The 57,671-nt window shown below is 54.5% G+C and carries 44 protein-coding genes (2 of these 44 cut by a window edge); 22 read left to right on the top strand and 22 right to left on the bottom strand.

What is annotated here, in order from left to right:
* The 3 genes from HVE01_RS02145 to HVE01_RS02135 form a co-directional block, all read right to left on the bottom strand.
* Nucleotides 1–436, bottom strand: partial view of a PrkA family serine protein kinase gene (locus HVE01_RS02145; RefSeq protein ID WP_125750203.1) — the 5' end (the start) only. It extends 1,487 nt beyond the left edge of the window; 436 of the gene's 1,923 nt are visible here — the first part of the coding sequence; its start codon is at nucleotides 434–436; its stop codon lies off the left edge, out of view.
* A gap of 279 nt (nucleotides 437–715) precedes the next feature.
* Nucleotides 716–1,759, bottom strand: coding sequence for a threonine aldolase family protein (locus HVE01_RS02140; RefSeq protein WP_038476998.1), 1,044 nt, complete (start codon nucleotides 1,757–1,759; stop codon nucleotides 716–718).
* Nucleotides 1,760–1,910: 151 nt separating this feature from the next.
* Nucleotides 1,911–3,932 carry an NADPH-dependent 2,4-dienoyl-CoA reductase gene (locus HVE01_RS02135; protein WP_146942120.1) on the bottom strand — a complete coding sequence of 674 codons (2,022 nt, stop codon included), beginning with the start codon at nucleotides 3,930–3,932 and terminating at the stop codon, nucleotides 1,911–1,913.
* A gap of 192 nt (nucleotides 3,933–4,124) precedes the next feature.
* Here HVE01_RS02135 and HVE01_RS02130 point away from each other — a divergent pair, with 192 nt between their 5' ends.
* Together HVE01_RS02130 and HVE01_RS02125 are read left to right on the top strand one after the other, a co-directional pair.
* Nucleotides 4,125–5,042 carry a DMT family transporter gene (locus HVE01_RS02130; RefSeq protein ID WP_125750209.1) on the top strand — a complete coding sequence of 306 codons (918 nt, stop codon included), beginning with the start codon at nucleotides 4,125–4,127 and terminating at the stop codon, nucleotides 5,040–5,042.
* Nucleotides 5,043–5,084: 42 nt separating this feature from the next.
* Entirely contained in the window at nucleotides 5,085–6,653 is a 1,569-nt protein-coding gene (locus HVE01_RS02125) for a carbon-nitrogen hydrolase family protein (protein WP_125750213.1), read from the top strand.
* 68 nt (nucleotides 6,654–6,721) lie between these two features.
* Here the strand turns inward: HVE01_RS02125 and HVE01_RS02120 are convergent, their stop codons facing one another.
* The 3 genes from HVE01_RS02120 to HVE01_RS02110 all read right to left on the bottom strand — a co-directional run bounded on the left by HVE01_RS02120 (nucleotide 6,722) and on the right by HVE01_RS02110 (nucleotide 9,288).
* On the bottom strand, nucleotides 6,722–7,021 hold the full coding sequence (locus tag HVE01_RS02120) for an MGMT family protein (RefSeq protein ID WP_038477012.1): 300 nt from the start codon (nucleotides 7,019–7,021) through the stop codon (nucleotides 6,722–6,724).
* A 27-nt stretch (nucleotides 7,022–7,048) separates the two neighbouring features.
* Nucleotides 7,049–7,654 carry an FMN-dependent NADH-azoreductase gene (locus tag HVE01_RS02115; RefSeq protein WP_146942118.1) on the bottom strand — a complete coding sequence of 202 codons (606 nt, stop codon included), beginning with the start codon at nucleotides 7,652–7,654 and terminating at the stop codon, nucleotides 7,049–7,051.
* A 182-nt stretch (nucleotides 7,655–7,836) separates the two neighbouring features.
* The gene (locus HVE01_RS02110) at nucleotides 7,837–9,288 is read right to left on the bottom strand and encodes an alanine/glycine:cation symporter family protein (protein WP_146942116.1); all 1,452 of its coding nucleotides are present in this window, start codon (nucleotides 9,286–9,288) and stop codon (nucleotides 7,837–7,839) included.
* A 210-nt stretch (nucleotides 9,289–9,498) separates the two neighbouring features.
* Here HVE01_RS02110 and HVE01_RS02105 point away from each other — a divergent pair, with 210 nt between their 5' ends.
* Nucleotides 9,499–10,194, top strand: a complete 696-nt coding sequence (locus HVE01_RS02105; RefSeq protein WP_125750223.1) for a TVP38/TMEM64 family protein — start codon at nucleotides 9,499–9,501, stop codon at nucleotides 10,192–10,194.
* Nucleotides 10,195–10,202: 8 nt separating this feature from the next.
* Here HVE01_RS02105 and HVE01_RS02100 read toward each other — a convergent pair whose 3' ends face one another.
* Nucleotides 10,203–12,440, bottom strand: a complete 2,238-nt coding sequence (locus HVE01_RS02100; protein WP_146942114.1) for a glycosyltransferase — start codon at nucleotides 12,438–12,440, stop codon at nucleotides 10,203–10,205.
* Nucleotides 12,441–12,491: 51 nt separating this feature from the next.
* Nucleotides 12,492–12,920 carry a secondary thiamine-phosphate synthase enzyme YjbQ gene (locus tag HVE01_RS02095; protein WP_125750229.1) on the bottom strand — a complete coding sequence of 143 codons (429 nt, stop codon included), beginning with the start codon at nucleotides 12,918–12,920 and terminating at the stop codon, nucleotides 12,492–12,494.
* 226 nt (nucleotides 12,921–13,146) lie between these two features.
* Between HVE01_RS02095 and HVE01_RS02090 the strand changes: the two genes are divergently transcribed.
* Both HVE01_RS02090 and HVE01_RS02085 read left to right on the top strand, forming a co-directional pair.
* Nucleotides 13,147–13,662, top strand: coding sequence for a lipocalin family protein (locus tag HVE01_RS02090; RefSeq protein ID WP_146942160.1), 516 nt, complete (start codon nucleotides 13,147–13,149; stop codon nucleotides 13,660–13,662).
* Between the two features lie 17 nt (nucleotides 13,663–13,679).
* Nucleotides 13,680–14,753, top strand: a complete 1,074-nt coding sequence (locus HVE01_RS02085; protein ID WP_125750232.1) for a tartrate dehydrogenase — start codon at nucleotides 13,680–13,682, stop codon at nucleotides 14,751–14,753.
* 80 nt (nucleotides 14,754–14,833) lie between these two features.
* Here the strand turns inward: HVE01_RS02085 and wrbA are convergent, their stop codons facing one another.
* On the bottom strand, nucleotides 14,834–15,433 hold the full coding sequence (wrbA, locus tag HVE01_RS02080; protein ID WP_125750235.1) for an NAD(P)H:quinone oxidoreductase: 600 nt from the start codon (nucleotides 15,431–15,433) through the stop codon (nucleotides 14,834–14,836).
* A gap of 329 nt (nucleotides 15,434–15,762) precedes the next feature.
* Between wrbA and HVE01_RS02075 the strand changes: the two genes are divergently transcribed.
* The 5 genes from HVE01_RS02075 to HVE01_RS02055 all read left to right on the top strand — a co-directional run bounded on the left by HVE01_RS02075 (nucleotide 15,763) and on the right by HVE01_RS02055 (nucleotide 20,157).
* Complete coding sequence (locus HVE01_RS02075) at nucleotides 15,763–16,746, top strand: succinylglutamate desuccinylase (protein WP_125750238.1); 984 nt, start codon at nucleotides 15,763–15,765, stop codon at nucleotides 16,744–16,746.
* A gap of 236 nt (nucleotides 16,747–16,982) precedes the next feature.
* Entirely contained in the window at nucleotides 16,983–17,753 is a 771-nt protein-coding gene (locus HVE01_RS02070) for an ABC transporter ATP-binding protein (RefSeq protein WP_125750241.1), read from the top strand.
* A 15-nt stretch (nucleotides 17,754–17,768) separates the two neighbouring features.
* On the top strand, nucleotides 17,769–18,470 hold the full coding sequence (locus tag HVE01_RS02065) for an ABC transporter permease (RefSeq protein WP_125750245.1): 702 nt from the start codon (nucleotides 17,769–17,771) through the stop codon (nucleotides 18,468–18,470).
* 1 nt (nucleotide 18,471) lies between these two features.
* Entirely contained in the window at nucleotides 18,472–19,203 is a 732-nt protein-coding gene (locus HVE01_RS02060; protein WP_089039401.1) for an ABC transporter permease, read from the top strand.
* A 183-nt stretch (nucleotides 19,204–19,386) separates the two neighbouring features.
* Entirely contained in the window at nucleotides 19,387–20,157 is a 771-nt protein-coding gene (locus HVE01_RS02055; protein WP_089039402.1) for a transporter substrate-binding domain-containing protein, read from the top strand.
* Between the two features lie 320 nt (nucleotides 20,158–20,477).
* Here the strand turns inward: HVE01_RS02055 and HVE01_RS02050 are convergent, their stop codons facing one another.
* Nucleotides 20,478–23,207 (bottom strand): AAA family ATPase, encoded by a 2,730-nt coding sequence (locus HVE01_RS02050; protein WP_146942111.1) that lies wholly within the window; start codon nucleotides 23,205–23,207, stop codon nucleotides 20,478–20,480.
* A 215-nt stretch (nucleotides 23,208–23,422) separates the two neighbouring features.
* Here HVE01_RS02050 and HVE01_RS02045 point away from each other — a divergent pair, with 215 nt between their 5' ends.
* The 4 genes from HVE01_RS02045 to HVE01_RS02030 all read left to right on the top strand — a co-directional run bounded on the left by HVE01_RS02045 (nucleotide 23,423) and on the right by HVE01_RS02030 (nucleotide 29,010).
* The gene (locus HVE01_RS02045) at nucleotides 23,423–24,715 is read left to right on the top strand and encodes a serine hydrolase domain-containing protein (protein ID WP_146942109.1); all 1,293 of its coding nucleotides are present in this window, start codon (nucleotides 23,423–23,425) and stop codon (nucleotides 24,713–24,715) included.
* Nucleotides 24,712–26,388, top strand: a complete 1,677-nt coding sequence (locus HVE01_RS02040) for a ShlB/FhaC/HecB family hemolysin secretion/activation protein (RefSeq protein ID WP_146942107.1) — start codon at nucleotides 24,712–24,714, stop codon at nucleotides 26,386–26,388. The genes HVE01_RS02045 and HVE01_RS02040 overlap by 4 nt, the downstream gene beginning before the upstream one ends.
* 57 nt (nucleotides 26,389–26,445) lie before the next feature.
* Nucleotides 26,446–28,074: a serine hydrolase gene (locus tag HVE01_RS02035; RefSeq protein ID WP_146942105.1), complete on the top strand. Its 1,629-nt coding sequence runs from the start codon at nucleotides 26,446–26,448 to the stop codon at nucleotides 28,072–28,074.
* A 117-nt stretch (nucleotides 28,075–28,191) separates the two neighbouring features.
* Complete coding sequence (locus HVE01_RS02030) at nucleotides 28,192–29,010, top strand: TraX family protein (protein WP_146942103.1); 819 nt, start codon at nucleotides 28,192–28,194, stop codon at nucleotides 29,008–29,010.
* 53 nt (nucleotides 29,011–29,063) lie between these two features.
* Here HVE01_RS02030 and HVE01_RS02025 read toward each other — a convergent pair whose 3' ends face one another.
* Both HVE01_RS02025 and purE read right to left on the bottom strand, forming a co-directional pair.
* Nucleotides 29,064–30,257, bottom strand: coding sequence for a 5-(carboxyamino)imidazole ribonucleotide synthase (locus HVE01_RS02025; RefSeq protein WP_146942101.1), 1,194 nt, complete (start codon nucleotides 30,255–30,257; stop codon nucleotides 29,064–29,066).
* Nucleotides 30,258–30,269: 12 nt separating this feature from the next.
* Nucleotides 30,270–30,782 carry a 5-(carboxyamino)imidazole ribonucleotide mutase gene (purE, locus tag HVE01_RS02020; RefSeq protein WP_125750268.1) on the bottom strand — a complete coding sequence of 171 codons (513 nt, stop codon included), beginning with the start codon at nucleotides 30,780–30,782 and terminating at the stop codon, nucleotides 30,270–30,272.
* A 218-nt stretch (nucleotides 30,783–31,000) separates the two neighbouring features.
* Here purE and HVE01_RS02015 point away from each other — a divergent pair, with 218 nt between their 5' ends.
* From HVE01_RS02015 to HVE01_RS02000, 4 genes are all read left to right on the top strand, one after another.
* The gene (locus HVE01_RS02015; RefSeq protein ID WP_089039409.1) at nucleotides 31,001–31,273 is read left to right on the top strand and encodes an XRE family transcriptional regulator; all 273 of its coding nucleotides are present in this window, start codon (nucleotides 31,001–31,003) and stop codon (nucleotides 31,271–31,273) included.
* Nucleotides 31,274–31,529: 256 nt separating this feature from the next.
* A complete protein-coding gene (gene dsrO, locus HVE01_RS02010) occupies nucleotides 31,530–32,306 on the top strand; it encodes a sulfate reduction electron transfer complex DsrMKJOP subunit DsrO (protein WP_125750271.1) in 777 nt (258 codons plus the stop codon).
* Nucleotides 32,290–33,477 carry an NrfD/PsrC family molybdoenzyme membrane anchor subunit gene (nrfD, locus tag HVE01_RS02005; protein ID WP_146942099.1) on the top strand — a complete coding sequence of 396 codons (1,188 nt, stop codon included), beginning with the start codon at nucleotides 32,290–32,292 and terminating at the stop codon, nucleotides 33,475–33,477. The genes dsrO and nrfD overlap by 17 nt, the downstream gene beginning before the upstream one ends.
* Nucleotides 33,470–36,565: a molybdopterin dinucleotide binding domain-containing protein gene (locus HVE01_RS02000; RefSeq protein WP_146942097.1), complete on the top strand. Its 3,096-nt coding sequence runs from the start codon at nucleotides 33,470–33,472 to the stop codon at nucleotides 36,563–36,565. Before nrfD ends, HVE01_RS02000 begins: the two co-directional genes overlap by 8 nt.
* A 19-nt stretch (nucleotides 36,566–36,584) precedes the next feature.
* Here HVE01_RS02000 and chrA read toward each other — a convergent pair whose 3' ends face one another.
* From chrA to HVE01_RS01980, 4 genes are all read right to left on the bottom strand, one after another.
* Nucleotides 36,585–37,778, bottom strand: a complete 1,194-nt coding sequence (gene chrA / locus HVE01_RS01995; protein WP_146942095.1) for a chromate efflux transporter — start codon at nucleotides 37,776–37,778, stop codon at nucleotides 36,585–36,587.
* A gap of 240 nt (nucleotides 37,779–38,018) precedes the next feature.
* The gene (ilvD, locus tag HVE01_RS01990; RefSeq protein WP_120386581.1) at nucleotides 38,019–39,695 is read right to left on the bottom strand and encodes a dihydroxy-acid dehydratase; all 1,677 of its coding nucleotides are present in this window, start codon (nucleotides 39,693–39,695) and stop codon (nucleotides 38,019–38,021) included.
* A gap of 127 nt (nucleotides 39,696–39,822) precedes the next feature.
* On the bottom strand, nucleotides 39,823–40,113 hold the full coding sequence (locus tag HVE01_RS01985) for a helix-turn-helix domain-containing protein (protein ID WP_241006732.1): 291 nt from the start codon (nucleotides 40,111–40,113) through the stop codon (nucleotides 39,823–39,825).
* Nucleotides 40,110–40,430 (bottom strand): type II toxin-antitoxin system RelE/ParE family toxin, encoded by a 321-nt coding sequence (locus HVE01_RS01980; RefSeq protein ID WP_038477087.1) that lies wholly within the window; start codon nucleotides 40,428–40,430, stop codon nucleotides 40,110–40,112. Before HVE01_RS01980 ends, HVE01_RS01985 begins: the two co-directional genes overlap by 4 nt.
* A 146-nt stretch (nucleotides 40,431–40,576) precedes the next feature.
* Between HVE01_RS01980 and recC the strand changes: the two genes are divergently transcribed.
* Nucleotides 40,577–44,218: an exodeoxyribonuclease V subunit gamma gene (recC, locus tag HVE01_RS01975; protein WP_146942093.1), complete on the top strand. Its 3,642-nt coding sequence runs from the start codon at nucleotides 40,577–40,579 to the stop codon at nucleotides 44,216–44,218.
* Nucleotides 44,219–44,273: 55 nt separating this feature from the next.
* On the opposite strand, the gene HVE01_RS01970 is transcribed toward recC, so the two are convergent.
* A complete protein-coding gene (locus HVE01_RS01970) occupies nucleotides 44,274–44,738 on the bottom strand; it encodes a helix-turn-helix domain-containing protein (protein WP_125750287.1) in 465 nt (154 codons plus the stop codon).
* A gap of 221 nt (nucleotides 44,739–44,959) precedes the next feature.
* Between HVE01_RS01970 and HVE01_RS01965 the strand changes: the two genes are divergently transcribed.
* Complete coding sequence (locus HVE01_RS01965; RefSeq protein WP_125750290.1) at nucleotides 44,960–45,448, top strand: DUF2938 domain-containing protein; 489 nt, start codon at nucleotides 44,960–44,962, stop codon at nucleotides 45,446–45,448.
* 17 nt (nucleotides 45,449–45,465) lie between these two features.
* Here the strand turns inward: HVE01_RS01965 and pncB are convergent, their stop codons facing one another.
* Nucleotides 45,466–46,647: a nicotinate phosphoribosyltransferase gene (pncB, locus tag HVE01_RS01960; RefSeq protein ID WP_089039424.1), complete on the bottom strand. Its 1,182-nt coding sequence runs from the start codon at nucleotides 46,645–46,647 to the stop codon at nucleotides 45,466–45,468.
* 145 nt (nucleotides 46,648–46,792) lie between these two features.
* Between pncB and recB the strand changes: the two genes are divergently transcribed.
* Both recB and recD read left to right on the top strand, forming a co-directional pair.
* Nucleotides 46,793–50,599, top strand: a complete 3,807-nt coding sequence (gene recB / locus HVE01_RS01955) for an exodeoxyribonuclease V subunit beta (protein WP_146942091.1) — start codon at nucleotides 46,793–46,795, stop codon at nucleotides 50,597–50,599.
* Entirely contained in the window at nucleotides 50,596–52,857 is a 2,262-nt protein-coding gene (gene recD / locus HVE01_RS01950; RefSeq protein ID WP_146942089.1) for an exodeoxyribonuclease V subunit alpha, read from the top strand. Before recB ends, recD begins: the two co-directional genes overlap by 4 nt.
* 120 nt (nucleotides 52,858–52,977) lie before the next feature.
* Here recD and HVE01_RS01945 read toward each other — a convergent pair whose 3' ends face one another.
* The 4 genes from HVE01_RS01945 to HVE01_RS01930 all read right to left on the bottom strand — a co-directional run.
* A complete protein-coding gene (locus tag HVE01_RS01945) occupies nucleotides 52,978–55,518 on the bottom strand; it encodes a DEAD/DEAH box helicase (protein ID WP_146942156.1) in 2,541 nt (846 codons plus the stop codon).
* Between the two features lie 5 nt (nucleotides 55,519–55,523).
* A complete protein-coding gene (locus HVE01_RS01940) occupies nucleotides 55,524–56,450 on the bottom strand; it encodes a HamA C-terminal domain-containing protein (RefSeq protein WP_146942087.1) in 927 nt (308 codons plus the stop codon).
* A gap of 280 nt (nucleotides 56,451–56,730) precedes the next feature.
* Complete coding sequence (locus HVE01_RS01935; protein WP_146942085.1) at nucleotides 56,731–57,054, bottom strand: DUF427 domain-containing protein; 324 nt, start codon at nucleotides 57,052–57,054, stop codon at nucleotides 56,731–56,733.
* Between the two features lie 146 nt (nucleotides 57,055–57,200).
* On the bottom strand, nucleotides 57,201–57,671 hold the 3' end of the coding sequence (locus tag HVE01_RS01930; protein ID WP_146942083.1) for a DUF2235 domain-containing protein. Its footprint extends 579 nt past the window's final position; 471 of the gene's 1,050 nt are visible here — the last part of the coding sequence; its start codon lies beyond the right edge, outside the window; its stop codon occupies nucleotides 57,201–57,203.

Raw genomic sequence — 57,671 nt, 5'->3', positions numbered from 1 at the left:
CTAGCGGTGATTCATACACCGGTGAGTCTTTAATGGCATAGAACGGGATACGTTCCATCAACAGCTTCAAGCGCTCAGCCAGCGACGATTTACCGCCACCTACTGGTCCCAGTAAATAGAGAATTTGCTTACGCTCTTCTAACCCCTGCGCGGCATGACGGAAGTACGACACAATTTGCTCGATAGCTTCTTCCATACCATGAAATTCAGCAAAAGCAGGATAGCGGCGAATCACCTTGTTCGAGAAAATGCGTGATAGACGCGGGTCTTTCGCCGTGTCGATCACTTCAGGCTCGCCAATGGCTTCCAGCATACGCTCTGCGGCGCTGGCATAAACCTTTGGATCACGGCGACAAAGCGCCAAATACTCCTCTAGGCTCATGTCCTCTTGCTGAACGCGGGCAAATCGGTCTTGAACGTGATCAAAGATGCTCATGGAACTCTCCTGTGGCCCATCCCCCAGCAGCTACCGCCAAGCCCAAACATCAAGCGGTGCGCAATACGAGGTGTTGCTCTATCAGCGTAGTCAGCATTAGCAAAAAGTGATGACTAAACCTTCAACGCACAATGTTTAATAATTTGAGCACAGCAGGAGAGATTAAGTTGCGTTGAATATGCGATGGCCTTAAAAACAGCGTTCAGAGCGCACAGCGCCGCCTGAAAGGCGGCGCAATGGCGGGCAACAACGCGTCGAGAAGGTACAGTTTAGGCAGTATTATCCCAGTACTTCTTTTACATCTGCCAACAGTTGATCCAGCAATTCAACGGTAGTGTTCCAAGCGCATACAAAACGCGCACCACCCGCTCCAATAAAGGTATAGAAGGTCCAGCCTTTGGCTTTCAACGCCTCGATAGCATGAGGAGGAAACTCAACGAAAACACTATTCGCCTGGGTCGGAAACATCAGTGAAACGCCAGGAAGTGCTTGCAGCCCTTCGGATAAATACCGTGCCATGGCATTGGCATGCTCAGCGTTGGTTAACCACGCGCCGCTTTCCAACAACCCTAGCCATGGGGCAGAAACGTAGCGCATTTTCGAAGCCAGTTGACCTGCCTGTTTGCAACGGTAGGAAAAGTCCTCAGCCAAGTCACGGTTGAAAAACAGAATCGCCTCACCAAACGCTAGCCCGTTTTTGGTCCCTGAAAAGCACAACGCATCGACGCCTACCTGCCACGTTAGCTCGGCGGGGCTTGCATTAAGACCAGCGCAGGCATTGGCGAACCGCGCGCCGTCCATATGTAAGCGTAAATCGTGCTTGTCTGCCATGGCGCGTATTGCCAGTAACTCTTCCCGAGAGTAGACCGTGCCAACTTCTGTCGCTTGGGTAAGCGACACTACTTTAGGCTTGGGATAGTGAATATCACTACGCTTAGTGACCAGCGCTTCAATGCCCTGGGGCGTTAGTTTGCCGTTAGCCCCTGGCGAGGTCAGCAGCTTCGCGCCGTTAGAAAAGAACTCAGGGCCACCACACTCATCGGTTTCAATGTGGGCCAATTCATGACAAATAACGCTGTGGTAGCTGCGCCCCATTGCAGAAAGTGCCAGTGAGTTTGCTGCAGTACCGTTAAACACAAAAAAGACATCGCAATCGTAGTCAAACATTTCGCGAAAACGATCTGCGGCACGGGCAGTCCAACGGTCATTGCCGTAGGCCAAATCATCAGCTTGATTGGCTTCAAGCAGGTATTCCATAGCCTCTGGGCAGATACCCGAGGTGTTGTCACTGGCTAAAAATCGTGGGGTACACTCCGAGGTCATGACGATAGTCCTTTTATCTGACGATCTTACGGCGCAAGCTGGGTGCCACTTGCGCCTTAATTTGTTAACTGCGGTTAACAGCTATCTTGATCGACCAGTCTATCGCCATTGCAACGCTTACGTCACCCGCCTAACTCGCTTGGTCCTATCGCTACAGAGAAGCGGCAAGACGAGTGCCTTGATCGATAGCTCGTTTAGCGTCTAGCTCTGCAGCTTCATCGGCGCCGCCAATCACATGAAAGCATGCTCCCACCTGACTTAAGGGCGCGATAAGCTCGCGAACCGACTCCTGCCCGGCGCATACCACGACCGTGTCCACCGCCAGCACCTGCTCTTCGCCTTCGCGGCGAATGTGAAGACCGGCATCATCGATTTTCAAATACTCGCAGCCAGTCAGGGTTTTAACTCCCCGCTGTTTTAGTGATGCACGATGCACCCAACCCGAGGTTTTGCCCAGGTTCTTACCTGGCTTAGAGCTTTTGCGCTGAAGCATAATAATGTCACGGGGAGACGCTGGCGGCATTGGCGGCTTTAGACCACCACGATCGCCTACGGCAAGGTCTACGCCCCACTCATCACACCAAGCGGCCACATCCATTTCAGAATGCCCCTGGTCCGCGAGCAGCTCTGATACATCAAAACCAATACCACCAGCGCCAATCACGGCTACGCGCTGGCCCACACGTTCAGGATGCTCAATCGCTTCAGCGTAGCTAAGCACACTGGCATGGTCGGCCCCCGGTAGCGCAAGTTCACGGGGGGTAACGCCGGTGGCAATCACCACCTCGTCAAATTCAGCTAGTGTATCGAGGGTAGCCGCCGTATTTAGGCGAACATCTACCGCGTGTTTTTCTAACATCACCCGGAAGTAGCGCAACGTTTCGTTGAACTCCTCTTTACCGGGAATTTTACGGGCGTAATTAAACTGCCCACCCAACTCACTACGTCGCTCAAACAGCACCACGTGATGCCCCCGACTAGCAGCGGCCACAGCGGTGGCAAGCCCCGCAGGACCGCCGCCGACAACCGCTACCTGCTTGGGTGTTTGCGTGGGTTCGAGTGTCAGCTCGGTTTCATGACACGCCCTTGGGTTAACCAAGCATGATGTGAGCTTGCCCATAAAGGTGTGGTCTAGGCAGGCTTGGTTACAGGCAATACAGGTATTAATTTCATCTGAAAGGCCCGCCTCGGCTTTACGCACCCATTCAGGGTCAGCCAAAAACGGGCGTGCCATCGACACCATATCCGCATGCCCATCAGCCAACACACGCTCCGCGACCTCGGGCATATTGATACGGTTGGTGGTAATCAGCGGGATGGATAGTGCTGCTTTAATGCGCTTTGTAACTTCGGTAAACGCTGCCCGAGGCACGCTGGTTACAATGGTTGGTACTCGGGCTTCGTGCCAGCCAATACCTGTGTTGATCACATTCGCGCCTGCGGCTTCAATGGCTTGACCAAGTTGCACCACTTCTTCCCACGTACTGCCTTCTTCCACCAGATCAATCATCGATAGGCGAAAGATAATCAAAAAACGCTCGCCCACTGCCGCGCGAATGCGTTTCACAATTTCGATTGGGAAGCGAATACGTCGCTCAAAATCACCGCCCCACTCATCATCACGCTGATTGGTGCGACGACAAATAAACTGGTTGATCAAATAACCTTCAGAGCCCATTACCTCAACACCGTCATAGCCCGCCTGCTGGGCAAGCTGCGCACAGCGCACATAGTCGTCTATCTGCTGCTCAACGTCGTCGCTTGAAAGTGCCCGAGGCATAAACGGGTTGATTGGCGCCTGCAGCGCAGAGGGCGCTACCAGCTCTGGCGAGTAAGCATAGCGACCAGCATGGAGAATCTGCATACACAAATGCCCGCCCGCTTCATGCACGGCCTCTACCACCCCACGATGTTCCGCTAACTGGCTCTCATCGGTAAGGGCATTTGCCCCTTGGAACACAGCGCCTTCAGCATTAGGAGCAATACCGCCGGTTACAATCAGGCTAACCCCCGCACGAGCCCGCTCAGCATAGAAAGCTGCTAGACGCTCAAAACCATTGGGAGCTTCTTCTAAATTGGTGTGCATTGAGCCCATCAACACACGATTAGGTAGCGTTAAGTGGCCAACGGTCAGTGGTCGAAATAGATGCGGGTAAGCGGGCGTATGATTCATCACGGTACTCCTTTATATTTTTAACAACATTCAAACAAGCGTATGACATACATCGTCCCACGTACAGTCCTTTACTCCCCTTAATCTGTCACCCTTTAGCCGCCTTGCGAAACCATCAACCTTTGTGGCAAAGCACTTGCTCCTCTTGCGAAAGCACGTCACATTACCAGGCTAACGATAAGGGAACGCGCTATGCCATTGATTTACTTTTTACCGCCACTAGCCACTGTGTTGATTTGGTCAGGGAACATGACGATTAACCAATTAACAGTGGGTACCATTGCGCCTAGCAGTATTGCTTTTCTACGCTGGCTGCTGGCGCTGGCGATAATGACACCGTTTGTGCTTCCCGCGGCCTTACGTCATCGCGATGAAATACGCCGCCACTGGCCGAAACTGGCGTTGCTGGGGCTACTTGGCATGGGGCTGTGGCAAGGCTTGGCGTATATGGCAGCGGAAACAACAACTGCCACCAATATGGGTATTTTGGCTGCCATGGTGCCGCTTCTCACCGTACTATTAAGCGCACTGATCTTGCGCGAGCCGCCTACCTTAGGCGGTATTGTCGGGGGCGTTCTGGCATTCGTTGGCGTCACGGTACTGCTTGGGCGAGGCAACCCTTTGTCTCTGCTGCAACTCCAGGTAGCCACCGGTGACGCATTAATGGTGGTTGCTGCCACCTGCTACGCCCTTTACGGCGTAATGCTGAAGCGCTGGGCGATGAACCTCCCCCCTTGGGTTATGCTCTATGCCCAAGTCTGTTTTGCGGTTCTATTTCTACTACCCCCCTATTTAATGGGCCCTATGACCCCCGTCGATAGCCACAATATCGGGTTAATTCTTTACGCAGGCATTCCCGCCTCCATCATTACCACGTTCTTATGGATGCGCGCGGTACGCCAAATCGGCGCGAACCAGTCGAGTATCTTTATCAACTTAATGCCACTATTTAGCGCCCTGATTGCCATGGCATTTTTAGGCGAGCAAGTGGCCGGGTTCCACTTTATGGGTGGGCTACTCATTCTTGCCGGGGTCATTATGGCGCAAACGTTGACACGCCCCCTGGTGCGCCCTATTGCGGCGGATAAAACGAGCAATGCACAGCAATGATACAATAGGCCACCTTCATTCGACGGCCGGGAACCCCTGAACATGTCCTTAGAAGAACTGCACCTTAATCTTCGCAACCTCACCAGCGATGACTACGACCAGCTCAAAACGCTGATGGATGCGGTATATCACGACATCGGCGGTGCGTGGCCAAAGCACACTATTGACAAGCTCATTGAGGAATTCCCTGATGGCCAAATTGCCATTGAGGACGATGGTGCGCTAGTGGGCGTTGCGCTAACGGTTCAGGTCGATTACGACGAGTTTTCCAACCCGCATAAATATGACGACCTGATCGGCCATCGTGAAACTATCCTTAACGACCAAGATGGCGATGCCATGTACGGGCTGGATGTGTTGATCCACCCCGACTACCGTGGCTATCGCTTAGGTCGGCGCTTATACGAAGCCCGCAAAGAGCTGTGCCGCTCGCACAACCTGCGTGCCATTCTGGCAGGTGGACGCATTCCCGAGTACCACCAGTACGCCCAAGAACTGACCCCAGCAGAGTACATCGAAAAAGTCTCTCGCAAAGAGATCTACGACCCGATTTTGTCGTTCCAATTGGCTAACGACTTCCAAGTAAAACGCTTACTGCGTAAATATTTGCCGGAAGATGAGCAGTCCCGCGGCTATGCCACGCTGTTGGAGTGGAACAACATCCTGTTCGAGCCTGCTGAGAGCGTGCTAGATACCCGCCCGACTCAAGTACGAGTGGGCGCAGTACAGTGGCAAATGCGTGAGTTCGCTTCCGTGGAAGCAGCCCTGCAACAAATTGAGTACTTTGTTGACGCATTATCAGATTATCAAAGTGACTTTGCGGTATTCCCGGAGTTGTTCAATGCGCCACTGATGGGCCTACAAGACCGCTCGGCCCAGCAGGATCAAATGGGCGCGATTCGCTTTTTAGCGGGCTTCACCGAGCGTTTTAAAAGCGAGCTTTCGCGGATGGCGGTGTCGTATAACATCAACATCGTTGGTGGTTCGATGATTGAAGTCGGTGACGATGACCGGCTATACAACATTGCCTATTTATTCCACCGGGATGGCAAAATCGAAAAGCAGTCGAAGCTGCATATCACCCCCCAAGAGCGCCGCGACTGGGTGATCGAAGGGGGTGATAACCTGCAGGTCTTTGACACCGATGCAGGTCGCGTGGGCATTTTGATTTGCTACGACGTTGAGTTCCCGGAACTTGGCCGCCTGCTAGCCGATCAGGATATGGATATACTGTTTGTACCGTTCTGGACAGACACCAAAAACGGCTATCTGCGAGTACGCCACTGCGCCCAAGCAAGAGCCATTGAAAACGAGTGCTATGTAGTACTGTGTGGCAGCGTCGGCAACTTACCTTCGATCGAGAACCTGGATATCCAGTATGCTCAATCAGCCGTGTTCTCACCGTCAGACTTCGCTTTCCCCCACGATGCAGTACTGGCGGAAACCACGCCTAACACCGAAATGATCTTCTTCTCGGACCTAGACCTAACGCGCCTTACCGTTGTGCGTGCCGAAGGCTCAGTCACCAACTTGAAAGATCGTCGCAAAGATTTATTTGACCTACGCTGGCGCGACTGGTCCTGGAAGTCTGGGGCTAATCTGGAAGAGTAAATCAATAACGCCGCCGAATGAACTGGCACTCAATAGTTGGGCGGCGTTATTTTTACAGCGCTTCTGGCTCAATCAGGCCAGACAAGATGAGCAGGAACGCGCCCTTTGCTATCAAACATAACGCCTTCATCGCGCAATTTCTGATGCTGGCGGTCAGCACCGCCGTGGTCGGCTAGCGTTAGTGATGCAGCAATGACGCGATGCCAGGGTAGCTGATGCCCTTCTGGTAAGTGGCGCATCGCCGAGCCAACCATGCGCGGCGTAGCGCCCTCCGTCATCGCCGCGATACGCCCATAGGTGGTTACCCGCCCAGCAGGAATCTGATCAACAATGGTATAAATTTGTTCGAGCAGTTCTGGGCGTGGCATTATCACCTCTTTTAAATCAACGTATTACTAGAGTGTTTCGACCAGTTGATCGATCGCTTGGAACGCTTCTTTTAGCGCAGCATCACGCTGAGCGTCACCCATATTCAAGCCTTCCGCAAAAACAACATCCACATCGCTAATGCCCATTAAACCGAGCATGGCTTTAAGGTGTGGCGTTTGGCTGTCTAATTCAGTCCCTGCGTACTGACCACCGCGAGCCGCTAAAATAATCGCACGCTTACCTTCAAGCAAACCCTGCGGACCATTTTCAGTGTAACGGAAAGTTTCGCCAGCGCGCAGCACGCGGTCAAACCACGCTTTCAACTGGGACGGAATACCTAAATTATACAGCGGCACCGCCAGTACTAAGACATCACTCGCCCGTAGCTCTGCCAACAGTTCGTCAGAGTGAGCTGCTAATGCTTGTTGATCGGCGTTGCGCTCGTTGGCTGGCGTCTGCCATGCACCGAGCTCTTCGATCGCAAGGTGCGGTAACGCGTTAGCCACCACATCACGCTGAGTAACCGCTACATCATGAGCTTCCGTTTTGGTTTTAAAATGGTTGGCTAACGCATTGGACTGGCCGTTTTCGCCTAAAATAGAAGAAGTTACAAGCAGCGCACGTGTGGTCATGGATAATTTCCTAACGTATTAGTGGGAACTCTGGTGACTATTTTACGGCGCTTTTCGATTAAAAAAAGTGCAACGTTTCCCCTGTTTTATTCGAAAAAATAGAATACATAGACAACAAAAAGCCCCGCCCTGCGGTGCTCGCAGTAGCGGGGCCTTTCGTCTATCGCGTCAAAAAGTAGCGATTATTTGCGCTTTGGCCACGCGCTAGGATCTACTTTATTTGCCAATTTAGGGAATTTACTGGGATCAAACACAGGCTCTTGGCCAGCCTTCAACTGAGCGTCGTAATCACGGAACAGTGCAAAGGCAATCGGCGATAGCAGCAAAATAGCCACTAAGTTAATCACTGCCATCATACCCATGGAAAGATCGGCAAAATTCCAGATAGCACCTAAGCTAGCAACCGAGCCTACCATCACCATACCGAGTACCGCCAAGCGATAAATCAGCACCGCAATAGGCGCACGACGGCCTGCCAAGTACTCAATATTAGATTCACCGTATGAGTAGTTAGCGATCACCGAAGTGAATGCAAACAGCAAGATCGCCACGGCAATAAACATACCGCCCCAATCACCCACATGGCTAGAGAGCGCGATTTGGGTAAGCTGAATACCGTTGTTTTCTTCGCCAGCCAGCAGCTCAGGCCCAGCCATAATGATGATGGCCGCAGTGGCAGTACAAATGACCAAGGTGTCTAAAAACACGCCCAGCATTTGAATAAACCCTTGCGCAGCGGGATGGTCTGGCTGAGTACTGGCGGTCGCGGCAGCATTGGGCGCTGAACCCATACCCGCCTCGTTAGAGAACAGACCACGCTGAATACCGTTCATAATAGCTTGAGAAATGGCATACCCCATTGCGCCACCGGCCGCCTGCTCAAAACCAAACGCACTCTTAATAATGGTCATAAAGGCAGCGGGCAAATCGCTGATATTGAGCGCCACCACCGTGAGTGCCAACAGCAAATACAACAGTGCCATCAGCGGCACCACTAGCTCAGCTACTTTAGCAATCGACTTCAGGCCGCCAAATATAATGGGCGCAATCACCGCCATCAGAACTAACCCCATGGCCCAGGTGGGAATGGCAAATGCCTGTTCCATGGCCTGGGCGATGGAGTTGGCCTGTACGCTGTTAAACGCCAACCCGAACGCGATAATTAAGCAGATCGAAAACAGTACCGCCAGCCAGCGAAGCCCCAGGCCACGTTCAATATAGCGAGCCGGACCACCACGGAAGGTGTTATCACCGTGATCAACTTTATAGGCCTGGGCTAGAGTGGACTCCACAAAACTGGTCGCCATACCCACCATGGCGGTCAGCCACATCCAAAAGATCGCGCCGGGACCACCAAAATAAATCGCTACCGCCACACCAGCTAGGTTACCGGTACCAACCCGTGCCGCCAGACTGGTAGAAAGTGCCTGAAAAGAAGAGATACCGCCGTTAGATTGACGCGAACTGCGCAGCAGTTTGAACATGTGTCCAAAGTAACGTACTTGGATACCGCGGGTCATAATGGTGAAGTAGAGGCCAGCACCGATCAGCAGGTAGATCAGCACACTGCCCCATAGCAGCCCGTTGCCGCGATCAACCATCGCCGTCAACAGAGGAGGAAGAGTAAAATCCATAGGTAATGCGCCTTTTGTATAACAGTGGAGGCGCCTCATTCTTCACGGCTGCACCAAAATGGCAAGAAAAATGGAAAAATTCCTATCAGACAGCCATTACCACTAACTAAATTGGTCTCATTAGCCACGCTTAAACACCGAATATGATTTCATCCAGTTACGCCTCTAACGTATGCTGTCGCTTTTTTAGTACCAGCGACGGGGAAATAGATGTCACGCACGTTACTAAAAGGCATTGGGCTAGTTGTTGTAGTGGTCATGCTGGGTATCATGTGGCGTTGGCTTCAGCAGCAAGGCTTACTCACCGAAACCCACCTGACCGAGCTAGCGTCCACCATCAGTCAATGGAAGCAAGCTCCCTGGATGTTTGTCGCCGTGATAGCCGTTTATACCGGCTCGCTACTGATCATGTTTCCGTTAAGCCTGCTAGTCGTATTGACCGGCCTACTGTTTGGGCCGCTGTGGGGGCTGGCTTATGCCACGCTGGGTACGCTTAGTTCTTCGGTCGCCTCTTATTGGGTCGGCTATTGGATGGGGCGCGACGCACTAATGCGCTATGGCGGACGCCATTTGCGTGGGCTTTCCGGCTACTTATCCAAGCGCGGCATTCGCACCATGGCTGTGATCAATCTGTTGCCCTTAGCCCCTTTCACGCTCACCAATATGCTAGCCGGTGCGTTTCATGTTGATTTTCGCGATTACATGATCGGATCGACCTTGGGAATTGTGCCAGGGCTCGCGGCGGTAATACTGCTAGGAAGCCAATTGGGCGCCCTATTTACCGCGGCGTCTCATCAAGAATTGGTATGGGCAGTAATAGGCCTTGGCGCTGGCGTGGGACTGCTGTGGTTGCTAAAGCGTATAGCGACCTCACGATCTAGCAAAAATAACAACGACCCGGCCTGAAACAGCGGCTATTTCGCGTAATACTTGGCCAGTACCTCGGCATAGAAGTGCGCGACCGCTCCTGCAAACTTAGCGATATCATAGTCGCTAGCAAATCTTTTTGCCTGCTTGCCCAGGGTGTCTCTCAACGCGTTATCCTCGGCTAACGCCATTACTCGCTGTCCCCACTTTTGCCGATTTTGCGGCGTTTTATAGCCATTAAAGCCATCACGCACTACGTCATCAATGCCGCTAGAGCGTACCGCCACAACTGGCAGGCCAGCGGCCATGGCTTCTAAAATCACCATGCCTTGAGTTTCAGAAGTAGACGCAAACACAAAGATGTCGCCTAAGTGGTAATAGCGCGCCATCTTCTCCGGCGGCACAGCGCCCACCAAAGTTACCTGCTCCTGCAGCGCCAACGCTTCTATATGCTGTTGAATGGTTTGTCGATCAGGGCCATCACCAATTAACAATAAGCGCAACGACTGCCTGCCCAGTTTTTTCAATTCCGCCAATGCCTCCAGCATAAAACCAATATTTTTTTCTTGGCTAATTCTCGAGACACTCACCAACACCGTGTCGGTTGGATCGATGGAAAGCTGATGGCGCAGCTCTTCCAGCGCATCACGATCCGTGTCGGCGAATCGCGCCGTATCAATGCCCGTAGGCTGTATTAGCGTCGGTGTTTTCACCCCAATCATGCGTAGATACTCTTCTGCCGAGTAGGTGGGCACGATGACGCCTTGGCAGCGGTTAGAGAAGTGTTTGATCAACGAATGCGAAATCAAATTACGAAACAGAGCTCCAGGCAGCGGCACAAAATGGGCGTAATGTTCTAACCGTGTGTGATAGGTATAAACAACCGGCACACGTAGCCGCCGCCCCATCCATAGCCCCATCGACCCCAGCCAAAAAGGATGATGGACATGGATAATATCCGGCTTAAAGCGCTGCAGGCAGTGGCGAAAACGTGCACTAAACGGATTGGTCAAACGGAACTCACGCTTTTCACCAAAGGCCATCACAGTGGGTACACGCAAGATCGTCTCATCGTCTTGCCACGCCTCTCGATAACGCGGCACCAACAACTGCACCTGATGTTTTAACTCGCTTAGTCCTTGACGAAGTCGCTCAACGGAAACCGACACGCCGGAGACGAACGGGAAGTAGTTATTCGATATCATCGCCACCCGCAGGGGCTTCTCCAGATACGGTGTTGGGTCGATATCAAAATCTGGGTAATAGTGGCGCTCTTCAAAAATCAGTCGGTACAAGCGCATCGCCAGCAGTGACAACACCCCGACAATGAGCAGGAAGCGAGGGTAGCTGACGTAAAAAAACGCATAAATCGTTGAGGCAACGCTGCTGAGCATACGCCACCAGCCTGGACTATCCACATTCAGCCGAACGGGTGTTATAGCTACGTTTTCGCCATTGACCTCGACCACTACATAGTGATGAAAACTGTCATTAGCATCCATCAAAATGCCACCTGCTCCCCCCGTGGTGACGTAATCCACACCATTCAGCGATTGGTGCGAATAGAGCGACAGGTTGGCCGAAAACACACTGTCCACCGCGTACTGCTCTGACAAGCGCATAATGCCTTCACTCAGCCGTGGATCATTGAGGTAATTATCGGCTTCAAATAAGGGCGCATCGCTAATCACGTTATGCAGTGGCAAGCCAATGAACAAAAACCGATGCTGCGCTTCAGAGGCAGCCAGCTCGCGCTCTAACCAATCTAGCTGCCATGAGGTAGACGACTTACCCGTACCATCCAAAAAGATGAAATGGCTGTTACCCGCAACGAAGGAATAAAAATGCGGGCCAAAGTATTCATAGAAAAGATAACTGCCAAAATCGCTGTCTTCATGGGCGCCATAAGTCAGCACATACGGCACGCTTAACTGCTCTAAACTTTGGGAAATCGCCTTATAGCTCTCCTGCTGCCCCCCACTCACCGCATTCCCCGCTGACACCATAAAATCAATATCGCTTTGGTTCAGCCTGGGAATGATTTCATCCTGAAACACATTCACTGAATTATTGATATTACCTACTACCGCAAAACGGTAGGAGCTTCGTTCAGCGAGTTGCTCACGGATATCCGCCACTTCCCTAGTGTGCAATGCCTCAAATTCAGGCTTAGCGACATAGAGCCATATTTGGTGAGTAATCAGCCCTGCCACCAGCGCGAGGTTGAGCACAAACAGCAGTCTTAGCCAGCGCTGGCGAGTCAAGCGAAAAGAGCGTCGAAGCATGTAGAGGCGCTTATTGAAAAGAAGTCGTTAGAAAAGAAAAAAATCGGATGTTTAATTCGCTTCACGGCCGTTTATCGTTGCTAACAGACGGCGCGAACCACCCTGCTCACGGTGTTCCCCCATCCATATTCCTTGCCAGGTGCCCAGCGCCAAACGGCCATCACGTATGGCGAGCGTTAGCTGAGTACCCAATAAGCTGGAGGCTACATGAGCGGGCATATCATCTGGGCCTTCAAGGGTATGGCGAAAATAGTTTAGGCCTTCAGGTACTAAGCGGCGAATAAAGGCATCCAGGTCGTGACGGACGTCAGGATCAGAGTTTTCATTTAATGTAAGCGAGGCAGAAGTATGCATTAACTGCAGGTGCAGTAGCCCTTGACTACACTCGGCCAAGCGCGGCAATGCCCTGGCGATCTCATCCGTAATTAGATGAAAGCCCCTGGGCATTTCCGGTAAGTGAATCTCTTGTTGATGCCACATAACCACTCCTTTGTTGTAGATATTGTAAGGGCTTATTCAGTACAGAAATACCAAAACCTATTTCCATTTCCTTCCGGTTCAAGAACCACCTAAGGAAACCGTTCATGGCGCTTATTTCACCATACTGATAGATTTAACACTTATTATTCCATGCAGTCATTAGGAGCGTGCAATGCTCACTGCCGCACGAATACCAGGCAAGAAAGTGGGGGAAATCATTGGGCTTATGGCCCTCAGCAGCCTAGTACTAACCGGCTGTACCGGCATTCCTGACGGCACCGAGCCTGTCACAGACTTTGAACTTAACCGCTATTTAGGTCAGTGGTATGAAATCGCCCGCTTGGATCACTCCTTTGAGCGAAACTTAGACTGCGTAACGGCTAGCTACAGCCTACGTGACGATGGCGGTGTCCGTGTGATCAATCGTGGCTACAACCTCACAGAGCAAACATGGAATGAAGCTGAAGGCCGCGCCTACTTTATTGACGATGAAAACATCGGGCGGTTAAAAGTCAGCTTTTTTGGCCCTTTTTATGGCGGCTATAACGTTTTAGAACTGGATGAAGACTATCAGTGGGCGCTGGTATCAGGCCCGAACCGCGATTACCTATGGATTCTCTCGCGTACGCCAGTGATGGAAAGCGCGGTGGAAGAGCGGCTACGCCAGCGCGCCGCCGAGCTTAATTTCCCCACTAGTGAATTGATTGACGTTGTCCAAGATAATAGCTGTCCCGAACGCTAACTACAGAAGGAGCCACTATGGCCCACCGCATTGCTGTCATCGCTGGCGACGGTATTGGCACCGAAGTCATGCCCGAAGGCATTCGCGCCCTGGAAGCTGCCGCACAGCGTTTCAACATTGACCTTGCATTCACAACGTTTGAATTTGGCAGCTGTGACTACTACCTAGCGCACGGCAAAATGCTGCCCGACGACTGGTTCGAGCAGCTCAAGGGCTTTGATGCGCTGTTTTACGGCGCCGTCGGCTGGCCCGACAAAGTGCCCGACCATATTTCACTCTGGGGTTCGTTGCTACAGTTTCGTCGCCAGTTTGACCAGTACATTAACTTACGCCCCTGCAAACTGATGCCGGGCATCAAAAGTCCATTAGCAGGCCGCGAGCCAGGCGATATCGACTTTTATGTCGTGCGTGAAAACACCGAAGGCGAGTATTCAAGTGTCGGCGGCAAAATGTTCGAAGGCACCGAGCGTGAAATTGTTCTTCAAGAGACGGTGATGAGCCGCGTCGGCGTCGACCGAGTTCTGAAGTATGCGTTTGATCTTGCCCAAACCCGTCCGCGTAAAAAGCTCACCTCGGCCACCAAGTCCAACGGCATCTCAATCACCATGCCCTACTGGGACGAGCGGGTAGCCGAAATGGCCAAGCAGTATCCCGACATTGCGGTGGATAAATTTCATATTGATATCCTAACCGCTAACTTTGTACTGCACCCAGACTGGTTTGATGTGGTGGTCGGCAGTAACCTGTTTGGCGATATTCTTTCAGACCTTGGCCCCGCCTGCACTGGTACTATCGGCATTGCGCCCTCTGCTAATATAAACCCGGAAGGCACGTTCCCCAGCCTGTTTGAACCGGTTCACGGCAGCGCACCAGACATCGCTGGCAAAGGTATTGCTAACCCTATTGGCCAAATCTGGTCTGGTGCCATGATGCTAGAACACTTGGGTTATCAAGAAGCCGCCGATACGATGGTGAAAGCCATTGAAGACGTGTTGAGCGAAGGCGATAGCCAAGTACTTACCGGAGATATTGGCGGGCTAGGCAATACGCTAAGTCTAGGTCAAGCGATTGCTGAACGTATTCGCGGCTAAGGCTAACTAAACAATGCTAAACAATGCCTCACTGTAAAAACAGTGAGGCATTGCCTTTCAAGCGTGCTGGCAAACGGGCGTTAGCTCGCCAGCTTCGCAGTAATTTCGGCGACATGCTTACCTTGGAAATGGGCAATTTTTAGCTCGCGATCATCCGGCTGACGTGAACCATCGCCCCCAGCAAGCGTGGATGCACCATAGGGTGTTCCACCGCTCACTTTGGAAATATCAAACTGCTCTTCAATACCATAGCCAATCGGCACAATTACCATGCCGTGATGGGCTAACGTTGTCCAAGTGGAGGTAATGGTCATTTCATCACCGCCGCCGGTCCCGGTAGAGGTGAACACACTCGCCACCTTGCCACGCAGCGCGCCCTTGGCCCACAACCCACCAGTTTGGTCTAAGAAGGTACGCATCTGACCAGCCATATTGCCGAAACGCGTTGGCGTGCCAAAAATGATCGCGTCGTAATCAGCAAGCTCCTGTGGCGTCGCTTCTGGCGTTGTGAAGTCCTGCTTACCACCCGCATTTTTGAACGCTTCTGCTGGCATAGTCTCAGGCACACGTTTAACGGTCACTTCAACACCATCAACGCTTTTCGCCCCCTCTGCCACCGAGGCCGCTAGCGTATCGATGTGGCCATACATGGAATAATAAAGAACTAGTACCTTTGTCATTACCCACTCCTTGTCGTGTTTTCTGGTAGTGCTGTGTCTTGCCCGTCTTGGGCTTATGAAAAGGTCTTATGGAAAGGTCTTATGAAAATCTATTAATACAATAGCTCAGCGTAGCGTAGAAAAAAGCGAATGTTTTCGATGCCCTCCTTCGATTTTATCGATTAGAACCTTTTCATATACATCAGTGGGCATCGATACTTTTCACGCTGAATTTTCATGTTCGCACCTGCGTTTTTCATGCTATCGACGTCCCCCCTTGTGGTTAAGCTTCAGCGTGTTAAAGGTACAACATTACAAAAAGCTGACGCTCCCTGCTCAAGGAAAACTTCATGCTTGGCCAATGGCTTGATTGGACTCTCGATGACAAACACTCTTCTCCGCGGTCAGGCCGCTTTGGCAGCGGTACCTACCAATTACATGCACCGGGAATTTTAGAGATAACCCCGGCGACCGTTCGTCCAGCGGCTCATGCTTGCGTATTCTCTGCAGCGATACACGGTAACGAAACGGCCCCCGTAGAGCTGTTGGGTAGCTGGCTAGCTGCGATAGAAGCTGGCACGGTCACTCTTGGTGCTCCCGTGTTAGTGATCTTGGGCAATCTGCCTGCCTTAAAAGCCCAGCAGAGGTTTATCAGGACGAACCTCAACCGCTTATTTCAGCGCGAACTCGCCGAAACAGGCGATGAGCCTGATCGGGCTCGCGAGTTAATGTCAGCGGTAGACAGTTTTTATAATCGTCATCAGGCGCTGCCTAAACTGCACTACGATTTACACACGGCCATTCGCGGTAGCCTCTATACTCGCTTCGTTGTAGAGCCGTTCGCAGACACCGTGATCCACCCAGAGCAGTGGGAATGGCTCGCGGCGGCGGATATGCAAGCGGTGCTACACCAACACCAGCACAGTTGGACGTTTTCTCACTATAGTAAGCACTACCATGCTGCCCAAGCCTTCACTTTCGAATTAGGCCGCGTTGCGCCCTTTGGAGAAAACGATATGGCGGCATTAGCACCGATGTTAACGCTTATTAGCGCGCTTAGCGCTGGGGAACAGCCGCCTAAAAAGCCCGCTGAAACAATGAAGTTTTTCCAAGTTCAGCATGAGCTAATGCGCCAGGCTGAAAACTTTTGTCTCTGTTTCGATGAAGATGTCCCCAATTTCAGCCGCTTTGAGCCGGGCACTTGTCTCGCCAAAGATAGCGTCGCAGGTGATTTTATTGTTGGGGACACGCCTTTACATGTGGTATTTCCCAACGCAAAGGTTGAGATTGGCGCACGAGCCGCGCTGCTAGTTGCCCCTTCTCACGCCAGCTAGCGACCCAAGCACCACATTAAGAAAATTTGAACAAATGCTTTAACAACAATAACGTAGAGGCTTTTCAAGGCTTATCAATGTGTATTAAACAAACGTTTTTCTTATTAATCGCATAAGGAAAGCACGCAATACGCACAAGGCCTGATAGAATCGCCCCTTTTTTCGCGCTAGCCGCCTATCAAGCACATGTCTTAAACCTGTTGCTGTAGCGGCAACCCTGTACTGGAGCCACTGTTATGGCTGATACGCCTACCCCTCTTGAAGTGCGCAATATAAAAAAGCGCTTTGGCGATACAGAAGTTCTCAAAGGCCTCTCTCTCGAAGCTCAAAAGGGTGATGTCATCACTCTGATAGGTGCCTCGGGGTCTGGCAAAAGCACCTTCTTGCGCTGTATGAACCTCTTGGAACAACCTGACGAGGGTGAACTGTTCGTTCATGGCGAGCAGATTCGCTTTAAAACAACCAAACATGGCCGCGAACCTGCCGATTGGAAACAAGTCGTGCAAATGCGTGCCAAGCTGTCGATGGTTTTCCAGAGTTTCAACCTATGGGCCCACATGACATTGCTTGAGAACATTATCGAAGCACCTATTCATGTCCTGGGAAAACCCAAAAAAGAAGCTATCGAACACGCACGAGCGCTGCTTGAGCGCGTTGGGCTAAGCGCACGCGCTGATGCCTACCCGGCGCAAATGTCGGGCGGACAGCAACAGCGCGGAGCAATTGCCCGAGCGCTCGCGATGGATCCCGAAGTAATGCTGTTCGATGAGCCAACGTCGGCGCTTGACCCAGAGCTGGTCGGCGACGTTTTGAAAGTAATGCACGGCTTAGCCGATGAAGGGCGCACCATGGTGGTGGTCACTCACGAGATGAGTTTTGCCCGCGATGTATCCAGCAAAGTGATTTACCTGCACCAAGGCTTGGTAGAAGAAGCTGGCGCGCCAGCTGATGTACTGGGCAATCCGCAATCACCGCGCTTAAAGCAATTTCTGGCCCCCAAATACTGATCAGCGAGGCACACCATGCTTGATTTGCAAGGTTATGGCCCCCGCCTGATCGAAGGGGCGGGCATTACCATTCAATTAGCGGTTCTTTCGCTTATTCTGGCCATTTTACTTGGCTTGTTAACAGCGACTGCCAAAATGTCACGCAGTTGGCTCCTGCACCGCATTGCAACGGTATACACCACCGTTATTCGCGGCGTGCCCGATCTGGTACTGATGATGCTGCTGTTCTTTGGCGGTCAAATCGGTGTCAATGCCATTAGCGACATGCTGTACGACAGCTATGGAATTGATATTTATATTAATTTTAATGCATTCGCGGCGGGTGTTCTGACAATCGGCTTCATTTTTGGCGCTTACATGGGTGAAACCTTCCGCGGCGCTTTCATGGCGGTTGATAACGGCCAGATTGAAGCAGGAAAAGCGTACGGTATGAGCAGCGCTTTGGTATTTCGGCGTATTCGCTTTCCGCAAATGATGCGCCACGCACTCCCTGGCTTATCTAACAACTGGATGGTGCTGCTTAAAACAACGGCACTGGTATCAGTGATCGGTTTGACAGATATGGTTCGCGTCGCTGCGGAGGCTTCCCGAGCCACCCATGAACCCTTTACTTTCTTACTTCCCGTCGCAGCGGCTTACTTGCTGATTGCTAGCGTATCCGAGTGGATCTTCGTGCGGCTACAAAAACGTTACGACATTGGCTTTGGGGGGCAATGAGATGCTGGATATTTCTGCGTGGTTCAACGACCTGCTAGCTGGCAACGTAATTTTCACCCCAGATACGTTAGGCTACTACTGGGAAGGGCTAGTCACGACAACCCAACTGGTATTCCTGTCTTTGGTAGCGGGCTTAATACTGGCAGTGCCACTTGCCGTTATGCGCAGCTCAAAGCATAAGTGGATTAGTTTACCCATCTATTTTTACACCTATGTCTTTCGTGGCACGCCACTGCTGATTCAGCTATATATCATTTACTATGGCGTGGTATTTGTTGACGGTATCCAAGAAACATTTTTGTGGCCAATCCTGCGGGAAGCTTTCTACCCCGCGCTGATTGCCTTCACGCTTAATACGGCGGCCTATACTACTGAAATTTTCCGAGGGGCTATCAAAGCGACATCCAAAGGGGAAATTGAAGCTGCCAGGGCTTACGGCATGTCACAAAACCTGATGATGCGGCGTATTATTCTGCCCAGCGCTTTCCGACGTGCCCTGCCCGCCTATGGCAACGAAGTTATCTTTATGCTGCATGCCAGCGCCATTGCCAGCGTCGTCACGCTAATGGATCTGACAGGGGCTGCACGCTTCGTTTATGCCCGCTTCTACGCACCGTTTGATGCTTTCTTATTTGTAGCAGTGATCTATCTTTGCCTCACATTTGCCATTTTGTACTTCTTCCGCTTCCTGGAGAAAAAGCTGTTGGCCCACTTAAGGCCGCAAAATAACTAGCATCACGAGAACCGTATCAAGAGCACTTAACAACAAAAGCATCGAGTGATAAAAACAGCCTCGTTTGTTGCACCGTCAAACAAACGTTGGTTCATAGCAACGCTCCCTCTTTTCGTTCGCCCCAACCTAGGGTACGTTAAAGGGGATCACCTCTAGTGAACCTGCTTTCTACGGAGTATAAGAATGAAGAAATTACTAACAGTATCTGTGCTTGGTTTAGCCATTGCCGCGGCCTCTTCTGCCCAGGCGCGGGATTACGACCATGTACGTATTGGCGTCGACGTTCCCTATGAACCAATGGAATACCGCACAGCCGATGGTGAACTGACTGGTTTTGATATCGACCTGGGCAACGCCCTATGTGATCAGATGGGTGTGACCTGTGAGTGGGTCGAGCAAGAGTGGGATGGCATTGTTCCTGGCCTTTTATCACGCAACTACGATGCCATTATGTCGTCGATGACCATCAATGAAGAGCGGCGCCAGACACTGCTCTTCTCCGACCCCTATATCACCATGCCCGGTGCTTGGTTCGCTCCAGCAGACAGCGACCTAGAAGAGGCTACAGTGGAAACCCTTGAGGGTTTATCCATTGGCGTACAGCGCGGCACCACCTATGACAACTTCGCCACCGATACCCTCGGCGACACCGCGACTATCAACCGCTACTCCACCGCCGATGATATGGTGCTGGATATGGACGCCGAGCGTCTGGACGCTGTCTTCCTGGAGTTTTCAGTAGGCAAATCTACCCTACTTGAAAACGAAGATAGCGACTACAAAGTAGTCGGCGAGATGGTTACCGAGCCCAAGGAAGTTTTCGGTGAAGGTTTTGGTATCGCCTTCCGCCAGCGTGACGAAGCACTCGCTGAGAAATTCAACGAAGCCCTTGCTGAATTGAAAGAAAACGGCACTTACGACGAAATTTTCGCTCGCTACTTTGGCGAAGAGTAAGCGCTAGCAGCCTGTGTATGCCTCCCCATCTCGGGGAGGCTTATACCGCGAGAAGCTATCATGCACACTTTTCTTCTTTCAGCGCCCTTCTGGTTGCAATTGCCAGCTCTAGGCGCACTCCCCCCAGGTACTAGCGGCGATATCGCCTGCTTTTATCTGAGCGAATGGTTCGACGAATAGCCTTCCCCTCTTTGCCCCCAGTGCCACCTAACGCCTCTAGCGTGATTGTGTAATGCACAATTTTGAACACAAAAGCTGAGATTTAATTGCTGCAAAGCGACTCGTTCCGCAACTGCCGAGGCCAACTTTTGTACCCGCTCTCACGTGACCAGTTCGATCCTGCCCTGCGCCCGCGCTACGGCTTCGGCATGGGCGAGCGCTCGGCTGGCAATATCGGGGCGACCCGCCTTTTGAGCCAGCCCAGCGCGCAGTCGGTGAAGCTCGGCCAAGTACCAGCGTTCGCCGCTCGCCCGGACGATCGCGAAAGCTTGACGCAAGGCATGCATTCCAGCGACTGGATCACCCATATTTCCCGCGACCTCTGCGGCGAGCCCATGGCCAAAAGGTAGCGTGACCCTCACGCCCATCGAGTTGAAAGCCGAGAGCCCCGCTGCAATCCGCGAGGCCCCGACTGTATCGCCGGCCATTGCCTGCGCCCAGCCCGCCAGCATCTCACCTGCGTCGCCCCAAACGGGCACCGCCTCACTCCGGCACAGGGCAACAAGCGCTTCAGCCCGCTCGCGGGTCAGTCCGACATCGCTACGGAGACGCGCACAGACCGCCCCGCACCAGAGCATCTGGGCGCGCCCAAAGGCGGTGCCCAGTCGGTCGGCGCGCGCACTGCCAGCGGTAAAGTGCCGCTCAGCCTCTGTCGAGGCGCCAGTCAGTTCAGCGACACAGGCCGCGTACTGGCGACATACAACCTCAGGGTCCTCACCGAAGAGGACATTACCGTTCTGTTCGGCATGGCGGGGGGCGATTTCCAGCACGGCGGCGATTTCTGCGGCGCAAGCCGGTAAAGCGCCGGTGAAAAACCGAGTCTGCCCGACAGCGTTATGGGCTACCATCGCCATATGTGCTGGTGCATGCCCTGCGAGAGCCTGCAGCCCTAGCGCGAGATCTTCGGCGCGGGTCAGTTCAGCCCGCGTCAGGTGATCGTTCCAAAGCCCTGCGAGAACCGGGATCGTCGTAGCGGGATCGCCGACCTGGGCAGCTAGTTGCCCCGCGCGGCGGTAAACCTCCCGAAGCTCTTCCGCAGTAAAGCCATCCGAGACAATGAGCGCCGCGCCAAGCCCAAGCAGGGCATCGAGTTCAGTCGCGCGGTCGGCCTCAGGGTTCGTCGTACCAGCCCCGCTGCCTCGGGTCAGCAGGTCCCGTGCTCTGCGGAACTGCTCTGCTGCATCCATGGAGGCACCACGCGCCTGCGCACGCCACCCCGACAGCACACGATAGCGTGCGGCACGCGGCCAGTCGGCGCCGCGTTCAAAGTGATCGGCCAGTACGGGGGCAATCTCACCCGCTGCATTACCGTGGCTGGCCTCCAGCCGCAGACCGACCCTTCGGTGCGTGCCTTGCCTGTTCGCTGCCGGCAACCCATCGTAGAGCGCTTCGTGATGTAGCGCGTGCCGGAAGGCATAGCGCGTGGCCACCGATCCGTCGGGTCGATAGCTGAGGCCCGCACGGGTGATAAATCGTCGGTTTCGGGCGAGGAGTTCTAGCTGCCGCTCTGCCGCCTCCACCCCGTCGCGGTTGTCGGCCAGGTCAATCGCGGAAAAGTTCGATCCCGCTACACTGGCGGTTTCAAGCAAGCTGCGCTCCTCAGCCAGCAGGCGGCTAGTGCGTTCAGTCTCGATCAGGGTACGGACACTGGGGGCGATGGCTGCGACCAACGCTTCAGGAGAGCTGGAAAGCTGCCAGCCAGTCTCGTCGCGCCGCACAAGACCTTGCGCCTGCCAAAAGTCTGCCGCCGCATCAACAAGCATGGCATGACCCTCGGTTCGGTAGGCAAGAGTCTGAGCCAAATCAGGAGGAAAAGCGTTACCCTGGAAGCGCTCTGCAAGGCATCCAGACACTGCCGCCTCATCGAGACCACCAAGGGTGATCAACCTGCAGTCTGGCTGCCGACTTAGCTGACTCAGTGTTGCCGCAAGCGTTCCAGCGCGGTCTAGTTCATCATCGCGATAGCTACCCAGCACCAGTAATCGCGCCGGAGTGCGTTGTAGCCCCCAAGCCGCTAGCCAAGCTAGCGTACTGGGGTCTGCCCAGTGCAGATCCTCAAGCACGAGAATACCAGGGCGGCCACGGGTCAGCCGCTCCATCAGCGCGGAGAACTCCCGCAGCATTGAGTCGCGGCGAGTACGGTCCAACGCTTCCGCCTTCGAGCGACGCCCAGGTTGTTGCTTGACCCAAGAGGGAGCGACGAGTGGCAGAAGTCGCGCCAGCGTCCCCCCCTCAGGCCCGGCCATAAGTTGCGTCAACACATCCATCAGCAGCCCGTAGGGCTCGCGTGCGCCAGGGTGCGCAATGGCCTGTCCCCAGGCGACCCACAGCGGTGTGCGCTGGGGTAAACCAGCCTCAAATGCTTCCAGAAGGCGTGTCTTACCGGCCCCTGCCTCGCCCGAAATAAAAGCCAGCGCCCGTCGACCGCGCTTGGCGGCGTCGGCCCTTTCGCTTAGAACTTCCAGCTCTTTATCCCGCCCGAGGCAGAGTACCGTCGATGCCGTTATAAGACCCTCAGACGCAGCGCCGATCAGCGCGATCGGACGCGTCAGCCGGTAGCCCCGGCGACCCACTGTCTCGATCAGCCCGGCGTCTTGGGCGCTGTCGTCCAGCATCCGGCGTAATTCGCGGATGCACTGTTTGGGGCCTGCCTCGTTGCCATGGCTATTGCCCCATATCATGCGCCGCAAATCAGCCGTGCTGACCACTTCGCCTTGTTGCTCCACCAATGCCACCAAAACAGACAGGGTCTTGGGACGCAGGCGCATCTGTACTTCGCCACACAGCAAAATGCCTTCGCTTAGGTTTACCTTGATATCTTTCGAAATCATGCCGTAGGGGGCCTCGGAACTGACTACCCCAGGCCGTAGCGCACGAATGGCGGCAGCCGTTAGGTAAAGGGCATAAGCGGATTAGTAAAGCGCAAATTATACCCACATTGCACCTTAATTGAACTTTACATTTGTTTGTTTGCAATCATAAATGGGCTATCTTCGCTTTCGAAGCAATCCAAGTAGCAAGTGCATAACAAACAAGGGACAGGCACATGACAGCGATCAGACTCCATCACAGAACGGCCCGCCAGTTTCGGCCCAGCCTCTCGGTCTGTGCTGTGGCTTTTGCCCTCGCGGCCCCGGTTACAGCGCAGGCTCAAGATCAGGCGCAGCAGTTCTGCGTGGCCGACCCGGCAGCGGTAACGGCTCGTGCAGCCATCACGCCACCCGACACGCCGCTGCCTGAGACGCTGGCCGACGCCCTTGATGCGGCCGCGCTTGGGGCACTGGACGGGGCCGCTGCGCCGGGGATTATTGCGGGCGTTGTCACACCCGAGGGCAGGTGGAGCGGTGCTTGGGGCGTTGCGGACCCCGAAACCGAGGCTGCGATGGAAGTCGGCATGCATACCCGGATCGGATCGATCACCAAGACCTTCACCGGTACCGCCCTGATGCAACTGGCCGAAGCTGGCAAGCTATCACTCGACGATACGATCGACCAGTATGTGTCCGGCATTCCCAATGGCGATATCATCACCCTACGCCATCTGGCCAGCATGACCAGCGGCCTGCTGAGCTATACTCAGGCTGACCCTTTCCTTGATCAGTTCTTCGCAGATCCTAACTTGCCTTATACGCCGCAGGAGCTGCTCGATTTTGCCCTCCCCGGTTCACCGATCTTTGCGCCGGGGGAGGAATTCAATTATTCAAACACCAATACCGTGCTGCTGGGCCTCGTGATTGAGCAGGTGACCGGGCAAGATATCGACACTGTCTTTGCTTCGATGATCCTGGAACCACTGGGCCTGGCAGAGACCATCGGTCCTGACGGTGCCACCCTTATGCCAACGCCTTATCCGCAGGGATTTACCCTGCAAGGTGATGCTGCCACGCCGACAGCGCCTTCGAACGCGACGCATTGGAATCCGTCTTGGGGATGGACAGCGGGCGGAATGATCTCAACTCTCGACGACCTGCTGGTTTATGGGCGATCCCTCGGCACAGGCAAAGGCCTGTTAAGCGCCGAGACACAGCACCAGCGCCTGCGGTCCTTCCCCGAACCGGCAGGCTACGGCATCGCCATGGGATGCGTCGACGGCTGGGTCGGCCACACGGGCGAACTGCCGGGTTACAACACGACGGTGTTTTACGACACGACGACAGACACGACGGTAGTCGTCCAGGCTAACAGCGACATCCCTTCGGGCGATTGCGGGGATGAGGACGTGCTACCGAATAACCCCGACGAACTTGCGTGCAGCTCGCCCGCTAGCCGCGTGTTTGAGGCGTTATCCGTCGCCCTCGGGCATCCGTTTTCTATGCCACCGACGGTTCCGGCAGAGTGAGCGCGTTAACATTGCAGCTCCATCCCAGCTGCTCCTCACCCCTTCGCTTGGGCGCACTGGCACTGCTTTGCGCCTGTTACGCGGGCCCGGCCTTTTCACAGGGCTTGCCGAACGTCGACCGTATCCTCTCCGAGCAAACTGTCATTCTACAACGCTATGAACCGCCGCCACAGGTGGGCAGTGTCGCCATTGGCGTGCAGGACGAACGCGACAAGATCGACTTAGATCGCGCCAAAAGCATCCGTTTTCGCTTAAACTCGGTGCACATTGATGGCGCGCGGACTCTACCCTTGCCGGCGTTGACGCCAATCTGGCAGGGCAAAATCGGCACCGAAATTACGCTAGCTGACCTTTACCGCATGGCAGATGCTGTTGACGCGGCCTATCTCGCTGCGGGCTATTTTTCCAAGACAGTGGTGCCGGTGCAGGATTTTTCTGACGGACAGATCCAGCTGCAGGTATTCGAAGGCTATGTCGACCGTATCGAGATCAACAGCAATATCCCCGGCATCGAGAACCGACTGTCCCCTTACCTGCAACGTATTCTCGACATGCACCCGATTCGGGTAAAGGCGGCCGAGCGCGAACTATTGTTAATGAGTGATCTTGCCGGACTGTCGATTGAAGGCACGTTTGTGCGCCCCGAAGGCGCGACGGGCGGCGGAGTGCTGCGGCTGGAGGTCGCCCAGCATCGCAGCGCAGGAATGATCGGGCTCGATAATCTGGGATCCGACGCCGTTGGCCCACTACAAATGGCCAGTATGGTGACCCTAAACGATGTCCTGCGCAGGTTCGAGACCACCAACCTAACCGGCGTCATCACACCGCAACACCCTGACCGGATGACACTGCTTCAAATGATGCAAAGCTATCCGATCAGCTCGAACGGGCTTAGCGCGGGCTATAGCGTTGTTTATCTGCGCCAACACCCCGACGGAGGAGCTGGTGCGCCAGACATCGATGTGACATCAGCCATAGGCACGGCGTTTATGTCCTATCCGTTTCTGCGGACGCTGGACAGGTCGCTCTGGGGGCAGGCTGAGCTGACGGTGCGTAACGATGACGTGGACGTTTTTGGCTCGGCCGCTGCCCGCAGCCGGATCCGCTGGGCGACGAACTCACTGCAATATAGCCAGAGCTTTGAGACCTCCGAGATCAACCTCGAAGGAGCGTTGAATCTCGGCACGAACTCGGATATTGATCTGGGCGCGGTGCCGGATGACTTCCACTTTGTTACCGCCGAACTGGACTACACACAGGCGCTCAGCGAGGCGACGACAATGACATTGTTGGCTCGCGGCCAGTACTCTGGCAGGCCCCTGCCGGGGGCTGTTCAGTTCGGCATTGGAGGCGAGACTTATGGCAGAGCCTTCGATAGCGGCACCATCTCTGGCGACAAAGGTGCAGCGGCCTCGGCCCGGGTAAGCCACGAGCTCGATATCGGGCTGGCACTCCTGCCCACGCTTTCAACCTCGGCCTTCGTGGATTACGGCGCAGCCTGGTCCGACGACGTCACCGGACACATGTATCTTGGCTCCTATGGAGTGGGCCTTGGTGGAACGTTAGAAGAACGGCTGAATTTCCAGGTTATCGGTGCGCTTCCTTGGACCCGTTCTGACATAGTGGACGACAAGGGGGGCAAACTAATTTTCCAACTGGCAATGCCCTTCTGATCCGCTAGGAGGTATCGCCTCACCTGTCGCGCCACCCATCCCACAGGAGATCCTGACATGACCACATCGAAAGCCACACGCCCCCTTATGACCTCGGCCTTGAGCGTTCTTAGCGCTGCCGCCGCATTGCTTGCGTTCAATGCTCCGCTCCATGCGGAGACGCTGCCAGCCATCACCTTGCCGGACCCGGCGATCTCTCCTGCGCGGGTGAACCTACTGCCAGTGCCGCAGGCACGGATCGATGAGGCGGTCGCTTCGCTGGATGAGTTGGCACAGGATATGTTGGAGCGAACCGGGGTACCGGGCCTCGCCGTTGCCGTGGTACATGGGGAAGAGACACTGCTGATGCGCGGCTGGGGGCTACGGGCGGAGGGCGCGGAGGAACAGGTTGATGCGGATACGGTCTTTCTGCTCGCTTCGTTATCCAAATCTGTCGGAGCCACGGTGGTGGCCACGCAGGTTTCGCAAGGGACCGTCAGTTGGGATGATCCGGTGCGCAACCACTTACCGTGGTTCGACCTGGGCGATCCCTGGGTCAGCAATCATGTCACCATCGGGGATCTCTATGCGCACCGCTCGGGCCTGCCGGACCACGCCGGTGATGATCTCGAGGATATAGGCTATGACCGTCGCGCTGTACTGGAGCGGCTGGCGCAGCTGCCCATGGGGCAGTTCAGAGCCGATTACGCCTATACGAATTTCGGCCTGACGGCTGCCGCAGAGGCGGTAGCCACCGCAACCGGCAAGGACTGGTCAACGCTCTCGGAAGAGGCGCTCTATGGTCCGCTCGGCATGGAGGCAACCAGCTCGCGCCACTCGGATTACATGGCGCGCGATAATCGCGCCGCTAGCCATGTGCCGGATGCCAACGGCTTCCGAGTGGCAGACCTGCGCCAGCCCGATGCGCAAAGTCCGGCGGGTGGGGTAAGCTCCAGCGTGCGAGACATGGCGAAATGGATGAAGCTGGTGCTCTCCAACGGGCGCTTTGCAGAGCAGCAACTGATTGCGCCCGAAGCGCTCGTGCCCGCGCTTTCACCACATGCCATCAGCAGCCGCCCCGGTGACGCGGCCGATCGGGCTGGTACCTATGGTTACGGATTTGGCGTCGGGGTGCGTCCCACTGGGCGTGTCGTGGTGAGCCATTCGGGCGCCTTCGCTTTTGGTGCGGCGACCTCCTATTCGATGCTGCCGGACCTTGGGCTTGGGATCATCGTGCTGACCAATGCCACCCCCACGGGTCTCCCCGAGGCGCTGACGGCCAGCTTTCTTGATCTGGCAGAGTTTGGTGTGGAACAGCGCGACTGGCTGGCGGCCTACGGGCCACGCATAGCACCGCTCTCTGCCCCGGCCGGAGATCTGGTGGGTGTGACACCTCCGACTGAGCCCACTGAGGCCCGACCTGCCGACGCTTATGCAGGGGACTATGGCAATGCCTATTTCGGGGCGGCTGAGGTGCGTGAGACCGCTGACGGTTTGGTACTCGAAGTTGGCCCCGCGCCACAGCACCTGCGGTTGACCCACTGGGACGGCGATCGCTTTGTCGCCTTCCCGGTGACAGAGAACCAACCAGAGGGCTCGGTTTCGCAGGTTGAATTCACCATGGGTGCGGATGGAAAAGCAGAAACGATGACCGTTGAGCATCTTAACGAGGCGGGCCTTGGAGAATTTCAGCGGCCATTTAGCTGAAAAGCTCTGTCACCCCTAGCACTTAAACTAGTACTTAAACTAGCACTTAAACCTGTACCGAACTTGCTCAGTCAAATCGAGTCTGTAATCCAGTAAGGAAACTCACAAGGAAGTCTAATGGCTGAACAAACCACTGCAAACGTCTCCGCCGAGGCGGCTTACGATGCGCGCCCCTCGTCTCATTGGACCGCCTGGGGTCAATGGCTGGCGCTATTCACCATGACCGTAGATCACCTTACTCGCTATGTGCTACCGGGTGACTGGGACTTAAGCTGGGCAGGCTCGTCCATTGGCCGTATCGCCTTTCCTCTGTTTGCGGCAATGGTTGCCTGGCACGGGCTGTTCAATACCCGTAACCCACTACGCTACTCACGCCGCATACTGGTCATTGGTTTAGTGGCTCAGTTGCCTTATATGCTAATGCCACGCGCGTCTGACGATTTTATTCTTAATGTCTGCTTCACGCTTGCCTGTGGCTTAGCGCTGGGCGCACTGGTTCGCCAAGGTTGGCAGCACTATCAACAGCAGACGCTAGGATTAGCTTGGCTAATGCTTGGAGCAGCGGTAGGCGTCACCGTTTGGTATTTGTTGGGCTTCTGGGTGGAGTACGGCCATAACGGTTTGCTACTGATTCCGCTATTAATGTTTGCCATGCAGGCGCTTAACGAAACCCGCGACGCGCTAAAATCGCGCTTGTGGGCAGGTTTAGCCGCATTTCCCGCACTTTGGATAGCCGGTCAAATGAATGCCTCAGACATGGCAAAGTCGTTTACCGTTGGCACCTGCATGGTGATATTGATGCTAGCAGCGGGCGCTGCCCAACGCGTCCCCCCCGTAGCCCTGGCCATGCCACGCCGTCTATGGCTTGCTTGGTATCCAGGACACTTTGCTTTAATTGCGCTATGGCTATTGCTTAGCGGCCAACTGGCGGGGTAATTAACGACGAAGCCGCCCTAATCAGGCGGCTTCGTAGTGATAATCCATCAACGTTACAGTGAGCGTTCGAAACTCCACGCCACCGGCGGTGCATCAGGAAGCAATGCCTGACAAGCACGCACTTTTTCAAGCAGCTCGGCATGCGTGTCAGCGACGACATTGACATGTGCCAGCTTGCGCCCTGCCCGCTCTTCCTTGTCATAGCGATGCAGATGAGTATTGCCAATCGCCAGCAGCGCGGCATTGTCACCTTCCTGGCCAATGACATTCACCATGCAAGTAGGCGCAATAGCCTGGGTGCTGCCGAGCGGTAGGCCCTGCACAGCGCGCAGATGGTTTTCAAACTGGCTAGTGACCGCACCATCCATGGTCCAATGGCCAGAATTATGCACGCGTGGAGCCATCTCATTAGCCAATAGGCTGCCATCACGCGTTTGGAACAGTTCCAACGCCATAACGCCCACGTAATCCAGCTCATCCAACAGCATGCGAATGTAGCTATCGGCTGTCTCTTGAACGCTGGTAGCTAAATCCGGCAGCGGCGCAACGGAATAGCGCAAAATGCCATCTACATGTTGATTTTCCGCCATGGGATAAAACACCACATCCCCATCACGACCGCGCACGGCAATCATCGAGACTTCCCGTACAAAATCAACAAACGCTTCTACGATCAGTTGGCGATGACCAATGCTCTTCCATGCCTCTTCAGCCTGCTCCGGCGCTTTCAGCACCGCTTGCCCTTTACCGTCATACCCCTCTGTCACTGATTTGGCGACCACCGGGCAGCCCAGCTCATTGGCTGCCGCTTCAAGCTGTTCGGCACTTTCAACGACGCGGTAGGCAGGTGTCGGAATACCCAAGCGATCAAATAGAGCTTTCTCTTCAACACGGTTTTGGCAAACGGCAATCGCCCGGCTTCCTGGGTAAACGGGTTTGTGCTGTTCAATTTGCTCAACCAGCGCTACGGGCAGATGCTCAAACTCATAGGTTACTACATCGACCTTATCGAGAAACTCTGCCAAATGCTGGTTATTGGGATCGATAACAACGTCGCCAATGCCCGCACTCGGGTTGCCGGTCGTGTCTAAAAAGGTGAAGCGGTTACCTAGCGGATAGCCAGCCAATGCCAGCATACGACCAAGCTGGCCTGCACCGAGCACACCAATGTTCTTAGCGATGCCAGCGCTTTTCGAACTACCAGCACTTTTCGAACTACCAGAGCTTTTCGAGATACCAGAATTCATGGCCAGGATTCCTTAATTCGCTTCCGCATCGGGGCGAGGGTCTGGGTTATCCAGCACCATTTGGGTTTGCTCAGCGCGGAAAGCCTCAACCGCTTCACGCACGCTGGTGTCATGCAAACCGACAATCTGTGCTGCCAACAAGCCTGCATTGGTCGCGCCTGCTTTACCAATCGCCAGTGTGCCAACAGCGATGCCACCGGGCATCTGCGCAATTGAAAGCAATGAATCCAAGCCTTTAAGCGCTTTGGATTCCACTGGCACGCCCAGCACTGGCAACGCCGTTTGGGAAGCCACCATGCCGGGCAAATGGGCAGCACCGCCCGCTCCCGCCACAATTACTTGCAAGCCACGTTCAGCGGCACTTTTAGCATAGTCAAACAACAAGTCAGGGGTACGATGAGCGGAGACGACGCGGGTCTCATAAGGGACGCCCAGCCGCTCTAACATCGCCACCGCGTGTTCCATGACGGGCCAATCAGATTTCGACCCCATGATCACGCCCACTTTGGGTGCGCTGTTCGACATGCAAAAACTCCTCGGCCAAAGGGCCTACTAAAGCAATCAAGCGTTTAATGTGCCGTGTGCCGCAAGCGGCTCACCAGGAAATTAGAAGGCGCATAGTCTACCAGAGCTAGTCGCTTAGAGCGCGTTTGTAAATAGATCGAAATTTTAATCAAAGTAGCATTGAAAAGCGCGCGACTTGGCGGCATTGTGTGTTTGTCATTTCAGACTGATGGAGTCCCATGAGTACGGCATACTCAACTGCTCACGCAGAAACGCTAGATCCTCCGCGAAGCAGCCCTGACCTCGATGTCAGGGATTTAGAAAAACGTACGCGCCTTATGCGTATCATTACCCGCCTGATCGCCGTATCAGATCTGGGAAGCCGCGAAATAGCCCGCCGGGCGGGGCTTCCAGTACAAAAGATCAGCGACCTGCTCGCCGGAAGGCTAGAGCACCTAGATATTGATGAACTCAATGTCTTGCGTCGCACGTTAGAGCTGGAGACGCCATAGCAATAGTTGCTACCTAACGTAATCATTCATCCCCTTTGTTTGCTAACAGGCTTGCCCGCTGGGCAGGCCTGTTTTTGTTTCAAAACAGCTAATTAGCGTTCCAGGATTAAGGGAGCATTAAGAAACTCTCGCTAACCCATTGACACGTATCAATTTTTTATAATACCAAAGGCGTAACCTTAGCGTATCCAGATCACTCGCTGTGAAACAACGGCTTGTTTCTATCAGCAACATCTTTATCAGCTAAGGAGGCGTTATGGACGCCGTTCGTCGGTCGTTGCTAGGCCAATTGGCCCGACTAAGCGCGGGCGCGGCGCTAGTGCCGCTATCCAGTCTTGCTCAAGCTGGCATTAATCAGCAGCCTGCCCGCCGCGAGGGCGACCCTAGCAAACGCTACGGCATGCTAATCGACCTTCGCCAATGCATCGGCTGCCAAGCCTGCACGGTGTCGTGCCATATCGAGAATGCTGCACCGCTTGGCCAGTTTCGAACCACTGTCTCTCAATACGAAGTGCAACACCAAGAAAGTGGTGAACTGGCAACGTTTATGCTGCCGCGGCTATGCAACCACTGCGAAAATCCGCCCTGTGTGCCGGTTTGTCCCGTTGAGGCGACCTATCAACAGCAGGATGGCATCGTTGTCGTCGATAGTGACCGCTGCGTCGGCTGTGCTTACTGCGTCAACGCCTGCCCCTACGATGCCCGTTTTATTAACGAACGCACTCAAACTGCCGACAAATGCACCTTCTGTGCTCACCGTTTAGAAGCGGGGCTACTGCCTGCCTGCGTTGAAAGCTGTGTGGGTGGTGCCCGCATTATTGGCGATATGCGCAATCCAGACAGCCAAATCAGCCGTCTGATCAACGAGCATCGCGACGCGCTCATGGTGCTTCAGCCAGAAAAAAACACCCTTCCCCAAGTGTTCTATTTAGGTATGGACGAACGATTCACTACGCGCCCCGTGGCAGAACCCGTGGCGCTTGAAGTGCTCGACCCACACGGCCAGGAGATGGGCTATGAATTCCACCATTGAACTACTCGCCCCACGCTATGACATCGCCTGGTATCCCTGGGCAGTGCAGTACTTTTTTATGATTGCGGTCTCCTACGCCTGCCTTTGGCTGGCAGCGCCCGCACTGGTGTTTGGCAAGCAATCCTGGTTGCCTACAGCACGTCTGGCAATGATCGCCTGCGTCAGCACAACGTTAGTCGCGCCGGTGGCCTTATTGGCAGATCTACATCAGCCACTGCGCTTTTGGCATTTCTACGCCTACGCCAATACGCATTCGTGGATGTCGATTGGCAGTGTGGTGCTGCCGCTGTATCTGGCCAGCGTTTTAGGCTTCGCCTGGCTGGCTTGGCGACCCGCGCTGCAGGCCCGGCAACAGGCAGCGGGGCTGAGCGGGTTGATCGCCAAGTGGCTGAGCATGGGCAGTGGTGCGACACCCAAAGCGCTGGTGGCTCTGGTGGGATTAGCCGCCCTGGTACTCTCAAGCGGCATTATGCTCTACACCGGAGCGGAGTTAGCTATCGTCAAAGCCCGCCCGTTATGGAACACCATTTGGCTACCGCCCATGCTGGTAGCGAGCGGATTTATTGCCGCCGCGGGGTTAATACTGGTTCTCAACCGCGTGAGCGGACTCTGCGCGCCCGCCGTTACCCGGCAGATACTTTATGTCTTGCTAGTATTCTGTGCGCTAGCGGGACTTATCGCGCTCAGCTGGCTGTTAGACGGCTTGAATGCCCACGTTGGCTCAGTGGCGGCGGCACTGGAGTCTGTCCGTTTCAGCCCCTCTTGGCGCAACACCGCACTTTGGGGTGGCCTTACCGGCGTAGCCCTATTTGCCAGCGTGGTATTTCTGTTAACGCGTTCGGCTCAGCGCCAGCCAGCACTGTTTGCCTGGGCATGGTTGCTAGGGCTAGTGGCTATCCACATGGGCTGGATGTTCCGCTGGGTAGTGCTGATGGATGTTCAACATGTGGCTCGTAACAGCGCAGGTTTCCATCACTACGGTATCCCTGCTGGCTCTTCCGGCATTTTAGGCATTGTCGGCACTTTCGGGCTTTGGCTGGCAGCCATTTTATTGATCGAGCTATTTATTCCATGGCGACAGGCTCAACAAGGTAGCCAGCTACCAGGTAACGCCCAAGATGCATCTCGCGCCCCACTCACTGCTAACAAAGGAGCGCCTAGTCATGGCTAAGTCCGCTCAAGATCCCTCACGCCGTCGCTTTCTAAAAGGTGCCGCTGCCGCTGGCGGTGCCGCTACCTTTGCCGTGGGCTACGCCGACCCGCTGGCTAAAATGGCCAAAGGCATTACCGGCAGCGCAGGTGAAAAACCGCAGCATAATATTCATGGCAATTCGCTGATGCCTGAATATCGTGTCGATTTAGCGACCGGCGAACTAACGCTCACCCCCGATCAACGGGTGGCTTTTACTATTTGCTACGGCTGCACCACCCAGTGTGGAGTGCGCGTGCGAGTCGATGACACGCGCGGCGAAGTGCTACGAGTAGCTGGCAACCCCTATCATCCGCTTTCTGCCGATGACCATTTGCCAATGCGCACACCGGTGGAGGATGCATTGCGCAGCGTGAGTGCTTACCAAGAACACGGGCAAGTTAACCGCTCCACCGCGTGCGCCCGTGGCAACGCAATGATGAGCCAGATCACCAACCCGTTCCGTATTGATCACTGCCTTAAACGGGTCGGTGAACGAGGCAGTCGCGAGTGGCAAAAAATATCGTTTGAGCAACTTATCGAGGAAATTTGCGAAGGAGGCGATCTGTTCGGTGAAGGAAAGGTAGACGGCCTGCGTGACATTCGCGACCACGATACGCTGATTGACCCCGACAACCCTGAGTACGGCCCAAAAGCTAATCAGTTGATGGTCATGGAAGCCACTGACTACGGACGCTCGGATTTACTTAAACGCTTCACCTTGAACGCTTTTGCGACCCGCAACTATGGCCATCATGGCGCTTACTGTGGCCTAGCGTTCCGCATGGGGTCTGGAGCAGTGATGAATAACATCGTCACGAACGCTCACGTAAAGCCAGATATCCAGAACGCACGCTTTATCATGTATATCGGCTGCGCCCCCAGCCAGGCAGGTAACCCATTTAAACGCCAAGGCCGCTTGCTTGCACAGGCACGCGCCGCCGGCACGCTGGAATATGTGGTGGTGGACCCCGCGTTGAACGCTGCGACTTCCCATGCCGCCGACAACAACCGCTGGGTGCCGATCCGTCCTGGCACCGATAGCGCCTTTGCCATGGCGATTATTCAGTGGCTACTGGATAACGACGGTTATGCCAAGGAATTTCTTGAACTACCCGGTCAAGCCGCCGCCGATGCAGCGGGGGAAACCACCCACTCCAATGCCACCCATTTAGTGATTGATACCTTCGAGCATCCGCGCCGAGGCTACTTTTTGCGCGCCAGCGACCTTGGTTTTGCCGAGCCAGGTAGCGATGCCGACATCCCCGTCGTGGTGTCAGAGGGCGACTTGGCACTGAGCGAACAGGTAATGACCGCCGACCTGTTTGCCGAACGCCCAGTCACCCTGGCGGATGGCACCACCGTCACCGTCAAAACCAGCCTAGCGCTGCTGCGCGAATCCGCCAATCAGTACGACCTAGACACCTACGCTGAACATTGCGGCATTGCCAAAACAACGATCATCGAGCTGGCTCAACGTTATGCTAGCCATGGCAGGAAAGCCGCCGTTAACTGCCACGGCGGCATGATGTCAGGCAATGGCTTTTACGCCGCGTTTGGCGTGCAAATGCTTAACCTGTTGGCTGGCAACTACAATATGAAAGGTGGCAGCGCCGTGGGCGGTGGAACCTATAACGGCACCGGCGAAGGCCCCCGCTACGACCTCGCCAACTTCCCAGGCAAACGCGGGCCCCAAGGCGTGTTCCTCTCCCGCTCACGTTTTCCCTATGAGAAATCATCGGAGTACCAGCGCAAGCTCGCGACAGGCGAAAACCCCTATCCCGCGAAGGCACCCTGGCGTTCACTGGCACCGCCAACGCTCACCGAGCACTTACCTTCCGCACTGGATGGCTACCCCTACCCGATCAAAGCGGTGATTGGCTGTATGGCTAATCCAATTTATGGTCAAGCGGGCCTGAAAGGAGTAATTGTCGATAAGCTGAAAGACCCCAAACGGTTGGGCCTCTTTGTTGCCATCGATGGGTTTATCAATGAAACCAATCGCTATGCCGACTACATTGTGCCTGATTCGGTGATGTACGAAGTCTGGGGCTTTGCAGGCTCCTGGAAAGGCACGCTGGGCAAACTCTCCACCGCTTGCTGGCCAGTCGTTGAGCCCCGCCAGCAAAAAACCGCCGAAGGCGAGCCGGTTTCTATGGACAGCTTCTTTATCGCGGTTGCTAAACGGCTAGGACTGCCAGGCTTCGGCGACAACGCCATTCCCGATGCCGACGGCAATCTCCATCCGCTCAACCGCGCTGAAGACTATTACCTACGGGCGGCCGCCAATATTGCCTTTCAAGATGAACCACTGCCCGAAGCGAACGCCGCGGACATTACTCATGGCGGCATTACCCCGCTGCTGCCTAAAATCGAGCGTACACTGAAAGCCGATGAGCGCGGCCGCGTTGCCTACCTTTACGCTCGGGGTGGGCGTTTCGAAGAGGCAAGCGAACACTTTGTCGGCGAGCACCTGAAACATCAGTGGCAAAAAACGCTATGTGTGTATAACGAAGCGGTGGGCACCAGCATTGATACTACTAACGGGTTACCCAATAGCGGCGTGCCCTGTCACAAGTTGCCACAGCTCGCCAACAAGCAGCCCATGCGTGAGGTGTTTTCAGAAGAAGAGTGGCCGCTGCTGGCGTTTTCGTTCAAGTCCAACCTGATGAACTCTTACGCCATTGGTAACGAGCGGCTAAGAATGATCAAGCCGTATAACCCGGTACAAATGCACCGCCAAGATGCCGAGCGCTTCGGCATCCAGCATGGCGACACTATCCGCATTGAAAGCCCAGGCGGAAGCATAGTGGGGCTTGCGCTGGTGAGCGAAAGCGTTGTGCCAGGTGCATTAGGCATTGAGCACGGCTACGGGCATAAAGACTTAGGTGCCACGCCACACATCATTGACGGTCAATCCCAGCCAGATATGCCCTGGATGCGCGCCGGTATCAACATCAACGACCTAGGCTTTCAAGACCCTACGCGAGAGGTCGGCGGCACCTGGCTTGAACCGATTAGCGGCGCCAGTGTGCGCCAAGGTCTTCCGGTAAGAGTAAGCCGCGTATAAACCGGCTGGGGTAGTGATGCTACAGCGTGATCACTACCCCACCCAAGGCGATGACGATCACCACAATCCACGCCGGTAGCTTCCAGGCGGTCAGCAGTAAAAAGCCCGTCAGCGCCAAAACAAATTCATACGGCCCGATAATCGCGCTGGTCCATACCGGCTGATAAAGCGCCGCGCCTAAAATACCCACCACTGCCGCGTTAGCACCGCGCATCAACGCCTTGGCGCTCTGCCAACGGCGAAAATGATTCCAAAAGGGCAACACGCCCACCAACAGTAAAAAGCCAGGAATAAAGATCGCCAATAGCGCCAGCAGCGCACCAACCACGCTATTGATACCGGGCAACAGCGCGCCCAAGTAAGCAGCAAAGGTGAATAACGGCCCTGGCACCGCCTGGGCAGCCCCATAGCCTGCCAAAAACTCATCTGCGGTAATCCAGCCGGATTGCACCACTTCCGCTTCCAGCAGCGGCAGCACCACATGCCCGCCGCCAAATACCAATGCGCCAGAGCGATAAAACGCATCGGCCACTGTTAGCCACCCAGCGCTGCCTGCCATTAGCGGTAGTACTATCAGCAGCACAGCGAATAGCCCCAACGCCATCGTGCCTGCACGGCGAGAGACTGGAAACTGCAGTGGCTCACTGGGCGTAACCGCGGCAATACTGCGGCATAGTGCCAACCCGGCGATACCGCCTAGCACAATCGCAGCGACCTGCCCCAGCGGCCCACTGACCATAACGACTACAAACACCGCCGCCAGCGCAATTCCCACCCGGGTTTTATCAGGGCAAAGGTTACGCGCCATGCCCCACACCGCGTGGGCCACAATGGCTACCGCGACAACTTTTAAGCCATGAATGATGCCGCTGGCAATCGGGCCATCCAGTACCGCCGCGCCAAACGCGAACAGCACCAGTACTATGGCGGAAGGCAGCGTGAATGCCAGCCATGCCATGGCCGCCCCCCAAGGCCCGGCGCGCATTAATCCCAAGGCAAAGCCCACTTGGCTACTGGCAGGCCCCGGCAAAAATTGGCACAGCGCCACAAGATCCGCGTAGGCGCTTTCGCTTAACCACTGTCGGCGCTCCACAAAAGCCGTACGAAAATAGCCCAGGTGAGCCACCGGCCCGCCAAACGAGGTCAATCCCAAGGCTAAAAACGCCCAAAACACCTCGCTTACCCGCCCGTTCAGATGGTGCTTTTCAGCCATAGCGTAAGCTTCCCCATGTGGACAAAAGGCCTAACCTACCGTTTAAAGCTGACACAGTGATGACAGTGTGCACGATTATCCGCTGGGGCTTCATCAACGTGGGTGCGCTGACGCTTACACCGCGCTACAAAATCTGCTTATTCAATGAATTAAGTAGCGCGTGGTAACGAATCTCGCGAGGCACGAGCGAGTGAGGCACCCGCGGGCTGATCCAGGCACCTTCACGTATTGATATGCCGGTTAATCGGTTACCGCACCGGTACTGGCAGAACTGACCAACTTGGCATACTTCGCCAGCACGCCTTTGCGATAACGCGGTTCTGGCTGCTGCCAGGCGGCGCGGCGGCGCATCATCTCTTCATCGCTGATGTCCACTTCAATGGTGTCGGCTTCGGCATCAATAGTGATGGCATCGCCATCCTGCACCAGCGCCAGCGGGCCGCCATCGAAGGCTTCCGGTGAGACGTGGCCAACCACAAAGCCATGGCTGCCGCCGGAGAAACGCCCATCGGTAATCAACGCCACATCATTACCCAGGCCACGCCCCATAATCGCAGACGTTGGCGTAAGCATTTCGCGCATGCCGGGGCCACCTTTTGGCCCTTCATAACGAATCACCACCACATCGCCCGCTACTACGGTACCGTCATTAATGCGCGCCTGGGCCTCTTCTTCAGAGCCAAACACCCGCGCCGAACCGCTAAAGCGCGTACCTTCCTTACCGGTAATTTTGGCCACTGCACCTTCCGGCGCCAGGTTGCCAAACAGAATGCGCAGATGGCTTTCGGCTTTAAGCGGGTTACCCAACGGCGCAATAATCTGTTGATCCATGGGGTAAGGCTCAACCTCTTCCAGGTTTTCGGCCAGCGTTTTACCGGTCACTGTTAAGCAGTCGCCGTGCAGCAACCCAGCATCCAGCAGAATTTTCATTAGCGGCTGAATGCCACCAATCGCCACCAGCTCGCTCATCATATAGTGGCCGCTGGGGCGCAGATCAGCGACTACCGGCACGCGCTTGCCGATCTCGGTGAAGTCGGCAAGGGTTAGTTCCACGCCAATGGTGCGCGCCATGCCAATCAAATGCAGCACAGCATTGGTAGAACCGCCCAGTGCAATCACCACGGTAATCGCATTCTCAAACGCTTCGCGGGTCATGATGTCAGAAGGCTTGATGTCACTGGCCAGCAGTGCCAGCACGGCCTCGCCTGCCGCTTTACAGTCATCGCGCTTGTCTTGGGAAATGGCGTTCTGCGCCGAGCTACCTGGAAGGCTCATACCCAATGCTTCAATGGCAGATGCCATCGTATTAGCGGTGTACATACCGCCACAGGAGCCCGGGCCAGGAATCGCGGTTTCTTCGATATTTTTAAGCTCGATCAGGTCAATATCACCGCGGGAGTGGGCGCCCATCGCCTCAAACACCGACACGATATCGGTATGGCCTTTACCGGGCATAATGGTGCCGCCATACACAAACACGCTGGGACGATTCAGCCGTGCCAAGCCCATCACGCAACCCGGCATATTTTTATCGCAACCGCCAATCGCCACCAGCCCATCAAAGCCTTCACAGCCCGCCACGGTTTCAATGGAATCGGCAATCACCTCGCGGGAAACCAGCGAGTACTTCATGCCTTCGGTGCCGTTAGCAATGCCATCGGAAATAGTGATGGTATTAAAGATTACCCCTTTACCACCCGCCGCATCGGCACCGTCACGGGCGAACTCTGCCAACTCACCAATGTGGCTATTGCACGGGGTCACCATACTCCAGGTAGAGGCAACGCCCACCTGAGGCTTGGTAAAATCATCGTCGTTAAACCCCACCGCCCGCAGCATTGCGCGGCTGGCCGCCTTGCCAGGGCCATCCACCACCTGGGCTGAATGGCGGCGGGTATTATTAGTCGGCTCGGTCATGGGGAATTCCTCTTTGCTTGACTCACATCGCGTTACGCACGGTATCCACATAGCTTGGCGATGCCATGGCGTTCACGCAAGCAAAGATGACAAACCCAAGTGGCTCACTTATAGCGTACTATTTACGTTAAATAGCGGTTTTATGCCGCTGAGCCTGAACAGACAGCTCAAATCCGCAGGCATCCGCATAACGTTGCAGCGTTTTCCAGCCGGGATTGCTATCTCCACGCTCTAACCTACTGATGTTACTTTTCTGGGTATGCAAGCGCTTGGCTAACTCTTCCTGAGTTAAGCCAGCACGCTGACGCATAGAAATAAGCGTTGCCGCCAGCTCAAACTCTGGCGCCAAACGCTCATACTCTGCTTTCACATCAGGGTTTTGAAGCGCCTGCTCTTTCAATGCTTTTAAGTTAATCACGACTGCACCTCGCGCTGTCTTGATCGAGCCAACATCAACGCCTGACGAGGCGTTTTTTGGCTCTTTTTGACAAATGCATAAAGAATCACGACCTGTCGTCCATGCACATAGCAAAACAAAGAACGCCCGATGCCCTCTTTTGCTTTTGCTCTGATCTCGAAAAGACCATCGCCCATCGACTCTGTATGCGGTGGCCCTAAGTTCGCGCCATGCTCCTCTACCATTTCCAGTAACCGGAGCATTCTAGCTTGTATTTTTGGCGGCATGCCGAGAATCTCTTTCTCTACGCCGGGATAAAAACTAACCTGCCATTCCATAGCCAAGCTCCGGTTAAGTTATCTTTTATGATAACCAAACTTCTGTAAAAGTTCCTAGCTCTGATGCACGCGGGTTCCTTTAACTTATGGCACCATAGCGCTACGCGCTATTCCCAATGCCTAATGCCGTGAAGGAACACCACCGCATGTCTGCCAATTCACACTGCTCACCAACGCCATTCTCGCCAACGTCGCTTACCCCTGGCTTTATGGTGGTGCACGCTAACCGCCTGGAAGACTTGCGCGGGCTGGCGGTGCAGTGGATGCGCTTGCACCCGTTGGGACCGTTGGAAAACGAGACCATTCTGGTGCAGAGCAACGGCATTGGGCAGTGGTTAAAGTTAGCGTTGGCGGAAGACCCAGAGAATGGCGGCGCAGGCATCGCCGCCGCGCTGGATGTCATGCTGCCCGCGCGGTTTCTATGGCAGGCCTACCGCACGGTGCTCACCCACGTTGATCAAGATGGCGACGCGGTGCCTGAAACCTCGCCGTTTGATAAATCGCGCTTGGTATGGCGGCTGCTACGCCTGCTGCCCACGCTAGCGGGGCAGGAAGTGTTCGCGCCGCTGGCGCAGTTCTTGGAAGTCGACCGCGACCAGCGCAAGCACTACCAACTGGCCGAGCGGCTGGCGGATTTGTTCGACCAGTATCAGGTCTACCGCGCCGACTGGCTGGATGCCTGGGCCAACGGTGATGACGTGCTGATTACTGCTCGGGGCGAACCCCGCCCGCTGGAAGAGCACCAGCGCTGGCAGCCCGCGCTATGGCGCATTCTGCGCGAAGATGTCGCCGCCAGCCAAGGCGATGCAGGCATCAACAGTAGCCGTGCCCAGGTGCATCGGCGCTTTTTGAAAGCGACTGAACAATTGGAAGGCCAGCCCTGCCCGCGCGGTTTGCCTCGGCGGCTGATTATTTTTGGTATTTCATCGCTGCCCCAACAAACCCTGGAAGCCCTGGCGGCACTCTCTCGCTGCTGCCAAATCGTGCTGTGTGTGCACAACCCCTGCCAGTTCTACTGGGCAGATATCATCGAGCACAAAGATTTACTGCGCGCCAACCGCTACCGCCAGCGGCGCAAAACCGGTATGCCCGAAGCGCTAGATGTATTGGGCACCGGCGACGCCGACGATGCCCTGCACCTTCACGCCCAGCCGCTACTCGCCGCTTGGGGCAAGCAGGGCCGCGACTACCTGCGCCTGCTGGATGAACACGACGATTCGGGCAACTACCAAACCCTGTTTGAGCAGCAAGCGCTGCGGATCGATATGTTCGAGCCGTTTAACGGCGTTGATCGCGACTGCCTGCTCAGCCAACTGCAAGATGATATTCGCGAGCTGCGCCCCGTGGCGGAAACTCAAACCCACTGGCCCGCGCTAAGCTCGGCAGATGATTCCATGGTGTTTCATATTGCCCATGGCCCCCAGCGGGAAGTTGAGATTCTTCACGACCAGTTGCTGGCCGCCTTTAGCGCCGACCCCGACCTGCGCCCGCGGGATATTATCGTCATGGTGCCAGATATCGACCGCTACGCGCCGCATATTGCCGCAGTATTTGGCCAACTACCAAACGACGACCCACGGCATATTCCCTATACGCTTTCCGACCAAGCCAGCCGCCACCGCCTGCCACTAATGATTGCCCTGGAAAAGCTGCTGCGCCTACCTGAACTGCGCCTTTCGGTCAGCGACTTACTGGATCTGCTCGATGTACCCGCTCTGCGCCAGCGCTTTGGGCTGGAAGAGCGCGACCTACCGGTACTCGAGCGCTGGATGGAGGGTGCAGGCATTCGTTGGGGGCTGAATGCCAAGCAGCGCCAGACGCTTGAGCTACCCGGCGGGTTAAGCCAAAACACCTGGGCGTTTGGCCTGCGCCGCTTGCTGCTGGGCTACACCGTGGGTGAAGGCCACGCTTGGCAAGGAATCGAGCCGTTTGACGATATCGGCGGGCTGGAAGCGGGCCTTGCCGGGCCGTTAGCCACCTTGTTGGAAAAGCTCGAAGAGACCTGGGAAACCTTCTGCCAGCCCACCGATGCGGCCAACTGGGTAGCGCGACTACGCACGCTGCTGGAAACCTTCTTTCTGACCGACGACGCCCAAGAAAGCGTAATGCTCACCAAGCTGGAAAACGGTTTGCAGCAAATGCTGGAAAGCAGCGAGGAAGCCCAGTTAACCGAACCGCTGCCTCTCTCCATGGTGCGCGAACACTGGCTGGCACAGATTGATGAACACAGCCTTTCCCAACGCTTTCTAGCCGGTGCGGTCAACTTCGCCACGCTAATGCCCATGCGCGCCATTCCGTTTAAGCGCGTGTGTCTGCTGGGCATGAACGACGGTGAGTACCCCCGCTCTCAACCACCGCTAGATTTTGATTTGATGGGCAGTGACTACCGCCCCGGTGACCGCTCCCGCAGGGAAGACGACCGCTACCTGTTTTTGGAAGCGCTGCTCTCCGCCCGCGACCAGCTCTACATAAGCTGGGTCGGCAGAAGCCAAATCGATAACACACCGCTACCGCCTTCGGTACTGGTCGGCCAACTGCGTGACCACCTGGAAGCAGGCTGGCAGATCGAGAACGGCACGCCGCTGCTGGAAGCGCTAACTACCGAGCACCCGCTGCAGCCGTTTAGCCGCGCTTATTTTGCTAGCAACCCGCAAGTCTCGCGACTGTTTACCTATGCACATGAATGGCGCGAGGTACACGCACCGCGCACGCCTCAAGCTGCCCATCCGACACTTTCCCCACCGGAAAACATCCCCACCAACCTGACGCTTGGCCAGTTGGGCCAATTCCTGCGCGAGCCGGTACGCGCCTTTTTCAATACCCGGCTGGGGGTGTATTTCGAGCAAGAAGCAATTGCCGAACTGGACGAAGAGCCGTTCGCCCTGGATGGCCTGCAAAACTGGCAGTTGCAAGACCAACTGATCGCCGCCCAGCGCCACGCCATTGACCGCGGCGAGCCACGCATTGAAGCACTGCACGCAGCCCTTGAGCGTTTTCAGGGCCAAGGCGTATTGGCCATGGGTGCCTTTGGCGAGCGTATGCGCGATGCCTTAGCAGAACCCATGGAAGCCCTGTTCAGCGACTACGAAGAAGCCCTGGACGCTTGGCCGATTGCGCTAGATGACCCAGCAGCCATTCACCTAGCAGGGAGTAACGGAATTACGTTGGAAGACTGGCTGGGCGAGCTACGCCAGGATGACGTGGGCAACCGCTGCCGCCTGCTATTACTCAGCAGTAGCCTGATCAAGAACAGCAAGTACCAGTGGCATCTGCTGCTACGCCACTGGGTTGCCCATCTGGCTGGCAATCTCAGCGGTCCGATGACCACCCAGTTACTTTCCAAGGCCGGCAATATCACTCTGGAGCCTATCGCTGCCGACACCGCCCACGCCCACCTGGAAACTCAGCTAAGCGCCTGGCAACACGGCCTGGAAGTACCGCTTCCGCTAGCCCCCCAGGCCGCCTTTGCTTGGCTGACAAAACTGGGTACACCTGACATTGCGATTGAGAAAGGCAGGGAAAGCGACGCCTACGCCGCAGCCGAAAAAGTCTATGAGAGCGGATTTAAAACCACCGGCGAAGCCGACCAGAGCCCTTATCTCGGCCACCAATGGCCCCGCTTCGAGCGGCTGTTTTTCGACCGCACCGCCAACGAAAAGCACACCTTTGCCGAACTCACAGAAGCGCTGTACGCCCCGCTGTTTTACGCTGTGAAAGGTAATGCGAAGAAAGATAACGCGAAGAAAGATGATGCGAACAAAGATAACGCCAAGAAAGCGGCATCGTAGTGCGTTAAGCGCCTCGTCTAGCCTCTATTCAGGCTCAACCGTGTCCATGTGATGATCAGGGTTTACTCCCTTTCTGCTTGGCACGGCTGCTTTTCTGCGTAAGGCGTTTTTTCTGCTCGGGCCTTCGCCCAGTCTGGCGAGCCAATGCGATGCGCATAAGACGTTGAAACGTTGGGCACTCCAGATGGCTCGGCGCGGTGCAGGTCGCCACATGACGCAAACCGTCACGAAGGGCTGTCAGTTCGTTAATGTGACGATCCAGAAGATCCGCCTTAGCACTCACCGCTTCACGGTCGATTTCCGGCTGCCGTTGCGTGCCAAGCATGTCGCGCATCTCGGCCAGTGAAAACCCCGCGACCTGCCCCAACGCAATCAGCGACAAGCGTGTTAAAACGCTGGTCTCGAAAACCCGCCGCAGACCATTGCGCCCCACCGACCTAATCAGGCCAACTTCCTCGTAATAGCGCAATTTCGAGGCAGGAATACCGCTTTTTCGAGACAGTTCGGAAATATCGAGCATGGCACTTGACTTAAAGTTGACTTGAAGTAATAGGCTACAACGCTTCTCCCTTACGTATCCACCCACACTTCTAGCCACACGTCTATCCACACTGTCAGGAGTCTAACAAGCATGCCTGTTTTGAATACGCACAGCCGCCCATACGCCATTGCTAAACCGTTAACAAGAGCAAAGATAACAAGCACAGACACGACCGGGGTAAAAATGCCAGGAGCGCAGCAATGAGTGGGCTGCTGACCGATGCGCTACTGCTCGGCCTGGGAGCAACTGCTTTTATGGACATAGTCGCGCTGCTGCAGAAGCGGCTGCTGGGTATTCCTTCGCTGAATTACGCTATGGTCGGACGTTGGCTAGGGCATTTGCCGAAGGGCAGGTTCATCCACCGGCCGATTGGTGAAAGCGCCCCGATTCAGGCAGAAATGGCGCTAGGATGGCTGGCACACTACCTGATTGGCATCGCTTTCGCGATCATATTTTTAGTGCTGGTTGGGCCAAACTGGCTGGCACGCCCCACATTTATACCTGCGTTAGGCTTCGGTGTGATCACGGTAATTGCGCCGTTTCTAATCCTGCAGCCTGGTATGGGCGCAGGGGTTGCCGCCCGCAAGACGCCGCAGCCAACCATTGCCAGGCTGCGTAGTCTTTTCGCGCACGCCAGTTTTGGCGCTGGCCTATGGGTGGCAGGCGTCCTAGTGATGCGGGTTCTTTAGGCCAGCATAAAACCAGCTTAAATACTCGTCTCGCTTAACGAGAGTATCCGTTTTGCTAACGAAATCATCTCCGGGTCGCCGGTATGCTTATCCGGCACATCGGAGAGCTTGATCACCGGCAGCCAGCCCTGTCCTTCGGGGCGCGCCTCGACCATTTTGATCACCATATTCATCGGCTCAGCGCCGACATCATTAGTGAAGTTGGTGCCGATACCAAACGCCATCCCAATCCGTTCCTGACAAAACGCTTGAATGCGCTCGACTTTTTCCGGCGTTAAGGCATCCGAAAAAATGATCGTTTTACTAAGTGGATTAATTCCCAAGCGTTCATAGTGCGCGATGGTTTGGGAGGCAAACTCAATCGGGTCACCGCTATCATGGCGTACGCCGTCGAACAGCTTGGCAAACTTTTTATCGAAGCTGTCGAAGAAAGCGGACGATGTAAAGGTGTCGGTTAGGGCAATTCCCAAATCGCCACGATACACATCCACCCAATGCTCAAGGGCAAGACTGTTAGCCATTTTGAAGCCAAAGCGAGCACCATGGAACATAAACCACTCGTGGGCGTGGGTGCCTATCGGCTTCACATCGTGACGCATAGCCAACAGTACATTGCTAGTGCCGCTGAAGGCTTCACCACCATAGTGGCGCAGCGCTTCCACCACTCGATCATGAACCTCAAATGAGAAACGGCGACGCGTGCCGAACTCGGCAATTTTCAGCCCTAAGCGGCGATAAAGCTCAATCTTTTCCTGGGTGCGTTGCTCGATCAAGGCATCGTCATCATGGGTCACCGAGACGCCACGTAGCCGATACCAAAGTTCGCTGATCAACGCCATCAGCGGCACTTCCCATAAAATAGTGCGGTACCAAGGCCCCTCGATAACCACCGACAGCTCACTGCCCTGCTGCTCGATGATTACCTCAGAGGGTTCGTAACGAAAGCCGGCCAGAAAATCGAGATAGGTCGGGTCAAGATAAGGGCAAGTAACTTCCAGGTAGCGCTTTTCCTGATCGCTCAGGCGAAGCGCCGCCATTTTATCGACCTCGTGGCGGAGCGCAGTACCAAAGCCTTCAGGAAACGCGTGCTGGCCACGATTGATAAATGCGTAGCGTGCATGTGCATAGGGAAAGCGTTTGATCACGGCGTTCTGCATCGTGATTTTGTAGAAGTCATTATCCAGAAGCGAGGTCAGCATGAGATCCCTACGTGTAAGTGAACCGAAGCCGCTGGTAGCGTAAACTAAGCGTCCTAAGAGTGGCTTGGCGACAAGATTATCAGGTGGCGGGGCACTCATACAGTCTTGGCCCCGCGCTGGGGCGCTTTACTTTCGGAGACCCGTGATGAGTCAGCCCGCCCCGCTTAACCCACTTACGCTACCGCTTCACGGCAGCCGCCTGATTGAAGCCAGCGCGGGCACGGGCAAAACCTTCACCATTGCGCTGCTCTACGTACGCTTGGTACTGGGCGGGCAGCACAGCGAAGACGACAGTGCCTTTGTGCGCCCGCTCACCCCGCCGGAAATTCTGGTCGTTACCTTCACCAACGCCGCCACCCAGGAACTGCGCGAACGTATCCGCCACCGGCTAGTGGAAGCTGCAGCGGTGTTTAGAAAGGCACAGGACGCGAAGGAAGCAGGTCACGGAGAGGGTCTTTTTCCAGGGATGGAAAAAGTAGCGCCCAGGGATGGGTTCACAGCGCCCTCGGAGTGGCCTGCTTCCGAGCCTTCGGACGACCCGTTGCTCCTCCAACTCCGCGAGCAATACGCAGAGGCAACTTGGCCCGCCTGCGCCCGCCGTCTGGAGCTAGCCGCCGAATGGATGGACGAAGCCGCGGTTTCCACCATCCACAGCTGGTGCTACCGCATGCTGCGCGAACACGCCTTCGATAGCGGCAGCCTGTTCTCGCTCAACCTGGAAAACGACCAGCGCGAACTGGAGCAAGAAGTGGTGCGCGACTACTGGCGCACCTTCTACTACCCGCTGGATGCCGACGCCCTGGGCAGCATTACCCGCTACTGGAAATCGCCGGATAAACTCCACGAAGATGTGCGCAAGCTGCTCCACGAAAGCGACGCTCTGGGCAGCCAGCGCCCCGCGCCAGCCGACACATTAAGCGCTGCCGAAGCCGAACGCAGCGCCACGCTTAGCACACTAAAAGCCCCCTGGCCCGCTTGGCTAGATGAACTGGTGCCCGCACTGGAAGAGGCCGCCAAACGTAAAGCCTTCAACGGCAAAAGCCTCAACGCCAACAGCCGCGCCAACTGGCTGGGCGCACTGCGTGAGTGGTGCGAGAGCGACCTTGAGCGCCCCGCGTTGACACCCGCCGCCTGGAAACGCCTGACCCCAGACGGTATGGCCGAGATATGGAAAGACGGCGCGCCCCCCTGCCCGGCCGCCTGGGAAGCGCTGGCGGAAATGCCCGCCGCTCTCAACGCCTTGCCCGAACCGCGCAACGACCTACTGATTCACGCCGTGCAGTGGTGCAAAGTGCGTATGGAGCACGAGCAAGAACGCCGCGCTGAAATGGGCCCCAATGATCTGCTCACCCATTTAGACCGCGCCCTGCAAGGCCCCAACAAAGACGCCCTGGCCGCGCAGATTCTGCGCCAGTTTCCCGTCGCGCTGATTGACGAGTTCCAAGATACCGACCCGATTCAGTACCGCATTTTTAACGCGGTCTATGATGTCGCCAACCCCCGCCGCGACGCCGCTATGCTACTGATCGGTGACCCCAAGCAGGCCATCTACGCCTTTCGCGGTGCGGATATTTTCACCTATCTGCAAGCCCGCCAAGACACAGCAGGCCGCCACGTCACGCTGGGCACCAACTTCCGTTCCAGCCGCGCCATGGTGGAAGCCGTCAATCACTGCTTCCACTACGCCGATCAGCATCCGGCTGGGGCGTTTCTATTTCGCCAATCAGGCGGCGAAAACCCGCTGCCGTTCTTATCGGTAGATGCCAAAGGCCGCGACGAACAGCTGATACACCAAGGCCAGCCGCTGCCCGCCATGACGCTGTGGCCGTTAACAAGCGAAGAACCTCTTTCCAAAACCGCTTACCAAACCGAGATGGCCGAACGCTGCGCCTCTTATATGGTGGAACTGCTCGCGGCAGCGCAAAGTGGCAATAAACAAGGCCAAAGCGGTTTTCAGAAAGGCGATGAGCTAAGCCCGCTAAAACCTTCCGATATGGCAGTGCTGGTCAACGGCCTGCAGGAAGCCCGCGCCATTCGCTTAGCGCTGGCCAGCCGAGGGGTGAAGAGTGTTTACCTTTCCGACCACGATAAAGTATTTAGCTCGCCCATGGCCCAGCAGGTAGAACGCTGGCTGCGCGCCTGCGCCGAGCCACTGGCTAGCTCCCGCCAAGCCGAAGCCCATCTGCGCGCCGCTTTGGCGACGCCCGTGCTGGGGCTCAGTTTGGCCGACCTTGATCACCTGCAACAAAACGAGCTGGCCTGGGAAGCGCGGGTGGAGCAATTCAGCCACTATCATCGCCTATGGCAGCGCCAAGGTGTGCTACCGCTGGTACGCCGTATGATGGTGGATTTCGATATTCCCGCCCGCCTACTGGGGGAATTCGAAGAGGGTGAGCGCTTGCTCACCGACCTGCTGCACTTAGGCGAATTGCTGCAGCAAGCCAGCGCTGAACTGGATGGCGAACACGCGCTGATTCGCTTTCTGTATGAAGCCATTGCCGACCCGGAAAGCCATGGCGACAGCCACAAACTGCGCCTGGAAAGCGATGCGGATTTGGTCAAAGTGGTCACCATCCACAAATCCAAAGGGCTTGAGTACCCGTTGGTATTCCTGCCGTTTATCGCCAACCATCGCCCGGTGAGCGATAAAGACATACCGCTGCGCTGGCACGACGCCCAAGGCAACCTGCAGCTCAGCCTAAGCGCCGATGAAGAAACCCTGGCCACCGCCGACCGTGAACGCCTTGGGGAAGACCTGCGCAAGCTTTATGTGGCATTGACCCGCGCCCGCCACGCGACTTGGCTGGGGCTAGCCCCGCTGCAAGGGTTGGAAAATAGCGCCCTCGGCTACCTGATTAGCGGCGGAAAAGCGCTGACACCGGCCGAACTAACCAGCGCGCTGGAAGCGCTGGCACACGGCAGTGAGATTGCTATCAGCGAGCCACCGGCGCCCACTGCCCAGCGCTTTACTCTCTCTGAACAAAGCGCCGCACTTGGCCACGCCCGCACACCCACGCGCCCAGCCAAGGAACACTGGTGGATTGCCAGCTACTCGGCGCTGCGCCTTTCCGGCACGCTCATCGCCCCCACGGCCACGCCACTGGAGCCGACCACCGCCCAGGAAGCCACCGCGTTTGAAGTATTGGATGAGCCGCAGGAACTATCCCAGTTGGCCCAGCAGGAAACATTTCATCTGCATAAATTTCCTAGAGGGCCAGGGCCGGGCACTTTCCTGCACGGGCTATTGGAATGGGCAGGCAGACAAGGCTTTGCAGCCGCTGCTAACGATCAAGATTCACTCAACGACATGCTATGGCGGCGCGTACAGCTGCGCGGCTGGCAAGCATGGCAGGAACCGCTGGCTGGCTGGCTTTCAGCGCTGCTCACCACGCCGTTACCGCTGGCCGCGCCAAACCAGCAAAGCGTCGCGCTCACCGAACTCACCAGCTACCAAGTGGAGCTAGAGTTCTGGCTGGCCGCCCAACGGGTCAACACCCAAGCAATTGATGCGCTGGTAAGCAAGCACTTACTGCCAGGGGTTGAGCGCCCAGCGCTGGACACCGACACCCTAAACGGCATGCTCAAAGGCTTTATTGATTTAGCCTTCGAGCACCAAGGGCGCTTTTACGTACTGGACTGGAAATCGAACTATCTAGGGCCGAATGACAGCGATTACGAACCGGAAGCCCTGCGCCATGCGCTGCTGGCCAAGCGCTACGATCTCCAGGCCGCGCTTTACCTGCTGGCTATGCATCGGCTGCTAAAAGCGCGCCTGCCCGACTACGACCCGCACCAGCACTTGGGCGGTTCAATGACGGTATTTCTACGTGGCAATCGCAGCCCAGGGCGCGGGGTATTTTCCGAGCCAGCCCCGGTTGAACTGATCGAAGCACTGGATAGCCTGTTTGCAGGCGCATCGTTTTCAAGCCCCGCACAGGAAGCGACGGTATGAGTAAGCCCAAAGACACCCACACCTTCGACCTGTTTGGCGATGCCGTTGAAACACAGGATGCCCAGCCCACCACAGCTTCCACGCCAATGAGCGCTCACCCTGCGTTAAGCGATACCGCTGAATTACTAACCCTATGCGAACGCTGGGTAGCAAGAGGCTGGCTGCGCGATTTAGACCGCGCCCTGGTGCGCTTTCTAGCAACAGAAGCAGCGGATGCCCCCGCACTGCTGCTGTTAGCCGCTGCCCTGGCCAGCCATCAACTAGGCCGAGGCCATGTGTGCCTGGATTTAAACGCCACGCTTAACGCACCGGATTTCGCCCTTTCGCTACCGCCCGAAGGGGATGATTTAAGCGACCCGCCACCGCTACCCAGCGACGTGCTGGCAACGCTCACGTTAAGCGAATGGCAAGCTGCGCTGCATCACCCACTGCTCACCAGCGAAGGCCCTGGCAATACACCGCTGGTGGTAGTAACGACTCACTCAGGCGCTGGTGATAAGAGCCACACGCGGCTCTACCTACGCCGCTACTGGCAATACGAGCAAACCCTACATCAGCAAATCGCCACACGGTTAGCAGCGACGGGTGACGACAGCCCCTTCGATCTTCTCCCCCAGGCGCTGAACGTTTTGTTCAAGCCAAGCGATGGCCTCGACTGGCAAAAAACCGCCTGTGCGCTAGCCGCCCGCAGCCGCTTCGGCATTATTACCGGCGGCCCTGGCACCGGCAAAACCACCACCGTGGTGCGCCTGCTCGCCCTGCTACAAACGCTGCAACTGGCCCACTCACCCAGCCAGCCGCTGCGCATTCGCCTAGCCGCCCCCACCGGCAAAGCCGCCGCCCGCCTGAATGAGTCCATCGCCGGTCAGGTAAGCAGTTTGCCCTTGGCAGAGTTAGAAAAACTCTTAACGAATGGCCTTATAAGCGAAAACCAGGCAAGCGACCAACCGCTCATAGCGATTCCTACCGAAGTGACGACCCTGCACCGCCTGCTGGGCGCCCGCCCCGACACCCGCCACTTCCGCCACAGCGCCGCCAACCCGCTAGCGCTGGATGTACTGGTGATCGACGAAGCTTCGATGGTGGATATCGAAATGATGGCCGCCGTGCTAAGCGCCCTGCCCGCCAATGCCCAGTGCGTGCTGCTGGGGGACAAAGACCAGCTAGCCTCGGTAGAAGCTGGCTCGGTACTTGGCGATTTATGCCGCCGTGCCGAAGCCGCCCACTACACCCCAGCAACCGCCCAATGGCTGGAAAGCGCCACCGGCCAGCCGCTGCCACCAGAGTACCTGGATGCTGACGGCCAGCCGCTCGACCAAGCCATTACCATGCTGCGGGTAAGCCACCGCTTTAACGAACACAGCGGCATCGGCCAGTTAGCCCAGTCGATTAACCAGCCCAGCCATGCCCAAACTGCCCGGGAAAAACAGCAGGCCGTTAACGCCGTGCTGCGCCACGGCTACCCAGACTTACACCACCTAACGCTTGCAGAGGACACCGCGCTGGATAAGCTGGTCATTCACGGCAGCGCGGACAAGTTTCTCAATAGCGGTGAAGGCCGCACTAACCACAAACATGAACCCATCGCCCCGCCCACTGGCTATCGCCACTACCTAAAGGTGCTAAACGCACAGCGCCCGCGTGGGGAATCGTTTGAGGACAACCCAGCGGCCTATAACGCCTGGGCAAGCGAGGTGCTAAGTGCCTACAGCCACTTCCAACTGCTATGCGCGCTGCGCAAAGGCCCCTGGGGGGTAGAAGGCCTAAACCTGCATATCTCCAAAACCCTGCGCAGCGAAAAGCTGCTGTTTGGCAGTGATTACACGTTGGAAAAAGGCTGGTATGAAGGCCGCCCGGTGCTGGTCACCCAAAACGACTACGGCCTAAAACTAATGAACGGCGATATCGGCATCACCCTGGCGGTACCGGATCCCCGCAATCCGCAACAAAAGCTGTTGAGAGTTGCCTTTCCTTCATCAAGTGCCACGAGCGATGCCGATACCCCCATCCGCTGGGTGCTGCCCTCCCGCCTACACGCGGTGGAAACCGTATTCGCGATGACGGTACACAAATCCCAAGGCTCGGAGTTCCTGCACACCGCCCTGCTGCTACCGCCCACCATCAACCCGATTCTCACCCGCGAGCTGGTCTACACCGGCATCACCCGCGCCCGCGACTGGCTCACACTAGTGGAAGCCAAACGCGGGGTGTTGAATGAGGCGGTGGTCAGGGAGGTGATGAGGGTTAGTGGGATGTAGAAGGTTATAATCAAAACCGACATTAGTGGTGCTGTTAATGTCGGTCTTCGGCCAGGAGCTGCTTTTTATTAGCTTCTGATATAACACCTAAATCAGATGCGCCGTAGGCGTCGCCTGGATTTACTTGTTAGCAGCGGCTAACCGCACACTCTTGCCTTGCATTTTTAGAATTTCTTGTTTGCATAAACTAGGTATTTTTAGATTTATAACATCCATTGCCTTGATTTTATTAAAGTATTCATCAATACCTGATGATTCGGGAATGGCGTCGGAAACGTTTGAAAGGTGAAGTGCAGTAAACCTGGAAAGGCCCATAGCCATAATATTTAGAGCTTCCTTTTTGCATGAGCCAAATTCTAAATATATATGATATGATTCCAGTTCAATTTCTTCGACATCGATTCCATTGTGTGTCAAAACAACTCTTAAGATATCATTGTATGCAGAGAAATATTTAACCATCTTGAATCTTATATCGTGTTCCAAAACATTTAAGTAATCTCTAATTATTGTTGAGGCTTTTTTGCTTGGTTGCCTTCCCCTAACAAAGCTAACACGTTTTTCAAGAAGCTCACCTAAGGATTTACCCCATATCCAATTATATGCTAAGTGGCTAATTAGATTTCTATAGCTTTCGGATAAATCCCACTCAAAGCAATCGATAAAAGCATCAATGACATTTTCCATCTTTCTTTTAGCCCCCGCTGCATATGGGCTAATAAGTAGATAATCTTCAATATGTTCTTTCATTGATAAGAAGCTATACAATCTCTGCAAGTAATCAGGCCTTATTCCACTATTTTTTTCAATAATATCTGAAGGCAGGTCAACAATCACTTGAGAGATCGCCGATATAGTTCTATCAAGATTTTCAGAGTTTTCATCTGTTCTATAGACTTCAATAGAAGAATGATTTTCTGAGTAATGATAGTCTTGGTATAGTTTACTAAATGCCATCTCTGCTTCATCAATAGTCTTTCCAGACCCGACATTCTCAGAAAGAAGATTTTGGATTAGTGACCCACCATCGGTCATAACTGAGCTTATTGCAGAGGATATCTCTTGTAAATTATCACCTTCATAAGAACTATCATCCCATGTTGATGGTCTTATACACCAAATGTTACCGTGAAACTCTTTTAGCAGCCTACCAGCACGTCCAGAAAGGTTTAAAAAATCTGATCGTGTCATTGGACTGTCGCCAGACTTAGGGTTCTCGATTATTATATGCTTAGCAGGCAGATTTACCCCTTGCAAAAGCGTGCTAGTACAACAAATATATTTTATCTCATCATTCTTAAAAAGAGTTTCTATGCCAGACCTAACTATAGAAGGCATTTTTCCATAGTGAAAACCCACGCCAGATTCCAAGCACTCTATTAAAGGATAATCAGGGTGAATCTCTTTTCTTATAAAATCAATGAATAGCTTTATGTCTGGACTTGGCACGTAATTTTTTATAGTTTCGCTGATTTCTTTTGCTACTGACTCAGCATCAGATGGGCCGTTTGCGAAAATTATAACAGATTCATCATTCTTTGAAATCTCAGATGCCAAGTTAGCTTTTTGAATGGACTTTTTACCTCTGAACTTGAAGTCGACAGTCCTATTTCCAAGTGGTATTCTTTTTCTGTCACTCAACAACTGGAAATTTATTTCTTTTGTTTTTCCGACAACATCTGATGCAAGAATTATATTCTGAGACACCGGAGATATCGTTTCAGTGAAAAACTTTCCGTTATCTGATATATTGAAAACATTAAAGAAATATCCTGGATTTTTGATAAGTGGGCTAGCAAATAAAACTTCTGTCCTAGGATATTTTTTCAAAAGATAATCAATAGCACTCTGTAAGAGCATACCTCGCTTACCATTTTGAATCTCATGAGCCTCATCAACTATTAAGGATGTAATGATAGGCATTTCATCTGTAGTATCACTTAAATAATTCATTAGACGTTCTTGAGTTAGAACATAAACAACACCGTTCTGAGATTTTTCTTTAGAAATTGCAAATGGGGCTGTTCTTATGATTATATCATCAAGCTTGTATTGTCTCAGTGAATCTCTAACCCTGCTAGAGACCTCAGCAATCAATGCTCTGGTCGGCACTATATAGACTATACATTGACCATCCTTCTCCCTCAATTTTCTTATGAGATTTAGCCCGAGTACAAAAGACTTTCCTGCTGATGTTGGAGCAGAAACACTTAAAGCCTTTTCTTCTTGAAGAGAACTATAGAAGTTATATTGAAAATCAGTGAGCTGTATTGACTCCTCGTCAATAAAAACAGAATTCTCCACCTCCCTACTTAAACACTCCAACTTCAAAAAACTTGGTATTTTTTCACCTGAAAAATTGAAACGTTCTCTTAAAAGTTTCCGACCTGGAAAATTACCCAGCCTAGACATTATGACTTCTGCGGAATTTAATAGTCTGGAGTCATCACCTGACCTTACCTCTAGAAGCCTTGTAATAATTTCATATGTAAGAATTTTATCTTCAGCCTCTTCAGAGAGGGATAGAATAGATGCATGCCCCAACAACTGATTGATTTCAGTTTCTTCGAAAGGCTTTTCTATGCTGGTAGGACTTCCTGGTAGCTGACTTTGTGTGCTATGAATCTGCAGCTTTTCTATTAAACCTCTTATTTTATTCATAACAATCAATCGAGCGCCTCATTGAATGCATTTCTAAAATCGACAACTGAAGGGAATGGAAGGAAAAACATATCGAATACTAAGTGTTTTTTTTCGAATTTATCGAGTTTTTTTTGTAAAAGGTCAACCAAACTCTCTGCACTAGGTAAAAATTCATCTTCAAATTTCCTTATCAAGTTACTATGAGGCTCTAATAGCACATCATCATAACCTTTATAGTCATAGCCAATAAGACAAGCATGATTAACTCTTACGTTTGCACCGGGATTTCCATTTACAAAGAGCTGTGAAATTTCATGTTTTACTACTTCATCAGCATACTTGAAGTGTTTCGTCACCATATTGAATTCATGTTCATACATTTTTACATCATGAAAATCATTGATGCTTTTTAACGCTGAGGTTAGTGCATCAGAAACCTTCTTGTATAGCTTTGACTCCCCAAAGTAGAAATCAACAACTTCTAACTCTTCGTTCCATCTTGCATGAATTCCATCTGACCCTTTTACTTCATCTTTGTGGTTTGTTTTAAGCTCCATCTTTGACACAACTTGTGGAGCTTTTAGGACTGCCTCCATAAGAAAGTACAGCAATGTTTCTCCAGCTTCGCCTGTTTTATCAGGGGAGTCATCTGATATCTCTGGATGTCTGAATAGACTTCTTGCTTCTTTAGTTAAAATAGTTGATTGCCTAGCAGTTAAAGCCTCATCTCTATTTTTAGCTGATAGGCAATAGTCGATGATGTATGCATATAAGGTGTCAGCTAAGGCTTTAACCATCGGCTGTTTATTTCCATCAAATTTCAAATAATGAAATCTAACTGTAGTTTCAATACCAGTTAATTTTAGATCATGCTCAACCACACTTATACAATTTGAAAAATCTGGAGTTTCAACCGATATTTTCTCTGCAATATTTTTTACTAATTCCATTCAACTTATATCCCATATAAATTATTTTGCACTGTACTTGTGTCCTGTTCAGGCTTCTAACAGTTTTATTCATGCGCATTAACCTTTGACTATTCTTTCAAAATGGTGCATGAGTATACGACGATTTTTTTATAAATCATTGTTTTACCGAAACTTACAGCACATTTTCCCAGGAATATGCGCACTCGTATCATAACCGCCAACAGAAAAGCGTTCATTGTGAGCTGTGCGCTCTGTAAATATATGGTTTTAGAGAATGTCCGCTCAGGATCGAAAAGCGTCATTCGCTCAGTTCCTTATAAAACGCCACCCTGCCCGCAATAGCTTCCATACCTTCAATCGGCTGCTCGTAGCTCCAGGCGATATCCTGACTTTCACCCAGTGAGAAATACACCGTATGCCCTTTGAATGGGCAATAGGTGGTGGTTTCTGACACGGTGAGTAAGCCCATCCGCACGTCTTCGCGTGGGAAGTAGTGGCGTGGCGGGTAGCCGCGTTCGTGGAGTTCAAGCGTATTGGTGGAGTCGGCGAGTAACGTGCCATCAACATGCGCCTGCACGCGTTGGCTAATAGGGTGAAGCTCAATGCGTGGGGCATTTGGCATTAGGTTGTTCCCTGCGGCGCTTGTCGCTCTAATGCTTCGATCCTAGCAGTTAAATTATATTTAGCCTACTTTGAGCACTTAGTTTTTAGTCGATATTGGTCACTTCATGACCTAGGTCACTCATCACTTCCACGCCGCCGCCCGGCCTACCCCTCCGGTGGGGAAAGGTGGGCATCGGTCAAGGTACGTGGCCGGTACTCGCACGCGGTATCGGCCCAACGCTTCCAGACACTCTCATCGACTGAGATATTCACCGCTGGCAGCCCCTGCATGCCCTGCGCATACTGCCGGTAAAATCGGCCGTCGCCCTTGTATCTAAGGCGAGCATACTTGGCGTAGAGCCCGTTTAGAAAATCAGCAAACGAATCTTTCGGTGGCGTTTTCCAGGCATCCTCTGCAGCATTGAAGGGAGCTACTTTTAGGCCGGCCTGCTGCGCTTTGGTTAACATCCAGCTCAGCGGTATGTCGGCCAGCGTGTCGCCAACGCCATAGCCGCCGCCAACATTGGCGTGGGCACCGATAAACCAGCGCTGCTCGACGTTGCGATTGCCCGCTTTCTGCTTGCCATCCTTACTCGTCCAGAGCGATACTTTATACGCCGACCTGTGTTCGTCCAG

Source organism: Vreelandella venusta, assembly GCF_007989605.1.
GTDB lineage: Bacteria > Pseudomonadota > Gammaproteobacteria > Pseudomonadales > Halomonadaceae > Vreelandella > Vreelandella venusta.
Note: the sequence above shows the minus strand (reverse complement) of the source record. Positions and strands in the feature narration are given on the sequence as shown.

Coding starts and splice junctions, on each gene's coding strand:
- chrA (WP_146942095.1), bottom strand. CDS start 37,778: ATGGCTGAAAAGCACCATCTGAACGGGCGGGTAAGCGAGGTGTTTTGG.
- HVE01_RS02105 (WP_125750223.1), top strand. CDS start 9,499: ATGTCACGCACGTTACTAAAAGGCATTGGGCTAGTTGTTGTAGTGGTC.
- HVE01_RS02125 (WP_125750213.1), top strand. CDS start 5,085: ATGTCCTTAGAAGAACTGCACCTTAATCTTCGCAACCTCACCAGCGAT.
- HVE01_RS01940 (WP_146942087.1), bottom strand. CDS start 56,450: ATGGAATTAGTAAAAAATATTGCAGAGAAAATATCGGTTGAAACTCCA.
- HVE01_RS02110 (WP_146942116.1), bottom strand. CDS start 9,288: ATGGATTTTACTCTTCCTCCTCTGTTGACGGCGATGGTTGATCGCGGC.
- HVE01_RS02075 (WP_125750238.1), top strand. CDS start 15,763: ATGCTTGGCCAATGGCTTGATTGGACTCTCGATGACAAACACTCTTCT.
- HVE01_RS02050 (WP_146942111.1), bottom strand. CDS start 23,207: ATGATTTCGAAAGATATCAAGGTAAACCTAAGCGAAGGCATTTTGCTG.
- HVE01_RS02015 (WP_089039409.1), top strand. CDS start 31,001: ATGAGTACGGCATACTCAACTGCTCACGCAGAAACGCTAGATCCTCCG.
- HVE01_RS02025 (WP_146942101.1), bottom strand. CDS start 30,257: ATGAATTCTGGTATCTCGAAAAGCTCTGGTAGTTCGAAAAGTGCTGGT.
- HVE01_RS02100 (WP_146942114.1), bottom strand. CDS start 12,440: ATGCTTCGACGCTCTTTTCGCTTGACTCGCCAGCGCTGGCTAAGACTG.
- HVE01_RS01935 (WP_146942085.1), bottom strand. CDS start 57,054: ATGCCAAATGCCCCACGCATTGAGCTTCACCCTATTAGCCAACGCGTG.
- HVE01_RS02030 (WP_146942103.1), top strand. CDS start 28,192: ATGGCTGAACAAACCACTGCAAACGTCTCCGCCGAGGCGGCTTACGAT.
- HVE01_RS01945 (WP_146942156.1), bottom strand. CDS start 55,518: ATGAATAAAATAAGAGGTTTAATAGAAAAGCTGCAGATTCATAGCACA.
- HVE01_RS02090 (WP_146942160.1), top strand. CDS start 13,147: ATGGCCCTCAGCAGCCTAGTACTAACCGGCTGTACCGGCATTCCTGAC.
- ilvD (WP_120386581.1), bottom strand. CDS start 39,695: ATGACCGAGCCGACTAATAATACCCGCCGCCATTCAGCCCAGGTGGTG.
- HVE01_RS02070 (WP_125750241.1), top strand. CDS start 16,983: ATGGCTGATACGCCTACCCCTCTTGAAGTGCGCAATATAAAAAAGCGC.
- HVE01_RS02115 (WP_146942118.1), bottom strand. CDS start 7,654: ATGACCACACGTGCGCTGCTTGTAACTTCTTCTATTTTAGGCGAAAAC.
- recB (WP_146942091.1), top strand. CDS start 46,793: ATGAGTCAGCCCGCCCCGCTTAACCCACTTACGCTACCGCTTCACGGC.
- pncB (WP_089039424.1), bottom strand. CDS start 46,647: ATGCTGACCTCGCTTCTGGATAATGACTTCTACAAAATCACGATGCAG.
- HVE01_RS01970 (WP_125750287.1), bottom strand. CDS start 44,738: ATGCTCGATATTTCCGAACTGTCTCGAAAAAGCGGTATTCCTGCCTCG.
- HVE01_RS02130 (WP_125750209.1), top strand. CDS start 4,125: ATGCCATTGATTTACTTTTTACCGCCACTAGCCACTGTGTTGATTTGG.
- recC (WP_146942093.1), top strand. CDS start 40,577: ATGTCTGCCAATTCACACTGCTCACCAACGCCATTCTCGCCAACGTCG.
- wrbA (WP_125750235.1), bottom strand. CDS start 15,433: ATGACAAAGGTACTAGTTCTTTATTATTCCATGTATGGCCACATCGAT.
- nrfD (WP_146942099.1), top strand. CDS start 32,290: ATGAATTCCACCATTGAACTACTCGCCCCACGCTATGACATCGCCTGG.
- HVE01_RS02095 (WP_125750229.1), bottom strand. CDS start 12,920: ATGTGGCATCAACAAGAGATTCACTTACCGGAAATGCCCAGGGGCTTT.
- HVE01_RS01980 (WP_038477087.1), bottom strand. CDS start 40,430: ATGGAATGGCAGGTTAGTTTTTATCCCGGCGTAGAGAAAGAGATTCTC.
- HVE01_RS02055 (WP_089039402.1), top strand. CDS start 19,387: ATGAAGAAATTACTAACAGTATCTGTGCTTGGTTTAGCCATTGCCGCG.
- HVE01_RS02140 (WP_038476998.1), bottom strand. CDS start 1,759: ATGACCTCGGAGTGTACCCCACGATTTTTAGCCAGTGACAACACCTCG.
- recD (WP_146942089.1), top strand. CDS start 50,596: ATGAGTAAGCCCAAAGACACCCACACCTTCGACCTGTTTGGCGATGCC.
- HVE01_RS02135 (WP_146942120.1), bottom strand. CDS start 3,932: ATGAATCATACGCCCGCTTACCCGCATCTATTTCGACCACTGACCGTT.
- HVE01_RS02045 (WP_146942109.1), top strand. CDS start 23,423: ATGACAGCGATCAGACTCCATCACAGAACGGCCCGCCAGTTTCGGCCC.
- HVE01_RS02000 (WP_146942097.1), top strand. CDS start 33,470: ATGGCTAAGTCCGCTCAAGATCCCTCACGCCGTCGCTTTCTAAAAGGT.
- HVE01_RS02120 (WP_038477012.1), bottom strand. CDS start 7,021: ATGCCACGCCCAGAACTGCTCGAACAAATTTATACCATTGTTGATCAG.
- HVE01_RS01965 (WP_125750290.1), top strand. CDS start 44,960: ATGAGTGGGCTGCTGACCGATGCGCTACTGCTCGGCCTGGGAGCAACT.
- HVE01_RS02065 (WP_125750245.1), top strand. CDS start 17,769: ATGCTTGATTTGCAAGGTTATGGCCCCCGCCTGATCGAAGGGGCGGGC.
- HVE01_RS02085 (WP_125750232.1), top strand. CDS start 13,680: ATGGCCCACCGCATTGCTGTCATCGCTGGCGACGGTATTGGCACCGAA.
- HVE01_RS02060 (WP_089039401.1), top strand. CDS start 18,472: ATGCTGGATATTTCTGCGTGGTTCAACGACCTGCTAGCTGGCAACGTA.
- dsrO (WP_125750271.1), top strand. CDS start 31,530: ATGGACGCCGTTCGTCGGTCGTTGCTAGGCCAATTGGCCCGACTAAGC.
- purE (WP_125750268.1), bottom strand. CDS start 30,782: ATGTCGAACAGCGCACCCAAAGTGGGCGTGATCATGGGGTCGAAATCT.
- HVE01_RS02035 (WP_146942105.1), top strand. CDS start 26,446: ATGACCACATCGAAAGCCACACGCCCCCTTATGACCTCGGCCTTGAGC.